Raw genomic sequence first — 57,671 nt, 5'->3', positions numbered from 1 at the left:
TTCTGCGCGGTCCAGGCTTTGTCGGCATGAGACAGCACATGAGGTCGTTGTTCGACGAGATCTGGATTATTGATTTGGGCGGCGATAACAAGGGCGGTCGCAAGACAGAAAACGTCTTCAGTATCGAAACGCCTGTTGCCATCACGACCGGTATTCGCTACGGCGACCCAGACCCTGAAACGCCTGCTGTAGTCCGCTACGTCGACTTGGCTGACCTCACAGCCAAGGAAAAGAAAGCACTCCTGGACCGCGTTACAGGTATCGACCATGGGGAGTTCGACTGGCGGAATTGCATGGCGGGTTGGCAGGATCCTTTCTTGCCAGCCGAGAATGCCGAATACCTATCGTGGCCTGCACTTACTGATATGTTCCCTTGGCAAACGGGCGGCCCTCAGGTCAAGAGGACGTGGCCAATCGGGGAATCTGAATCAGTATTACGCGAGCGCTGGAACAAATTGGCAAGCCCTCTTGAAGTCGCACAGCTCAGCTCTCAGGCGTACAAGAATGCGGAACAGCTGAACACCCGACGTAAGGCTCAGTTCAAGGAGAGTCGGGACAGAAAGATCATGTCGACCTACCCCAGTCTGTTCACGGACAAGCGCCTCCCCTCCATTGCAAACGTCACAGCTTCCGATCCGATCCCCGAGATACGGAAGTACACGTACCGAAGTCTCGACAGACAATGGATTATCGCGGACGGCCGTGTGGGCGACTTTATGAGGCCATCGCTCTGGAAAGCGCACAGTAACAAACAGGTATACCTGACCAGTATGCTGACGGAGGTCCTAGGCGAGGGGCCAGCTGCAATGATGGCGTCGGAGGTCCCGGATCTCCACCATTACAGGGGATCCTTCGGTGGCCGCCACGTTATCCCTCTGTGGAAAGATCCTGCGGCCAGTGTCCCCAACATAACTGACGGCCTTTTGGAGGCGGTCTCAGATCAAATCCAAAGACAAGTGACTGCGCCTGAGCTTTTCTCATATTGCTACGGGCTCCTTGCCACTCCAGCCTTCGTTTCCAGATTCTGGGAAGAACTAACTGTTCCTGGGCCACGCATCCCGTTCACCAAGGATGACGGCCTCTTCACAGAAGTTGCTGGCTTTGGGCGTCATCTCGCCTTCCTTCACACGTATGGTGAACGATTCGCCGGTGGCGACGACGTGGCTGGAGAAGTGCCGACCGGGGCTGCCATTTATGGCAAACGCATCTCAGCTTCAAGCTATCCGGAGTCGTTCTCGTACGACTCTGCTAACCACACCCTAAAGGTCGGTGACGGCGAATTTTCCAACGTATCTCCTGCCGTTTGGGCGTACTCCGTTTCAGGTCTTAACATCGTCGATTCCTGGCTTGGTTATCGGATGAAGAAGCGAGCCGGCAAGAGCAGCGGCTCACCTCTCGATTCCATACGACCGGCAGTTTGGCCCGACCTTGAAGGCGAGGAATTGCTCAGCCTGTTGTCCATCATCGAGCACACCATTGACATGCACGACGAGGGAGCCAAGTTGCTGGAGAGAGTCTCTACTTCCCCCCTCATACTCGCCAAAGAACTTCCCACGCCGTCGAATGATGCACGCCTCCCGCTTACCGAAGAAGACGAGCCCATGCCGGACGAGGAAGATGAATCAGAAGAGGACGACGCTTAGGGCGCAGGACCATCGGATCAGCACAGACGGGATCGACCACGAACCGAGGCTAAGTAGTCCGGCGCGCGCTATTGGGCTAAGGCCCTGGCTACGTCATACCCCGCCGCCTTTTCCAATGTATGCCTGGCCCTGTCATACCGACGTGTGGCTTACTGCCCAACAACCCCGCCAAGCACCCGCTTGGTCAGACGGATTACATACCCGCTAAGGAGAAACAGCGGGAGCATGTGTACCTCACCATGCCACAGCTCACGCTGCTGGCTCGAGGGTGTGAGGGCTTCGAGCTATTCGTGATGCTGGCAGGAACCGGAGGCCTCCGTTGGGGTGAGATAACAGCACTGTCCTCGAATGACTTCGAATTTAGCGATACGCCCTCCGTCGCGGTTCGTAGGGCGTTTTCGGAAGTCAGCGGAAAGCTAGTGCTTGAACCGACAAAGGGAGGGGAAAGCCGCGTCGTACCGCTCCCCCGACTGATCGCCCGTAGGTGTGAGCAGTTGGCTGGCACGGATACCGGGAACGGGAGGATGTTTACAGGTGGTCGTGGTTCTGTCCTACGCAATAGCACTTGGACAAAGCGCCACTATGCTCCCGCGATTGCGAGAGTCATGGCGGCTGATCCGGCCTTTCCACGGCCAACATTCCACGACCTCCGCCACACTGCGGTAAGCCTCGCAATCAGCCACGGAGCCAACGTGAAAGTCGTACAACGAATTGCGGGGCGTGCAAGTGCAACCATGACCCTAGACACCTACGCGGGCCTTTTCGACCATGATCTGCACGACAGCGCAGGGCGAATCAACGGCGCACTGGCAAAGCTGGAGTGGAGTTAGTTCGTCACCTTTTCGTCACCCAGTCATCGCTTTGCCCTGCGCATACATGGCAAAGCACTTTCACTCGTAATGAAAAGGTCATCAGTTCGATTCTGATAGGAAGCTCGGGACAAGCCCCGGACAGCCCTTGCTTTAGGACTGGCCGGGGCTTTTTGCTGCCTAAGGTGCCCTCAGCCTGACGTGGAGCGACCTCTCACGTGTCCGTACCGCCGTGCTTCCACCCTTCAGATGGGCGCTGTTCACCATCGCGCCACTTCCGGTTAATTACCCCTAAGTAACTTTGGAGCTCCTGTTGAGACCCCAACCTTAAGAGGCCCCCATGAGCTCCAAAACCACCCGGCGCGCCATCACGACGGTCGCGTCCCTGATACTTGCCGCAGCGGCTATCGCCAGCACCACGGCAGCGCAGGCCAATGAACCGGGCAAGGGCGCTAGCCCCGCGGAAACCGGAACCCACCACGAAACGGATACCGCACTGGCCGACGCCTTCAACCACGTCGACCGCAACACCGCCTGGCAGCAGACCTCCAAGTTGAAGCTGAACTTCCCGACCTACCACACCGAAGGAATTGCCTACAGCCAGGACCACATCTTCCTCTCGGCCGTCCAGATCACGGAACCCACCGTCAAATACACGGCACCGCAGGACGGTTACGACCGCACCCCTGGCAAGGGCATCGGCCACCTGTTCGTCATGGACCAGTCCGGGAACCTGCAAAAAGACATCATCCTGGGCGAGGGCGACATGTACCACCCCGGCGGCATCGACTTTGACGGAACCAATGTTTGGGTTCCCGTCGCCCAATACCGACCCAACAGCAGTGCCATCATCTACAAGGTCGACGCCACAACCCTGGCTGTCCACAAGCAGTTCGAGGTCAAAGACCACTTCGGCGGCATCGTCCTGGACAAGCAGACCGGCCACTTGGTCGGCAACACCTGGGGCTCGCGCCGGTTCGCCGAATGGGACCTCCAGGGTAAGGAACTGTCCACTTGGGAGAACCCGAACTACTTCATCGACTACCAGGACTGCCAGTACGTCCCCAACGCCAAAATGCTCTGCGCCGGGGTAACCAACCTCCCGCAGACCCCCGCTGCCGGCGGCACCACGGCAGCCTACGAACTTGGCGGCATGGCCATGATTGACCTCAAATCCCACGAGGTATCCCGCGAGGTGCCGTTCCAGCAATGGTCCACCGCCGGGCACGTGGCCACCCGTAACCCGTTCAAGATGACCGCCGACGCGAACCACCTCACCATGAAGGTCGCCCCGGACAACGGCGAAGAAGGCAACGGCACCGAAATCCTCACGTACGAAGCCGACGTCGCGCCCGCCAAGTAACACCCCCAAGGCCCGCCGCCCCGCGGCAACCCATACCCAAACTGAACGATTGGATACCCCATGCCTATTCAGGCACCCGTTACCCGCAAACGAGTGGCCGCCGCGACCGGCGCGGCCGCCCTCGCCGCCTCAGCCCTGGCGGCCGGACTGGTCGGATTCGGCGTGGCCCCGGCCACCGCCCTTGAAGCCTAGGGCGATACCGCCACGCCGATCAAGCATGTGGTGGTGCTCTTCCAGGAGAACGTCTCCTTTGACCACTACTTCGCGACGTACCCCAACGCGGCGAACATTCCGGGCGAGGCCCAGCAGGGCTCCGGCACGCCGGCTGCCGCATTTAAGGCATCCGAGGACACACCGAAGGAAATCAATACTCTCGCCAAGGCTGGCCTGCTGGCTCCGAACAACCCCAACTCGGTCCAGCCGGCGCGGCTGTCCCCGATGCAGGCTGTCACCTGCGACCAGGACCATGAGTACACCGCCGAACAGAAGGCGTACAACGGCGGGCTGATGGATAAGTTCGTGGAGTTCACCAGCAAGGATGCATGTGCACCGAACCAGTACGGACGTCCCGGGCTGACCATGGACTACTACGACGGCAACACCGTCACCGGAATCTGGAACTACGCCCAGAACTATGCCATGAGCGACAACCACTTCAGCACCGTCTTCGGGCCTTCCACCCCCGGGGCGCTGAACCTGGTCTCCGGCCAGACCCACGGTGTCAAGGAATTCACGGCCGCCGGCCAGCCTGTGAACCCCACCGCCAGCGACTACACGGTCCGCGTCCCCGACGCCAACGGCGTCGGGACCATGATCAATGACCCGGACCCGGTCTACGACGACTGCTCCAACAACAGCCACGCCAAGGCCAACAACCTTGCCGGCATGACCGGCAAGAACATCGGCGACCTGCTCAACGACCAGGGCGTGTCCTGGGGTTGGTTCCAGGGCGGCTTCGCACCCACCGCCGCGGCAACCGCCACCACCCCTGCTGCCTGCGGCAGCACCCACTCCAACGTCGCCGGAGTCTCCAGCACGGACTACAACCCGCACCACCAGCCTTTCCAGTACTACGCCTCCACCGCCAACCCGCACCACCTGGCTCCGGCGAATGATGCGGAAATCGGCCACAACGGCCAGGCGAACCACCAATACGACCTCACCGACTTCAACAGGGTCGTCAACAGCGACAACATGCCTGCCGTGTCCTTCCTGAAAGCCTCCAACTACCAGGACGGCCACGCCTCCTACTCAGACCCGGTCGATGAGCAGAACTTCATCACCAAGACCGTCAACGAGATCCAGCAGTCCAAGAACTGGGAAAGTACCGCCGTCGTTCTCGCCTACGACGACTCCGACGGCTGGTACGACCACGTCGCTGCCCAGCCCAAGAACGCCTCCAACAGCCCCGACGACGCCGCCTGGTGCCAGAACGCCGCAGCCAACGGCGTCGCCGTCGCCGGCGGCTACGCCGACCGCTGCGGCCCCGGCCCGCGCCAACCCCTCGTAGTCATCTCCCCCTACGCCAAGAAAAACTTCGTGGACCACAACCAAACCGACCAGGCCTCCGTCCTGCGCTTTATCGAAGACAACTGGCACACGGGCCAGATCGGCGACGCCTCAGCCGACGCCACCGCCGGAACCTTGAACGCCATGTTCAACTTCCACCACGAACGCAACGACAACGTCCTGCTCAACGAACAGACCGGCGCCATCGCCACCATCACCCACAAAGGCCACGACAACAAGCACAACTAGTCGCCACCCGACACCACTTTGGAGAACCCATGAAATACACGAAGCTGCTGACCGCGGCTGCCATCACCGCCGGCCTCGCCCTGGGAACATCCCTCCCGGCCCACGCCTCGGACACCAACCCCCACGGCACCGACAACCACTTTGACCTGCAGGCGCACCGCGGCGGCATCGGCCTGACTGTCGAGTCCACGCTCGCCTCCTTTGCCAAGGGCATCGAGACGGGTGTCAGCACACTCGAGATGGACCTGCAGATCACCAAGGACGGCCGGGAGGTCATCACCCACGACCGAAAGATCAGCGGCCAGAAATGCAAAGACACCGCACCGGTCACCCCGGGTGACCCGTCCTACCCGTACGTCGGCAAGTACATCAAGGACCTCACCTTCGACCAGGTCCGCAGCCTGGACTGCGGCTCCCAGACACTGCCCCAGTTCCCCGGCCAACAGCCCTCCCCGGGCGCAAAGATGCCGACCCTTGCCGAAGTGTTCGACCTCGCCAACCGCTACCGGGCCAGCCAGGTCAAATTCAACATCGAAACCAAGGTCGAAGCCGGCGCACCCGAAGAAACCGCCCCGCGCGAACAGTTCGTCGAGGTGGCCCTGCGCGAAATCAACAAAGCACACATGGCAAAACGCGTCTCCATCGAAAGCTTCGACTGGGGCTCGTTGCGCCTGGTGAAGGAACGCCAGCCGGGCATCCGGACCGTCGCACTGACCAATAAGGACTTCCTCCAGGCCGGACAACCGGGCAAGTCTCCCTGGCTCGGCGGCATCGACGCGGACGACTTCGGCGGGGACCTGGTGGATGCGGCAGCTTCCCTCGGCTTCGACGCCATCTCCCCCGTCCACGGCACACCCCAGAACGGCACCGTCACAGACCCCGGCTACGTGCCCTACGTGAACGCCGACATGGTGACCCGCGCCCACGCCAAGGGAATGCAGGTCATCCCGTGGACGGTCGATGACAAACCAACGATGCGCAAACTCATGGACGACGGCGTGGACGGCGTCATCACCGACTACCCGGACCAGCTGCGGGACGTGATGGCCGAACGGTCCCTGAAGCTGCCCAAGCAATACACCCTGCAACCGGGCATGTCAGCGGCCAAGTAGCCCGACGCAGGTATTCATTGACCGCGGCTTCGGGTTACCAGACTTGCCAACCAGATACTAAGACTGCTTAGTATAGAAGCAGCCGAATGCGAACGGCTGCCGAACCAGAGGAGGAAACACTATGGGACTGGGCGACAAGATTGAGAACGCTGCCGAAAAGGCAGGCGGTAAGGGCAAGGAAGCTGCAGGCAACGCCACCGGCGACGAAAGCCTGAAGGCTGAGGGCCAGACTGACCAAGCCAAGGGCGATCTGAAGCAGGCCGGCGAAAAGGTCAAGGACGCTTTCAAGGACTGACAAGACATCACGGAAAAGGCGCGCTCAGCGAACGGGCGCGCCTTTTTCGTGCCTGCAGCCGGCTGGGTTGGAGCAGACTATGCGAGGCGGCATTAGCAGTATTTGGCGAGCCACGCGAGGGCTTCCTGCTCGTCCACAAAATACTTGACGGGGCATCCCGGCCGCGGGAGTCCGCGCGGACTGTGGGCGATGACCATGTCGACCGCCGTGCTGCCAAGCACCGCGAAGGCCGCGACCGTGGTCGCCCTGCTGCAGACTGCTACCGCTTCCCGGCTGACCCATTCGACCCCGGTGATCTGAAGGAGAACACCCACGGGGTCTCCCCCGGTGAGGGCCAGCAGCTGCTCACGCGCCCACGCACCCTCAAGTTCGCTGATGCGTGAGTGTGGACGAAGAACGATCCGGACGATGCCCGGCCGCACTGGGGAAACAGTAACGTCCCGCGCTGGCTCATTTCCGGAGTGGTCGGGTTTCCCAGAGCCAGATGTCTCAGTACATGCCCGTGATGTCATGTTGGTCCGCATTCATTTCGGCAGCCACCTGAGAAAGTAGGTGCTGTGCTACTTCTTGCCCGGCTTCTTCAGGCTCTTCGAGAGACTACGTCAAAGACCGTGGCAAGGTCGAGGGTTTGGCGCTGTTTAGCCGACCGGGAAAACCCTACAAACCAGAACGAGGCCACTGCGAAGATCGCGAAGAACAAGCCCCGGCCAGCCCTTACTTTAGGACTGGCCGGGGCTTTTCGCTTCTTAAATTGGTACTCCCGCCGCCCGGCTCGCACCCTTTGCCGCCGTGCGCACCCCCGATCTGGGGTGCGCCGGGCGCGAACGGGCGCGGCCCAAGCGGAACGGGCTAGCCTCAGTTCCCCAGCCGGGACAACAGCACCGCGACGGCGGCAGAGACTCCCCCGGCCAACGAACCTTCCAGCTCGGGAGCGAAGAACGGCGAGTGGTTGACCGGGACTGGCCCTTCGAGTCCGGCAACCGGTGTCCCGCCGAACATCCAAAACACTGACGGCACTCCGATCGCCGTGCCCAGGTGCCCGAAGTCCTCGCTGCCCATCATCGGCGGAGTGATTTCGACTGCCTCCGCCCCCAGCGCAAGCCGCAGCGCCTCCATCACGGGAGGGACGGCGTCGGGGTCGTTGAAGCATTGCGGGAAGCGGTACATTTCCTCGATGTCCGGCTGGGGCGCCCCCGACGCGGCCGCCTCGGCCGCAATGATGCGACGGACGGCGGCCAGGACCTGGCCTCGGACGTCCTCATCGAAAGTCCGGATATTGAGGGTGAACTCGGCCGAGGCCGGGATGATGTTCTCCTTGAGGCCGGCGTGGAACGTCCCGACGGTGACGACGGCGGACTTCCGCGGGTCCAGCTCGCGGGACACAATCCCCTGCAGCCGGGTGACCATGTGCGCACCCATGACGATCGGATCAATGGAATCCTGCGGCTGCGAACCATGCGATTGTTGTCCGTGAACGGTGACCCTCAGCGAATCTGCCATGGCAGCGACCGGGCCGCTGGAAATCGCGACAGTACCCACCGGCCGGGGCATGACATGCTGCCCGAACACCACTTCCGGCCGCGGCGCCTTGTCCCACAGTCCGTCGTCGAGCATGGCAAGCGCGCCAGCTGCAGTCTCCTCACCGGGCTGGAAGATCAGCACCAATGTTCCTGACCAGGCGTCCAGGTTGCCCGAAAGCACTTCAGCGACACCGAGCAGGCTGGCAACGTGCGTGTCGTGGCCACAACCGTGCATGACGGGAACCACCGTGCCGTCCGGTAGCGTGCCCGTATCCCTGCTCGCGTAGTCCAGGCCGGTTGCTTCCTCGATGGGAAGGCCATCGGAGTCGGCCCGGAAGGCCACCACTGGCCCGTCTCCGTTCCGCAGGATGCCAACAACACCGGTTCCTCCGCAGCGGAAGTGCTCGATGCCCAGGCCGTCCAGTTGCTCCTCGATCAGGGCGGCGGTGGCGAACTCCTGCATGGATAGTTCCGGGTGCGCGTGGAGGTGCCGGTACAACTCATGGAGCTTGGCGGTCTGGTCGGTGTCGAGTGTGAGGGCGGTAGCTGTGGTTGTCATTGGTCCTGTCTTCCTTCGCGGGTGCTGGCTCTGTTGCGGGCGCTGCTGCTACTCGATGTGGATGGGCTTCGCTTCAGTAATGGCGGCCTTGCTGCGGAAGAACCAGGCCAGGAGGATGGTCCCCAGCACGGCGATGGCGGTGGAGACCATGGCGAGCGACGGTACCAGCGGCAACACCACGAACACGACGACGGCCGCGACCAGCAGAGCGAACACGGTGGTGCGGGGCTGCTTCATGGACACGATGGCCTGTACCAGCACGGCGCCCAGAACGGTGGGCAGCACGTACAACCGGGTGACCAGCAATACGGAAGGCGGGATGACGCTGATCAACCACGTGCCCAGAAGCCCCACGAAGATCGCCAGCGAGGTCAGGTGGACGACGGCGGCACCACAGATGGCGACGACGGCGGCCAGTTCGGCCCGCTTGGTGCCCGGCTTTGCGCCAATGTTGGTTTGGGCGATCAGGGCAGCCGGCAGGAGCTTGTTGGAGATGTTGCCGATCATGAACGCTTGGTACATCGCGGCGGGTCCCAAGATCGGATAGTAGGTAAGTGGCTCGACGATCCAAATGATGCCGAAGGTTGCGGCGACGGCCGCGAAAGCGATCCAGAGCTGCGCCGGGCCTATATCGAGGCCGGTAGCGAAGACGAGGTACAGCGGACCGGCGACCGAGATCAGCAGTCCGGCGATCATGGTGATTTGGCCCCAGCGGGATGTGGTGCGGTTGAAGTCCGCCATGGAGGCGGTGCTGGCGGTGGTGGGATCAGAGGTGATGGAAGACATGGGGTGTTCCTTTCGTGCCCGGGTCAGGTGCCGGTGTGGAGGACGACGGCGGCGGGTCGGCTCAGGCGCCGGCGGCGAGGTACGCGGCGGCCAGGCCGATGACGATGGAGATTCCGAGCCCCCACTCCCGCAGCCAGCTCTTGCCCAGCTTCTTGGCCAGCAGCAGGCATGTCCCCATGACGGCTGCGGAGACGACGAAGGACAGCACGTGGATGCCGGACTTGGGCAGCTCGGTGAGTCCCAGGCAGGAGAAGGCTCCGATCAGTGCTGCCGCCGGGACGATGGCCATAGCCGCGGGGTTGATGGAGCGGATCTTGGCGTCGCCCTTGCGCAGCAGGGGTGTCAGGATCAGGGTGGCGAGCATCCACATGGCTCCGCCGATGCTCATGGCGAAGAACGCCACTGCAAAGACACTCTGGGTGTAACTGGCGTCCCCGAGCTTGGCGCCCATGGAACCTGCGGCAATGCCAGCGGCCGAAACGTCGTAGGCTGCGGAACCGATCAGGCCAATCCGGGACAGTACCGCCGGGGCCCCAAAAAGGCCCAGAAGCGCAATGGCTACCAGTGAGACTGCAAGCGAGGGGCCGATGGCCGAGACCGCCCCGGAACGGAAGGAGGTCTTGATGTCCTGCGCACTCATGTCCACGGAGGGGGCTGCGCGTCGGGCCGCTTTCATGAAGATCACGGATTGAATGATGATGACGCCGAAGACGCCGGCCACGCAGATCCACAGCACGGGATTGTTGGCGATGGCCATGATGTCGGTGGAGTCAGTGGGGGCGAGGGGTTGAAGTGCCAGGGGTTGGAACAAAGGAACCTCCGGGTGTTGGCCCCGCGGCAACTCCGCGACCGAACCACGCTGTGCGGCATGCGGCGCTGTGGGGCTAATCCTTTCCCTCCGACCAGATCGGCCAGCGGGTTACCAACACTTTCTGCTATGAGCCGGATCACACGCAATAGCTGACGGAATCAGCCGAGTAGTTGGCCGAATCGGTCAAAGCTTGCCTTCAACAGGATCAAGACTTCCCCGCCTCCGTGTGACCCGGCACACTTTCAGTCAGCAGTCATCCAGCAAAGGAGCACCATGCCCGACACCATTGGCGAGCTGTCCGCCGTCGAACTTTCCGCAGCCATCCGCGAGAAGAAGATCTCGGCGCGCGAAGCCCTGGCCGAACACCTGGACCGCATTTCCGACGTGAACCCGGTGATCAATGCGGTGGTAACCCTCGATGCCGACGGTGCCCATGCGTTGGCCCATCGCGCCGACCAGCTGACGGCATCGGGGGCGGACGTCCCACCCCTCCATGGCGTGCCCATGACGCACAAGGACACCAACAACACCGCCGGGATGCGCACCACCCAGGGCTCGCTCGCCTTGCGTGACTTCGTTCCCGACGCCGACGACCTCATCATTGCGCGGCTCAAGCAGGCCGGCGTGGTCAGCACGGGAAAGACCAATGTTCCCGAGTTCGGCGCAGGCTCGCACACGTTCAACGACCTCTTCGGCACTACAACCAACCCGTACGCTCCCACCCTGAGTGCCGGCGGCAGCAGCGGCGGGGTGGCCGCCGTCGTTGCCTCCCGGGTCCAGAGCATCGGCGACGGCAGCGACATGGGCGGTTCGCTCCGCATCCCGGCTTCCTTCTGCAACGTGGTGGGCTTCAGGCCGTCGACGGCGGTCATCCCCATGCCGTCGGACGTTAACGCCTTCGCGTGGCTGGGAAGGACCGGACCCATGGCCCGGAGTGTGGAGGACATTGCCTTGTTCATGTCCGTAACCGCCGGCAAGGATCCGCGGGTACCGCACCCGGAGGGCCTCGATCCGGATGTTTTCCGGGCGTCCCTGAAGACGGACATGCGCGGCGTACGGATCGGCTGGTCCCGAGACTTTGGCATCGGCGTGCCCGTGGAGCCTGCAATTGTGGAACACCTGGAACGGCAGCTTGCGGTATTCGAGGAGCTCGGGGCGATCGTGGAGGAAGCCACTCCGGATTTCAGCGAAGCGGACCTGGTGTTCGGCAACACGCGCGCCATGGACTTCGCCGCTGGCTTGGGTCCTCTCCTGGCTCGTGCAGGGGACGTCGTTAAGCCTGAAGTTCACTGGAACGTGAATAAGGGATACGCGTTGACGGCCCGGGACCTCATCGAAACCGCCGCAGCCCGGACACGGCTGGAACGTGCCGTCCAGACGTTCTTTAGTCGATATGAGCTGTTCGCCAGTCCCTGCGCTCAGGTGCTCCCCTTCGACGCCGCGCTCCGCTATCCCCTTGAGGTCGCCGGCGCGCGCTCCGAGACTTACCTGGACTGGATGCGATCGGCCTGCCTGCTCTCGGCCACCGGCTTGCCTGTACTTAGCGTGCCGGCGGGCTTCAGTTCCGCCGGGCTGCCCATAGGCCTGCAACTGGCCAGCAACCACTACACGGATATGCAACTGCTCCGCTACGGCCGCGCCTTCGAGCAGCAGACCGGGTACGCCGCCGTCGCGCCTGTCGTGAAAGCCGAGCCCCTCACGACGGCGAGCGCATGACCCGTCCCCCGCGCTTACGCGCATCGAGCAGGATGGACACGTCCACCCCGGTGGCCTCTTGCGCCCACGCGGAGTCCGTGATGAGGCGGTAAAGGGAGGACATGTCTTCCACAGTGACATCGGCCATGATCTGGTAGTTACCGGCGATCGCCGCAGCATACCGAACCGTGGGAAGTTCAGCGAGGCTCTTTCCTACACGCTCGACGTGCTGCGGCGAAGCCCTGATCCAGAGGAGCGCCTCAACATCCAACCCGAAGGCCGCAGGCTCAACAATCGCCCGTAAATGGACCTGGTTATTGGTCAGCAGCCATTCGCTTCGTCGCCGCGCAGTAGCCTCCGACACGCCAACCCGACGCCCCAGTGCTTCGAAGCTCATCCTGCCATCGGCGCACAGGGCGTCGATGAGTTCATTATCCTGGCGGCTCATGTGCTGTTGCCGGACCAGGATGCCGGAGTCCTGCGTGAGGTTCGAACGCAGCGCCTCGGCTTTGTCTGCCGGAAGGACCTCCGGCCGCCAGCCACGAATAGTCCGGAAGTACCGGAGCACCGGGTAGCTGGTTGAGTCCCTGAGTCCGATGGTGGAAGGCAGCTCATCGGACAGGACATCTCCCATCCGGGCAGGTTCAGTGAGGACTTCCGCCACGCAGTCGCCCGTGCCCGTTGTGGTGTAGACGAATGTGGTGTCCGCGCGCTGGGAAAGTGCATTGGCGGCTGCACGCACCGTCCCGGGCATGCACCGCATCTCCACCAACACCACCGCAGGCCTCGGCCGGATTCCCACTACCGCTACGGCACCGGACTCCAACAACTGCGATCCGCGTCGGGCGACAGTCCGCTCGGCCTCCCCCAATACGGCGGCCATCTTCCGCCAGGGGCACCGGGGATCCAATTGCAGGGCAGCCACGATCTGCCGCTCCAACGCGTCAAACACCGCCATGCGGGCTCCGTCCGGTCGGGTACTGGTGAAGTTGGGCGTGTTTGCCCTGACCTCCTCTGCGCGGATGCCGCAATAGTGGGTCCTGCCACAGTTTAGGGACAACCTGGGGCAGAAACACGTCGAAGCCGGACATGCCCCGCATGGAACCGTACGGACGGAGTGGAGGGTTGATCATCGAGTCAGCCTCAATGACGTTGCGACCCGCATAGGGATCGGGTCATCCTTGATATGTCCCGGCGGTAAGTCGACGGGGACCTACCTCTGGAGCCGCCGCTACAGGTAGTCCCCCGCGCGCTCCCGCGCTATCTCCAGCAGAGTGGAGTGAAAGGCGACTTCCGCCGGTGCGTAGACCTTGTCCTGTCGTTGGGCCAGCAGCACCCGTCGCAAGGGTGCGGCGGAACCCAGGCTGATGACCCTCACGTCAGGATGTTGGAGTGCGACGGCGGTTTTCGGCACCATGGCCACGCCCATCCCAACGCTCACCATTGCCTGGGCTTCCTGATAGTCGTTGGCCAGGAACCCGATGGTTGGTTCGAACCCGGCTTCGTGGGCAGAACGTTGCAGCACTTCCACCACGGGGTGAGCCTCAGCCCGCACTATCCACGATTCCTTGCGGAGCTCCTCCATTCGGATCTCGTCGCGCCCGGCCAGGGGGTGTCCTCGGGAAACCAGGATCACCGTGCTCTCCTGGAAGACTTCGGTAACGCGAATTGAGTCGTCCTGGAATCTGTTCCAGGGGTAGTCCCAGAGGAGGCATAGGCCCGTCACCCCGGACTGCAGGTCTGATACCAGGTCATCGAAACGTGCGCTGCGCACGGACAGGCCGATGGCCGGGTACCGCTTTTTGAAGGCCCTGATGACGATGGGGAGGAAGGACCCGGCAAGAGTTGGGAATGTTCCGACCGTCAGGGAGCCGCGCTTGAGTCCGGCGATTTGGTCCAGGTCCGACTGGGCTGCCCGCATCTGACCAACGATCTTGCGGGCGTGGCCAGCCAGCACCTGTCCCGCTTCGGTGGGCACTACCCCACGGGAGCGGCGGTTGAGGAGTGGTTGCCCCACTTCCTGTTCCAGTTTTCGCAGCTGCTGGGAAACTGCCGAAGGAGAGTAGAGCATGAGTTCGGCGGCGGCGGTGATGGAACCCTGCTCAACGACCTCAACCAGCAGTGCCAGCCGTCGAATATCAAAAAGATCCTGGCTCTCATCGTTAAGCAACGGTTCACCCTTCCTAGGAATTCGTTCATTCTATACAGGCAGCTGCCGATACCAAGGGAGAACCGGGTTCCCGGAACGTCATTCCCCGCCTTCAGCGGACGATCCAAACCTAACCAGGCAATGAATGAAGCTTTGCTTCATCCCACTCAAGAAATCCAACATTGTCTTCAAATGTGATGTGCCTCAATCTCGAAGTAAGCCCTTGAACAAACCTGGGCCACAGGGAAGCAAGGAACCGACCATGAACATCGAAGCGGAATGGATGCGCGGAGGCACCAGCAAGTGCTGGGTCTTCGAAAGCGGGCAATTCGGTGAGACTGAAACCAGTCCGGATGCGTTGCTCCCGCGACTGTTCGGCAGTCCCGACCACCGCCAAATCGACGGCGTGGGCGGTGCAACCTCGACAACAAGCAAAGCCATGATCCTCCGCCGCCCAGCGGACGACGATGTTGATGTCGAGTTCACCTTTGCCCAGGTAGGAATTGAAGAAGCTGCGGTGGACTGGGGCAGCAACTGCGGCAACTGCTCGGCGGTGGTGGGCTTGTACGCCATCGAGAAGGGTTGGGTTACGCCCACCGATGACATCACCCGGATCGTCACCCGCAATACCAACACCGGGCAGATCATCATCCAGCGGGTATCCACTCCGGCCGGCGCCCTACCCATCGTCCCGCAGGCAGAGATGCCCGGCGTTCCCTTCCCCGGGTACCGGGTGGGGCTTGGTTTCCAGGACCCCGCCGGTAAGACCACGGGAAGCCTGCTTCCCACGGAATCCGCGGCAGAGACGATCAGCGCAGGCGGGACACGCTGGACCGTTTCCCTTGTCGACGCCGGAGCGCCAGTAGTAATTCTCCGAGCCGAGGAGCTCGGCCTGGACCCGGAACGCTACGATAGCTGGTTCGCCGGCGTCGAACTGCAATTGGAGACACTCGAACAGATCCGACGCCAAGCGGCAATACGCATGGGCCTCGCCGCAACCACCAGCGAAGCGGCACGAGCGATCCCGAAAGTTGCGATCGTCGCTCCACCGGCCCAGTCCGATGCAGGCGGCGATGTCAGCGTCATGATGCTCTCCATGGGCAAGCCGCACCCCGCCCTCGCCATCACGGGAAGCATCGCACTGACGCTTGCGGCCCGCACACCGGGCACCGTTCTGTACGACATCACCGAACACAACCTGCGGCCAACGCTGAGGCTGCGCACGCCAGCCGGCGTGATCGAGACGTGGAGCGAGGAAAAGGACGGTTCCCTGATCATCGGTGTGGATCGGACAGCCCGCACCATCGCAACCACCACCATCCACCTCCCCGAGACGCTCGACAACACCGTCGACGCCTCCCTTGCCGGCGCTACCCGCTGAACAGCCAGCGCTACTCAATGAAGAGAGAGCACCATGACTAAGACCGCAGAGAAGACTGCCCCCAACCCCCCAGTTGAAGCGCGGCCCAAGCGCCGCCGTCGTATCCTGCTGGTGACGGCTATCGCCATCACCGTCCTGGGTCTCGCCGCCCTCCTGCTCGGAGGTGTCCTTGGCAGCCCCGCGGCGGCCTCGGGATCGGAGCCGACCATGACCGCAACGCAGATCATCCCGCTCGTCATTCTGGTGGTGATGTTCGTGGTGGCAACCAAGTGGCCGCTCAACATCGGCGTGATGGGGCTGGTTGCTTCCTTCGGCGTCGGCTATTTCGTCCTGGGCATGACTGACAAGCAGATCCTGGAAGAGTTCCCGGCCAGCATCGTGCTGACGATCATCGGCGTCACCTACTTCTTCAGCATGGCCCAGCGGAACGGCTCCATCGACATCATTGTGCAGACGTGCGTCCGACTGGTCCGAGGCAAGACCATGCTGCTCCCCTGGGTCTTCTTCCTCATGGCTGCAGCGCTGACCGCACTGGGCACGTTCTCCCCCGCGGCTGTGGCACTCCTGGCGCCGGCGGCGCTCGGGCTTGCCTACGAGTCGCGCATCCACCCGGTCCTGATGGGGGCCTTCGTCATCAATGGCGCCCATGCCGGCGGCTTCTCGCCCCTGTCCGTCGCCGGCGTACTGGTGCATGACATCGCCACGAAAAACGGCTTCCCCATCGACCAGGGGGCACTTTTCCTGGCGAGCTTCGCCCTGAACTTCATCCTTTCGGCGCTGACCATCGTGCTTTTTGGGCTGCTGGGCAAGCTCCGTGACAAGCACGCCAACGAGTACTCTGCACTCGATACGCCGCGGATCGGACGCCCCAACGGGCAGCAGCTCCTGACCTTGAGCCTGATTCTCGCGATCCTCGTGTGCACGTTGGGCTTCCACATGCCCATCGGCTTCGTTGCCCTGTCCGCCGGCCTTCTTCTGGCACTGGTAAACATCAAGGAGCACCAGACGTTCATCGGCGGCATCTCCTGGTCCACCGTCCTGCTGGTGGCCGGCATGATCACCTACGTCTCCCTGCTCCAGCACGTCGGCGTCATCGACACCCTCGCCGAACAGGCCCTCGCCCTGGGCGCACCCCTGCTGATCGCGTTGGTCCTCTGCTACGTCATTGGCGTCGGATCTGCCTTCGCTTCGTCCACGGCATTGCTGACCGCGTTCATCCCGCTGGCCGGCCCCCTGCTGGCAACCAGCTCGCTCAGCGCCTCCGGAACCGTCGCCGCTCTCGCGATTGCAGCCACAGTGGTGGACGTTTCGCCATTCTCCACTGACGGCGCCTTGGTAGTGGCCAACGCACGCGAGCACGACCGCCAGCGCGTCTACAAGCAGCTGATGATGTACGCCGGTGGCGTCGTCCTGGTTGCCCCGGCACTGGCCTGGGCTCTGCTGGTACCCACCGGCATCATGTAACCCAACTGCACCGGCTTCCACCCCGCTTGGTCATACAGCCGGATACTGCACAGCCTGCCGGAGCAATGTCCGGCAAGCGCGGGAAGGCCCTGTACTCCATCGCAACAGGAAACCCGACGGACGGGCGCAGGGACCCCATGCGCTAAGGACAAAGGCAGGACGCTCACAGAGCGTCCTGCCTTTGGCTTGTCCGGGGACAGATGGATGTCAGGCGAAGTCGGAGACTGCCGGGTCCGGGCCGATGCGGCCGTCGGCGCCGCGGTCCAGGCCGTTGATGGCCTCGACGTCGGTGGCGTCAAGCGTGACGTCCAGGGCAGCGAAGTTCTCCCGGATACGCGACTCGGTAACGGACTTGGGGATCACGACGTTGCCGATGGCCAGGTGCCAGGCGATGACGACCTGCGCTGGCGTGACGTCGTGCTTGGCAGCGATCTCAGCGATGGTGGCGCTCTCCAACAGCTCGCCACCCTGGCCCAGAGGGGACCAAGCCTGGGTCAGGATGCCCTTTGACGCGTTGAACTCGCGCAGCTCGGACTGGTTGAAGAACGGGTGCAGCTCCACCTGGTTGATGGCCGGTACAACGCCGGTTTCATCAATGATGTGCTGCAGGCCTTCCTTGGTGAAGTTGGAAACACCGATGGACTTGACCCGGCCGCGCTTCTTGAGCTCGATGAGGGCCTTCCAGGTATCCACGTACTTTTCCTGCTTGGGCTGCTGCCAGTGGATGAGGTAGAGGTCCAGCGTCTCCAGGCCGAGGCGATCCATGGAAGCCTCGAAAGCCTCCAACGTGGACTCGTAGCCCTGGTCAGCATTCCACAGCTTGGTGGTGATGAAGATGTCCTCGGCGGAAAGGCCGGAGGAGGCAATGGCGCGGCCGACGCCTGCCTCGTTGCCGTAGATCTTTGCTGTATCGATGTGACGGAACCCAGCCTCGAAAGCCTGGCGCACCACCTTTTCGGCTACATCGTCTTCAACTTGCCACACCCCGTAGCCGAGCTGGGGGATGGTGTTGCCGTCGTTGAAAGTAAGTGTTGGTGACGAAGTCATGTTTGCCATACTGCCAGCACGGCACGTTGGAAAGCGCCAATTGTTACGCAGATCAGCTATGCGCTTAACCTATTGCATTCGAGGAATAAGGGCGCACGCCTGTAGTTGCGCACGCTGCACACTATGCGTCCTTGGAAAGTTCCCGCTCGGCGTCAGCGACCTGCTCGAAAACGGACTCCGCGCGACGACGGACGGAAAGCGCACCCACCGGCACCGGCCCAACGGCCAGCCGCAACATTGCCGCCGCCTCTGCCGTGGTGGCCAACGAGTTCCCGGCCTTCGACAGCGCACGGTGGACGCCGGCAAGCGCCCCCGGAACGTCCAGACCGTCACTCGGCGAACGTCGTTGTGCCTCGACGCAAACAGCCCTGACACGCGGCGACAACCCGGCCAGTTCATTGGCGATCACTACCAGTTCGTTGTACAACTGCTCGTCATCCACGCCCTCAAGCACCTGGTGGTACCGGTCCAATCCCCGATGGAAGCGGTCGTGGGCGCGGCGCCAAAGGCCCTTGCCGAGTTCCACATCGTCCTTCCGCCCTTGCCGGACGGCCCCAAAGAAACCCACCCCCAGGCTCAGAGGTACTGGCCCGGGCCGTGGTCGGGATCTTCGGGACGTCCCTGCGGAGCGCCGGGCGCGCCAGGCGCGGCGGCCCGCTGCGGCTGCCCGTTTTCCCCGATAACGATTCCCGGAGCAATGACGGTTCCCGGTGGGAGCTGCCGAAGCTGCATCTGCGCCGCTGCGTGTTCTTTGGCGGCTTGCTGTGCCGCAATGGCGGCCTGGATCCCATGGAAGAGACCCTCAAGCCAGCCCACCAGCTGGGCTTGGGCGATGCGGAGTTCTGCGTCGGAAGGCGCCTTTTCCTCCGGGAACGGAAGGCTGATGCGCTCCAGTTCCTCGATGAGTTCCGGCGCAAGCCCATCTTCGAGTTCCTTGATGGAGCGTTCGTGGATTTCTGCCAGGCGTCCGCGGGCAGCATCGTCCAACGGTGCTGCCTTAACTTCTTCCAGGAGCTGCCGGATCATGGTGCCGATCCGCATCACCTTGGCGGGCTCGTCCACCAGTTCGTGAAGGCCACCGCTCCTGGGCTTGGCATCGTCCGCAGATTGCCCTTGAGCCTGCGGCTGGCCGGGAGCCTGTGCCTCGCCCTCGTCCAGCATGGTGCCCTCCACAGGGGTGTCGTCCGAAGCCTCATCCTTGGGCTGAATGTCGTTCAGATCGCTCATTGGTTCATACTCTCATGTGGTTCGGGCGAACCCAGGTCCGAGTCATCATTTTTGGACTTCGTTCGTAGCGAAACAGGCAACCACCAGCGCTGGGCGTCAGCAGCACCTTCCCTGCGGATTGCTGTCCTGCCGGTCCATCCGGTCCCGCCAGAACTCGCGTTCTGTCATGGCGGGACCGGCATGACCGGTAGCAGCGAAATGCTCAAGGTACTTCGCGTACGCGTCAGCACCCATCAGCGAACCCATGTATGCCGCGAAGCCCCGGAGGCCGTTGGCGATGGCGTTCATCAGTGGTGTCCGGCCTTCTCAGTGCGTTTCCCAGCGGGCAGGGCGTTCCATTCGGCGAGCAAAGCCTTCTCCGCCGCTGTGGGGATCAGCCCTGCGGGGGCGAAGACCTTTGACGGAACAGCCGGGTCCTCGTGCCCCTGTCCCCCACCGGCGCGGATGGCCTTGAAGGTGGCCAGGAGGGCGGTGAGAATCACGATGATGCTCAAGACCACGAAGATCACGGACAGCCACCCCTGGATAGCGGTATTCCGGACTACCGCTTCCATGGCCGCCACCGATTTGGCCGTTCCGAATTCGGTCTTCCCATCAGCCAAGGCCTTGGAGAACGCCTGGTTGTTGGCGAAGTAGCCTACGGCCGGGACGGGCGAGAAGATCTTGTGGAAGCTGGCCGTGATGGTGACGACGGCGGCGAACGCCAACGGGACAGCGACGATCCACAGCCATTTGAAGGTGCCCCGTTTGGCTACAATCGCCATGCACACGGCCAAGGCGATCGCGGCGAGGAGCTGGTTGGCGATACCGAACAACGGGAAGAGCGTGTTGATGCCACCCAACGGATCCGTGACACCCATGATCAGCACCGCACCCCAAGCGGCCACCATGATCGCCGTGCACAACCAGGCACCGGGCCGCCATGAGGCTTCCTTGAACTTGGGAACAAAGTTGCCGATGGAGTCCTGCAGCATGAACCGGGCAACACGGGTACCCGCGTCCACTGCTGTCAGGATGAAGAGTGCCTCGAACATGATGGCGAAGTGGTACCAGAAAGCCATCATGCCGGGGCCACCGATGAACTGCTGCATGATGTGCGCCAGGCCAACAGCCAGCGTCGGGGCACCACCGGAGCGCGAGATGATGCTCTCCTCGCCCACGTCCTTCGCTGTCTGGGCCAAGACATCGGGGGTGATGTTCACGTTGGCCAGGCCCAGGCTGTTGACCCAGGTGGCTGCGGTTTCAACAGTGCCACCGGTCAGGGCCAACGGAGCATTCATGGCGAAGTAGATGCCGCGATCGATCGAGATCGCTGCTACGAGCGCCATGATGGCCACGAAGGACTCCATCAGCATGCCGCCGTAACCGATGAAACGCGTCTGCCGCTCCTTCTCGATCAGTTTGGGGGTGGTCCCCGAAGAAATGAGCGCGTGGAAACCCGACAGCGCGCCACAAGCGATGGTCACGAACAGGAACGGGAACAGTGCACCGGAGAAGACCGGCCCGTTCTCGCGGCTGGCGAACTCGCTGAACGCCGGGACCGTGATTTCCGGACGGACCACGATGATGGCAAGCGCGAGCATCACGATCACGCCGATCTTCATGAACGTCGACAGGTAGTCCCGCGGCGCAAGGAGCAGCCAAACGGGCAGGATCGCGGCGATGAACCCGTAGATGATCAGGCCCCACGCGATGGTCACCTTATCCAGGTGGAAGAAGGCCGCACCCCATTCGGTGCCAGCCACCGCACCGCCGCCAATAATGGCGGCCATGAGGAGCACGAAACCGATGATGGACACTTCCATGACCTTGCCCGGCCGGATAAAGCGCAGGTAAACGCCCATGAACAACGCGATGGGGATGGTCATGCCCACGGAGAACACACCCCACGGGCTCTCACCGAGGGCGTTGACCACCACGAGCGCGAGGATGGCCACGATGATGATCATGATCAGCAGCGTGGCGACCAGCGCTGCGGTACCGCCAATAACACCGAGTTCTTCACGGGCCATTTGCCCCAAGGACCGTCCACCGCGGCGCATGGAGAAGAACATCACCAGATAGTCCTGCACCGCGCCGGCAAGAACGACGCCGAGGATGATCCAGATAGTGCCCGGCAGGTAACCCATCTGGGCCGCGATGACAGGTCCCACCAGCGGGCCGGCGCCTGCAATGGCAGCGAAGTGGTGGCCGAAGAGCACGTTCCGGTCCGTTCGGACATAGTCCTTGCCATCCGCCTTGTACTCAGCAGGAGTGGCCCGGCGGTCATCCGGTTTGAGCAGGTACCGCTCAATGACCTTCGAGTAGAACCGGTAGCCGATCAAGTACGTGCACACCGCGGCGAAAACGAACCAGATGGCATTCACTGTTTCGCCACGGACCAACGCGACCATGAACCATGCCACCGCCCCAAGGAGCGAAATCGCCACCCAGAGCCCAATCTTGGCCGGGGTCCAGTTACGCTCTTCAGCCTCACTAACGGAATCATCCACGGCCGGCGATGGCAGTGTGGGATCCAGTCCTTCCGCGAGTCCGGTTTGGTCAGGAACCTTGCCCATATCTCCTCCTTGAGAACTGCTGCGGTGATGGGAAATGCTGTTGTGGCGAAAACCGCGGTGGGGCCCGCTTCGCCACGTGTCTTCCAGCACAGTAACAACTGCTACCGACAAGTAAAGGCCGTACACGTGTGTGGGACCCTGGCTCGCGGTGAGCGGTCACAGCCATGCGACGGGCGACCATTCCTGGACGCCCAGCAAACGCACCCCTCGCACCGGAAGACGCTAAACCGCTCCCCCGTTGCCCTGCGCCTGGACCATCCGTGCCTCACAGAGGTCCAGCCATCGCACCTCGGCTTCGGCCTGGAAAATCAGGGAGTCCAGCACCAGCAGCCATGCAGTATCGGACGATCGCTGATTGGCGGAAACTGCCTTACGGGCCTGCGTATGTTCCTGCAGGGCACGGAGTGACACTTCGCGTTGTGACTGGATCACTTCCGAGGCATCCACGCCAGGAAGGGTAACGGCGAGCGCCAACTTGATGGCGATCTCGTTCCGCGGCGGACTACCCCGGTCAACCGCCCCCGCGAACCAGGCCACGACTTCCTCAGCCCCGGCGTCAGTGATGCTGTAGACGACGTGGCCTCCGCCGTCGTCGCCGTCCTTGCTGACCAGGCCATCACGCTCCAGGCGGTCCAGGGTGGTGTAGACCTGCCCGATGTTCAGCGGCCAGGCGGCACCTGTTCGGTCCTCGAACTCGACCCGCAGCTCATAGCCGTACCGCGGCTGGTCCTGGAGCAGGGCCAGCAGGCTGTGCCGGATGGACATTGGACTCCTCGCTGCGGTGGATTGACTGGTCAGAGCAGAAGCAGGACCTTGCCCACATGGTCGCCGGAGTCAAAGTACCGGTGCGCGTCCTGCACTTGGTCCAGCGGGAAGGACTTGGCCACCAAGGGCCGGATCCGGCCATCGGTGATCATGGGCCATACGGACTCGCGCACGGCGGACATGATGATGCCTTTCTCGGCCACGGACCGGGGCCGGAGGGCCGTTCCGATGACGGCCGCCCGTTTGCTGAGGAGCTGGCCAAGGTTGATTTCCGCTGTGGCGCCGCCCTGAAGCCCAATGACGATGAGCCTGCCGTAGTCGGCCAGGGCGTCGATGTTCTGCTGCAGGTATTTGGCACCGACGACGTCGAGGATCACGTCCGCGCCTTTGCCACCGTTTTGCGCCCGCAGGCTTTCAGCGAAGTCCTCTTCGGTGTAGTTGATGGCGATGTCCGCACCGAGGAAGGCTTTGGCGGTGCCGACCTTCTCGTCCGTGCCGGCTGTGGCAGCCACTTTTGCGCCGTAGGCCTTGGCCAGCTGGATGGCCATGGTGCCGATGCCGCCCGTTGCCCCGTGGATGAGCACCGTTTCGCCTGGTTGCAGTTGGGCGGTCATGATCAGGTTGGAGTAAACGGTGGCGGCAACCTCGGGCAGCGCGGCTGCGGTGATGAGGTCGACGCCGTCGGGAACCCTGAGCACTTGCTCGGCGGATACCGCTACCTGTTGGGCGTAGCCGCCGCCGGAAAGAAGGGCAACAACCTTGTCCCCTATGGAGAATGCCTTGGTGACGCCGGGGCCGAAGGCGGCGATGCGGCCGGACACTTCAAGCCCGGGGATCTCTGAAGCCCCGGGGGGTGGCGGGTAGAAACCGCGTCGCTGCTGGACATCGGCCCTGTTCAGGCCTGCGGCGACGACATCGATCAGGACTTCGCCCTCGCCCGGGACCGGAGCAGGGACGTCGCGGACCTCGAGGACTTCGGGCCCGCCTGGCTCTGAGATGTAGACGGCTTTCATGACGAACTCCCGGTTTCTTGCTTGTCTGTCGGCCCCGGGGCGGGGACCGGACAGACGTGATGTTTTGGAACAGCCAACTCCCTATGAAACACTACTAGGCGAGGAAGGTTGTCCGAGCGGCCTAAGGAGCTGGTCTTGAAAACCAGTGTGCGGTAACCCCGTACCAAGGGTTCAAATCCCTTACCTTCCGCCAATGAATGCCCCGGGTTCCAAACCCGGGGCATTTTTGTGCCCACGGTCCCAGTGCGTCCGGGCTAACTGAGAACCTGCAACCGGAACATCATTGAAACTGTCAGACCCCCCGCATAGTGTTCTACCTGTCTCCACACCTCTGACCTAAACCGCAGCTTTAACGCGGAACTACAACAGGAGCCTGACCTATGCCAACGCCTGACATCACACCCGGCGCACCGTGCTGGATCGATCTGATGACGTCCGATACAGAGAAAGCCAAGGAGTTTTATAACGCCCTCTTTGGCTGGACGTACGAAGCCGGTGATGAGGAGACGTACGGCGGCTACATCACCGCATCCAAGGACGGAAAGCTGGTGGCCGGCATCATGCAGAAGCAGGCTGACATGGGCGCCATGCCGGACCTGTGGTCCACCTACCTGCGCACGGACGACATCAAGGCGACCACAGAGGCCGCAGCTGCCAACGGCGGCCAGGTCTACATGGAACCCATGGATGTTCCGGAGCAAGGCAGCATGGCCATGTACGGCGATTCCTCGGGCGCATCCATCGGTGCCTGGCAGTTCGGTCAGATGAAGGGTTTCGAAGTCGCTGCGGAACCGGGTTCACCGGCGTGGCATGAGCTCCTTGCCAAGGACTACGACTCAGCCGTGTCTTTCTACCAAAAAGTCTTCGGCTGGGACACGAATGTCATGAGTGATACCCCGGAGTTCCGCTACACCACCTTGGGCGCAGGAGACAACGCGAAGGCGGGCATCATGGATGCAGCCGGCGTACTCTCCGACGAAGTACCGTCCATGTGGAGCGTCTACTTCGCGGTTGAGAACACCGACGCCACGGTGGAACAAGCCCTCGCCCTGGGAGCAACGGTCATGCATGCCGCGGAAGAAACACCGTTCGGCCGCCTGGCGACGCTGATTGATCCCACCGGCGCAGTATTCAAGGTCATCCAGGACACGGGTCAGTCCGCTTAGACTTTTGATTTCCGGGTGGTGCCCGGCGCCTCCTACCCAGGGGCGCCCGGCTCCACCCGCCCACCGCCGATCCTGGGGGATCGTTCGGCGTGGGCGCTTTGACCGGTCCCTCATTGATTGGCCGCAGATTGGGCAACCACGATCCCCACCTGCGGTCCCTGGGGAACGAGGACCTGAGTTGCAGCACTTTTCACAAACCATCAAAGCCACCGCCCTGTTGGGCCTGGCGTCCTTAGCCCTGGCGGGATGTTCGCTGATCAGCAGTGGGGATGCCAAACGGGACGAGTCCGGCAAACCTACCGAGTCTTCTGTTGCGGATGCCTTCAAAGTGAAGGTGGGTGACTGCATCGCTGAGCCGTCCGGTACTGAGGTCAAGGACGTATCCGTCATCCCCTGCGACCAAGAGCACGATCTCGAGGCCTATGCGGCCAAGGACATTGTGGCCGACACCTACCCGGGTCAGTCCGAGGTTGAGAAGCAATCCGAAGAGTATTGCAGTTCCGAGTTCGCAGGCTTCGTGGGCGTGCCCTTTTATTCATCAACTTTGGAACTGACCTACTTCTACCCCACTACCGACACATGGAAGGCCGATGACCGCGAGATCGTCTGCCTGATCGGCGGAGCGTCCGGCGCAGCTACGTCCGGGACCCTTAAGGGCTCCGCCAAGTAGAGAGGGCCGGTGGCGGGCACTCTCCGGCCACCACTGGTCCACTTCCCATTCATCCGTTCGTGTTCTGCTACGTCTGAGGCAGCTTTACCCCGGAGTAACTTCCGGGAACAGCGCCCACTTCACAAGAAGGTGGGCGTCGTCCACAGGGCCATACAGGGCTCCCTAATGAAAGTTAGAGCGGATGCACCAACACCATTGGAAATTACTGGCGGGAACGGCCCTGTCGGCAGGGTTGCTTGCAGCCCCGCTGACGGCCGTCCCGGCCATGGCGGCGGACGATCCCGCCACGCCGGCGGGGACCTCGCCGGTAGTCATCAACGAGGCCTATCTCAGCGGCGGAAGCAGCGGCGCGGCCTTCAAGAACAAATTCGTGGAGCTCTACAACTCCTCGGACGCACCCGTCAGCTTGGCTGGCTGGTCTTTGCAATACCGGGCGGGCACCGCTACCGCAGCACCAACGGGAATCACTCCGTTGACGGGGAGCATCCCGGCCAAGGGCTACTTCCTGGTCCAAGGGGCCAGCAACAGCGCCTCCTCGACGGCGCCGGCCCTCCCCACGCCGGATGTTCAGGCTTCCGGAACCCTGAACCCGAGCGGAACCACCGGGACACTGGTCCTGGCGAAACAGGGCACCGCCGTGTCCCCACTTCCCGCGGGTTCAGTGACGGCCAACGCCGCCATCGCCGACCTCCTGGGTTACGGAACGTCCAACACTTTTGAGACTGCGCCTGCAACGGCTCCCGCCAGCAATTCAGACGTCAAGAGCCTCAACCGGACCAACGGCGTTGACACCGACTCCAACGCAGCAGACTTCAGACTCGGTACGAGCATTACCCCGACGGCCTCCGGCGGAGGCACCACCCCGCCCACCGATCCTGGGCCGCAACCGGGCATCAAGACCATCGCGGAAGTACAAGGCACCGGCACGGCCAGTCCATTGGTCGGCAGCACGGTGAGCACCCGCGGCAAGGTCACCGCCGTCTACGCGACCGGCGGATTCAACGGCTACTACGTCCAGACCCCCGGTACCGGCGGCGAAACAGCAGGGGCGGCCAGGACGGCGTCGGACGCTTTGTTCGTCTATTCACCCACGACGGCGGCCACCGTCCAGCCGGGCGACTACCTGGAACTCACCGGTGTGGTCAACGAATTTGCCAACCAAACACAGATCACAGTGGAAGCCGCGGGGCTGAAGAAGCTCACCGAGGCGGCACCCGAGGTCAAGTCCACGCCGTTCGCCTTGCCGGCCAACGAGGCAGCCCGCGAAAGCCTCGAAGGCATGCTTGTCTCACCCCAGGGTGACTTCACGGTGACGGACAACTACTCCCTGAACCAGTACGGCGAGATCGGCCTCGCGGCCGGTAAGTCCCCGCTGGTCCAGCCGACGGCGGTGGCAAGCTACGGCTCGCCCGAGTATGCCGCAGTAGTGGCAGACAACGCCTTGCGCGGCATCAAGCTCGACGACGGCGCGTCCACGAACTTCCTCAAGGACGCCACCACCAAGGCCCAGCAATTGCCGTACCTGACCCCTTCGGACCCCGTACGTGTCGGCTCGCCCGCCACGTTCAAGACCGACGTGATCCTGGGCTACGGGAACAACTCGTGGAAGTTCCAGCCGCTTACGGCGCTGAGCCCGGCAAACGCTGAGTCCGTCCAGCCCGCAAGCTTCACCTCCACCCGCCCCGAAGGTCCTGCAGACGTGGGTGGCAGCCTCAAGCTGGCGTCCTTCAACGTGCTGAACTACTTCCCCACCACGGGTGACCAACTCGCTGGCTGTGTTTTCTACACCGACCGCGACGGCAACCCGATCACTGTCAAGGAGGGCTGCAACGCCCGCGGTGCTGCCAACGCAGAGAACTTCGAGCGCCAGCAGGCCAAGATCGTTGCCGCGATTACCAAGTCGGGCGCCGACGTCGTGTCCCTCGAAGAGATCGAGAACTCGGCCCAGTTCGGCAAGAACCGCGACGACGCCCTGTCCAAGCTGGTGGAGTCCCTCAACGTCAAGACTCCCGGCGTGTGGGATTACGTGCGCACGCCTGCGAACGCTCCCCCGCTGAGCGATGAAGACATGATCCGCACCGCCTTCATCTACAAAAAGGCAGCGGCCGAACCTCTGGGCGAGTCCATCATCCACAACGACACCGTGGCTTTCGCCAGCGCCCGTAAGCCGCTGGCCCAGGTGTTCAAGCCGGTCGGCGGCAGCGATGACAAGAAATTCATCGCGATCGTGAATCACTTCAAGTCCAAGGGCTCCGCAGCAACGCCGGACGATACCGACAAGGGCCAGGGCGCCTCCAACGTTGCCCGCACCAAGCAGGCCGAATCCCTGCTGGCTTTCTCCAAGGACCTCCAGGCCTCCACGGGCACTGACAAGGTCTTCCTGATCGGTGACTTCAACGCCTACTCCAAGGAGGACCCCATCAACGTCCTCACCGGCGCGGGCTACACCGACCTTGAGGTCGGCACCGGCAAACACTCCTACCTGTTCGGCGGCATGGTCGGCTCCCTCGACCACATCCTGGCGTCCCCGGCCGCCCACAAGGTTGTCACGGGAACCGACATTTGGAACATCAACTCCGTGGAGTCCGTCGCCCTGGAATACAGCAGGTATAACAACAATGTGACCAACTACTATGCGGCGGACGAGTTCCGGGCCAGCGACCACGATCCCGTGGTGGTGGGCCTGAACCTGGCTCCGGACGCACCGGCCACTGTTGACCTGCAGTTCCTGGGCATCAACGACTTCCACGGCCGGATCGACACCAACACGGTGCTCTTCGCGGGTACGGTGGAGAAGCTCCGTGCGGCAGCAGCGCCCGGCGCGACTGCCTTCATCTCCGCTGGCGACAATATCGGCGCCTCCCTCTTCGCTTCCTCGGTGGCGAAGGACCAACCCACCATTGACGTCCTGAACGCGCTTGAACTGCAGGCTTCCGCGGTGGGCAACCACGAGTTCGACGGCGGCTGGGCAGACCTTCGCGACCGCGTCATAGCCGGAGGCAACAACGCAAAGTTCGCCTACCTGGGAGCCAACGTTTACCAGAAGGGCACCACCACCCCCGTCCTGCCGGAGTACAAGGTCCTGGACCTGAACGGCATGAAGGTAGCGGTCATCGGCACTGTCACCCAGGAAGTTCCTTCCCTGGTAACCCCCGCAGGCATCACCGATCTTGAGTTCGGCGATCCCGTGGAGGCCATCAACCGGGTGGCCGCGGAGATCAAGGCCGAAAAGCTGGCAGACCTGATCATCGTGGAAAACCACGACGGCGCCGCATCCGGTACCCCAGAGGGTGCCACTTTGGAGCAGGAAGTTGCCGCGGGCGGTCCGTTTGCCAAGCTCGTCAACGAAACCACTCCAGACGTAGCGGCCATCTTCACCGGGCACACCCACAAGGAGTACGCCTGGGACGCACCCGTGTTGGACGCCAACGGCCAACCCACCGGCAAGACCCGCCCGATCGTGCAGACCGGCAACTATGGCGAGAACGTGGGCAGCGTAACGCTCACCGTCGACACGGCAACCAAGTCGGTCACCGCTTACAAGGCAGCAGTGGTGGACAGGACCACCGAAACCGCTGAAAGCCTCGTCGCGGCCTATCCTCGGGTGGCTGCAGTGAAAACCATCGTGGACAAGGCCCTGGCCCAGGCTGCGGAAATCGGAAACCAGCCTGTAGGTGCCGTGACCGCTGATATCACCACCGCATTCACCCCGGACCCCGCTGGCGGCGCCCCCAAGCGGGACGATCGCGCGAGCGAGTCCACGCTAGGCAACCTGGTAGCGGACTCCCTGGTGGACACGCTCAAGGCGCCCGAACTCGGCGCGGCGGAAATCGGCGTCGTCAACCCGGGCGGCCTGCGCAACGAGCTGTACTACGCGCCGGACGGAACCATCACCTACGCCGAGGCCAACGCGGTCCTGCCGTTCGTGAACAACCTCTGGACCACATCCCTGACGGGTGCCCAGTTCAAGGCGCTCCTGGAGCAGCAGTGGCAGACCAACCCGGACGGCACCATCCCGAGCCGCCCGTACCAGCAGCTGGGGGTGTCCAAGAACGTCAACTACACCTACGACGCCGCCCGTGCGGCGGGCGATCGGATCACTGGCATCTGGGTTAATGGCGCTGTGATCGACCCCGCAAAGCAGTACAGGATCGGTACCTTCAGCTTCCTCGCAACCGGCGGTGACAACTTCCGGGTCTTCAAGGAGGGCAGCAACACGAAGGACACGGGCCTGGTGGACCGTGACGCCTGGATCAAGTACCTCCAGACGCACAACCCGGTCTCGCCGGACTTCGCACGCCGCTCAGTTGCTGTGGCGAACTCCACCACAGCCGAGGTCAAGGCTGGCGAATCCATCACGCTGGCGGTCTCCAAGCTGAACCTGACCTCCATCGGCAGCCCTGCGAACACCTCGCTGAAGGCGGTCTTTGTCGACGCCAAGGGCGCCTCCGTGGCAGTCGGGGACGTTCCGGTGACCGCCGGCGCGGCGACCGTCAACGTGAAGGTGCCCGCTGCAGCGGCCGCAGGTACAGGCACCCTGGTGCTGACCGCCGTCGAGTCCGGAACGGTAGTGAAGGCCCTGGTCAAGGTGGCAGCGAGCGGGCCCAACCCGCCGCAGTGCACCCCGCCCACCAAGCCCTCCAAGTGGTACGACATTGTGGGCTGGCTGCGGTACGGCATCGAATGGTTGCAGTACCAGAAATGCCTGAGGGGCTAAGCGCCCCATAGCATGACCCCAAGAGACAGGCCCCTCACGATTCGTTCGTGAGGGGCCTGTCTTGTGGTTACTTGTTTGCCGGCTCCGGGTCCTGGACCCTGGCAGCATCACTGCGCAGCTCGGCCTGGAAAGCCGCGTAACGGGCCAGGTGGGCCGGACGGCGTCGGAGTACCGCCCAAGCGACCCCCAGGATCACGAACCACAGCGGCGTGGCGAGCAACGCTGTGAGGGTGTCCGGCTGGGTGGTCAGCGCCCACAGCACGAAGGCAAAGAAGGCGAACACCACCCACACCATGGCCACTCCACCCGGCATTTTGAACGCCGAAGATTCGTGCAGGTGGGGGCGGCGCTTCCGGAAGGCCAGGTAGCTGGCCAGGATGATCGACCATACGAAGACGAAGCAGACGGCAGACACGGTGGTCACCATGTCGAACGCCTTACCGACGTCCTGGCCGGCGTACATGAGCACGACGCCGGACAGCAACAGAACGCAGGACAGGAACAGTGCGTTGCGGGGTACTTTGCGTCCGGAGAGCGCGCCGAACACCTTGGGGGCATCGCCTTCCTGGGCGAGGCCGAACACCATGCGGGACGTGGAGTAGATTCCTGAGTTGGCTGAGGACATGGCGGACGTGAGGACCACCAGGTTGACGATGGTGGCTGCTGCGCCCAGACCGGCCAGCGAGAACATGGCAATGAACGGACTGTGACCGGCAGCGAACTGGGTCCACGGGGTGACGGACATCAGGATGATCAGGGCGCCCACGTAGAAGAGGAGCACACGGATGGGAATCGAGTTGATGGCCTTGGGCAGGTTCTTTTCAGGGTCCTTGGCCTCAGCCGCAGTGGTTCCCACCAGTTCGATGCCGACGAAAGCGAAGACCGCGATCTGGAATCCGGCGACGAAACCCATGAATTCGTTCGGGAAGAAGCCTCCATGGCTCCAGAGGTTGGTGAAGCTGGCCGGGCCTGCTTCGGACTGGAATCCGCTGAAGATCATGAACAGGCCAACAATGATCAGGGCCGCGATGGCGACGATCTTGATGAGGGCGAACCAGAACTCGGTTTCGCCGAATGCCTTCACCGTTGCCAGGTTCAACAGCAGGAGGATGCCGATGGTAATCAGCCCCGGCACCCAGAGCGGAAGGGAAGGCCACAGCTCCTGCGAGTAGCCCGCTATCGCGATGACGTCCGCGATTCCCGTGATGACCCAGCAGAACCAGTACGTCCAACCGGTGAAGAAGCCGGCCCAAGGACCCAGGAGGTCAGCTGCGAAGTCGCTGAAGGATTTGTAGTTCAGGTTGCTGAGCAGCAGTTCGCCCATGGCACGCATGACGAAGAACAGCATGAAGCCGATGATCATGTACACGAAGATGACGGACGGGCCGGCGGCGGAGATGGTTTTGCCGGATCCCATGAAAAGGCCTGTTCCGATTGCTCCGCCGATGGCGATGAGCTGGATGTGGCGGTTGCTGAGCTGGCGCTCAAGATGCGGTGAATCGGTACCGGTTGAGGGTGGGCGCTGAATCGTCAAAGGAACTCCATCGTTCAGGCGGCACTGGGTGCCACAAGATTCGGGTTCCTCCCCGCTCTGTAGATGGACCTGAGAGTTTCCGCAGGCGTGGGCCTGCTTGCACCTTCGGTGAGCCCGGCGTTCCGGACTGCTTTCCAGAGTTGCCTCGCCGCGGCGGTACATGGGCCTGAGAGATTCCTGGGGAGGGTTTGCTCCTACGGCGCCTGTGGTGATGTACCGGCAGGGCTCTCCCGCCGCGGATCAAAAGCGCGCACCACCAGTTCGGTGATGCAGCTCACACACTAACGAAGGCCGGGCGGCACTGCAACCCTGGGTCCTCAGCGGGCCAGAATGCTACGCGCAATCTCATCGGCATCCCGGAGGGTCCGCTGCCCGCTGGCATAGGCCTGCCCGGTCCGGGGCCGGGCCTCCGCAGCGATGGCCGTGCCCCACTGTGAAGCGGACAACTGCAGGCCCAGCACGTACAGGTTTTCGGTGACCGACCCGTTGGCCGCCAGGGGCCGATACGGATGCGGCACAACGTCCAGGCCGGTGGTCTGCATGGGAGTACCCTCGACGCTCATCATGATCTTGGTGCGGACCAGCCCGTCAGCCATGAGCTGTTCCAACAGCGGAGAGAGGTTGATGCCCACCCTGTTGGCGGGCGACATCGCCTCGATCAGGGTTCGCGCTTCCACCGGAGCGTCATGTACCCAAGGCGAAACCGCCCGGAACAGTTTCGCGCTCCGGTCCACGCTGAACTTCGGGTCCGGCCCAACAAAACTTACGACGCCGGCACGCGCCAAGGCGGCCAGCTGCTCCGAACGCAGCGCGGGCGCCCCGCTGGCCAGCCCTTCGACGAAGGATTCGAACCAGCCCCGAAGCCCCGCCAACCAGGATTCGTCCGTGATGCCACCATCAGCCACCACGGATTTCAGGATCGCCCGGCCGGTGTGGAGCGCACCGATCGCCATCTTCACGGGGTCCGATTCACCCAAGGCCGATCGGCGCGCATCATCATCCAGGTACGCCGTGACTGCCGCGTCCAGCTCCCGCCTTGACGCAAAAGTACGTCCGGCCAGCGGCGCGGCGAGTCCGCGAAGATTCAGCCGGCGGGAAGCCACGACGTGCTTTTCCACGAGATCACCCACATCGATTTCCCACTTCGCGGTGGTGTGCGCGTGCGGTTGGAGCGCGTCCTCGAGGTCCGCCAGGAACTGCGCAGGATCCTTGATCGCAGCGGGTTGTGAACGGGCCAGCGTTGAGTAATACGCCCACAGTGCATCACGGTGGAGCAGCGGCCAAAGGTCGTGGTCGAAACCGGGCTGGATTCCGGCCGCCCGGAACCGGTCCACGGCGTCTTCGGTCAGGTAGCGCATGGTGATGCTGCTGGGGTAGTAGCCAGCCAGCCCTGCCTTGGCACGGTAAGGAGTGCCCCGCCGGGAGGCAGCAATGATCCTGGGTTCCCTGCCCGATGCCCGATACTCCAGCACGCCTGCCCCGGGAGAACCGGCCTCGACGAACTTGCCGCCACGGCCCTCAGTCAGCTGGCCCATGACGTCGAAGAAGTTCAAACCCATGCCGCGGATCAGCACCGGCTCGTTATCCGGCACTGCCTCCCAGTCGACGTCCGCTGGCGGTGCTGGCGGGAAATAGAGCAGCCCTTGCTCCTCCGCGGCGCTCTTGAAAGACCTCTGCTCGGGATTTAGCCGGGACTCGATGTGACCCAGTGCGAGGACCACGGAACCGACGGTGAGGATCGCACCGTTGGCGAGTTCGACGTCGAACGCGTTTTTGGTTCCGTCCTTCACCGGTCGCGCCGCCACGGCTGAGGTCTCATGGAACGTGACCTCGACGCCGTCGGGCAGCCGTTCGAGCAACCCGTCAAGCGTTTGGCGCAAGTACCGCCCATACAGGGCACGGCTGGGGAAGTCATGTGATTCGAGGGTGGCAAGCTCCGCCTTTTCGGCGTCGTCCAGTCCCAAGCCATCACGACGCCGGGCCTCGCGCCACTGGTCGAACGAACCACCTGCCAGCGGCGGAGCGAGCCTGGGATCTTCAGGGATGAGCGTCGGATAAAACGACTGGGTGTTCATCAGGTAGAGCCGGGACTGCCCCGGCTGCCAAACGTGGCCCGAACCCGCGGGGAAGGGATCCACCACATCAATGTGCAGGGTGGTCCCCTCTGCGCGCTCCGCGGGGGTGCCGCCAGCGGCCCAATTCGCGAGCAACCGCTCAAGGACGCTGGTGCCCCGAGGGCCCGCCCCCAGCAGGGCGACACGGTTGGTTTGGGATTTAGCCACGCTCAAGCCTAACTTCTGCGTGACTTGCTTACTGTTGAACAGTGTTGCTTGGATGGGGCGATGACCACCACAGCAGCTGATCAGACGCCACTTCCCGAGAATGACACTGCGCAGGCCCGTCCGCGCCACGCCGCAGAGGTTGCGCCTGAACCCACGGATGAAAACGTCTGGCTCGAAGACATCCATGGCGAAGAGCAGCTGGCTTGGGTCCGGGAACAAAACGCGCGCACCGAGGAACTGCTTGAGGACGCCGAATACGCCGCCGTCGAAGCCGGAATCCTTGAGGTCCTCGACTCAACGGACCGCATCGCCATGGTCTCCAAGCGCGGGGAGCACTACTACAACTTCTGGAAAGACCAGGAACACCCCAAAGGACTCTGGCGCCGCACCACGTGGGAGAGCTACCTCACCGACGCTCCTGAATGGGACGTCCTCCTGGACGTTGATGCGCTTGCCGCTGCGGAGGGCGTCGAATGGGTATTCCATGGAGCCGGTTTCCTCCGACCCCAGGACGGAAGCGAGTACCGCCTGGCCATGGTGTCGCTGTCCCCCGACGGCGGCGACGCGGACCGTCACCGCGAGTTCGACGTCGAATCGCACACCTTCGTTGACGGCGGCTTCGACCTCCCCACCGCCAAGGGCAACGTCAGCTGGCTCGATGCCGACACCCTGCTGGTGTCCAGCACCGCCGACGGGCTCCCTGCCACGACCTCCTCTTACGCCCGGACCGGTGTCAAGCTTCGCCGCGGCCAGGCCCTGGCCGATGCTGAACAGCTCTTCGAAATCCCCGAGGACCACATGCTGGCCATGGTGGCCCACGACTCCACCCCAGGCTTTGAGCGCACCTTCGCCGTTGACTACATCGACTTCTACAACCGAAGCACGTGGGTGCTGCGGGACGGGTCCTGGGTGGCCATCGATGTACCCACCGACGTGAACATCAGCGCCCACCGCGACTGGCTGCTGTTCCGGCCGCAGAAGGACTGGGATGTTGCCGGCGTTGTCTACCCTGCAGGGTCTTTGCTCGGGGCCAACTTCGAGGACTACCTGGCTGGCTCACGTTCCTTGGTGGTGCTGTTTTCGCCCGATGAGCACACATCCTTGCAGTCCTGGAGCTGGACCAGGGACTACCTCCTGCTGAACCTCCTCCGCGATGTCTCCTCCGAAATCCGGGTTTTGGATCCGTCAGTTGTCGACTCCGATGGAGCGTGGGCTTCAACCGCCCTGGACGCCTGCCCTCCGCTCCACGACGTGAACGCCTACGCCGTGGACGATGAAGACCCTGGAGCCGCCGGCAACGACTTCTGGCTCGTGGCCACCGGCTTCACCACCCCCACCACACTGACCCGTGGAACACTCGCCCCTGCTTCGCCCTCGGGTGCGGACGGGGGCGTGGTGAGCCAACACGTGGTGGTGAAGCGATCGCCGTCGTTCTTCAACGAAGCGGACTATGAAGTCCAGCAACACTTCGCCGTCTCGGCGGACGGAACCAAGGTCCCCTACTTCCAGGTCGCGTCCAAGGACCTGGTCCTGGACGGCCAGAACCCCACCCAGCTCTCCGGCTACGGCGGGTTCGAGATCTCCCGGACGCCCGCGTACAGCGGCACAATCGGGCGGGCGTGGCTTGAGCGGCGCACCTCCGGTGTAGCGTCCGACGACGGAGCTGCCGCACACTCGCGAGGCGGCGTGTACGTGGTGGCCAACATCCGTGGAGGCGGCGAATACGGCCCCTCCTGGCACCGCGCCGCGCTCCAGGAGAACCGCCACCGCGCCTACGAGGACTTCGCCGCCGTCGCGAAGGACCTCATCTCCCGCGGCGTTACCAGCCGACGCCGCCTGGGCTGCGTGGGTGGATCCAACGGCGGGCTGCTGGTAGGCAACATGCTGACCCAGTACCCGGAACTGTTCGGCGCTGTGTCCTGTGGGGTGCCACTCCTGGACATGCGCCGCTACACCAAGCTGTCCGCCGGGTACTCCTGGATCGCCGAGTACGGCGACCCGGACGTGCCTGGACAGTGGGAGTTCATCCGCACGTTCTCGCCCTACCACCTCCTGCATGACGGCGTGGAATACCCGGAAACCTTCATTTGGACTGCCACGTCCGATGATCGGGTAGGCCCCGTCCAAGCCCGAAAGATGGCTGCCCGCATGCAAGCCATGGGCATCCCGAATGTCTGGTTCCACGAGGCCTTGGAGGGCGGTCACGCGGGAGCATCGGACAACCGGCAGGCTGCCGCGCTTCAGGCCCGGAGCAACCACTTCCTGTGGCGTTCGCTGGCCGGAAGCCACTAACCAACAGCTGGTTTTGCGCTGGAGTGCAGGTTCTGCGTATCCTTGGTGGGCTAGCAATAGCAAAGGGAGACGTGCCAGAGCGGCCGAATGGGCTTCACTGCTAATGAAGTGTGGGGCACAACTCCACCGGGGGTTCAAATCCCCCCGTCTCCGCGAATAGGTCCCGGTTTTCGAACCGGGACCTTTTGCGTTTAACGGCGCTTCGCTCCGCCGCTCACTTCCGCGCCCGCGTGCCGGTGGAGGGTCAGGCTGTCCACCGTGCTGATCAGCATCAGGACGGCCATCGCAAGGAACGCCCCCTTGTAAGCCGCCACCTGGTCACCACCCAGGAGGTGCGTCGTTTCGAACAGGCGCAGGAACAAAGCTCCCACCGCGATCCCGGCCGCAGCCGCCAACTGGACCAGCGTGGCAGAGATTGCGTTGGCCGAGGGCAGCTGCCCCGGCACGATGTCCGCGTACTGCACCGAGGCGTACGCGGAGAAGCCGATGGAACGGAAAGCTCCGCTGAAAAGCAGCAAAGCGAAAATCATGGGCTCAGGAGTTTGGGCATCCAGGAACGCGCACAGCGCAAACGTCACGGCGGAGGCGAACGACGCGAACACCAGCACCGGCTTGAACCCGAAGCGCCGGATCAGAGGCGTCGTAGCCGGCTTGATCCCAATATTGCCGACAAATACGGCGGCGACCATCACACCGGCTTTGAGGGGATCCCAGCCAAAGCCATCCTGGAACATCAGCGGCAACAGGAAAGGCACCGAACTGATGGTCAGCCGGTAAATGAAGCCGCCCGTGGAGGTCGCCCTGAACGTCCTGGTCCCGAAAACGCTGAGGTTGAACAGGGGAACGCTGGCTTTCCGCATCCACCAGACAGCACCCACGAGCGACAACATGCCCGCAGCGACCACCACAATGGCAAGCACGTTGGACGCGTGGCCGCCCAAGGTTTCCAACCCCACCACCAGAGCACCCACACCCAGGGTGGTCAGCAGGAGCCCAAACCAGTCAAGGCGGCGATGGGAATCGAACTGGGTCCGCGGCACCAGCCTGAGCGCGGCAATGAAGGCAGCGAGGCCAAGGGGCACATTGATGATGAAGATCCAGTGCCAGGACAAGAAGGTAGTGAGCGCGCCACCGACCATCGGAGCCAGGACCGGGGCAAGGAGGCCAGGCCACACCAAGTACGCAGTGGCTCGGAGGAGCTCGGATTTCGGCGTCCCGCGCAACACCACCAGAGTGCCCACGGGGACCATCATGGCCCCGCCCATGCCCTGTGCCACCCTGCTGAGGGTGAGCATGGACAGGTCAGTGCTCACGGCGCAGAGCAGGGAGGCGATGGTGAACACAGATATGGCGAGGCAAAAGATCCGGCGAGCGCCGAACCGTTCAGCCAACCAACTGCTGAGTGGGATACCCATTGCCACTGTCACCAGGTACGCGGTCATGGTGATGTTGATGTCGGCCGGAGCCACGCGGAAATCGGAGGCGATGCTGGGAATTGCCGTGGTGAGGATGGTGCCGTCGAGGAACTCCATGAAGAACGTTGCAGCCACCAACAGGGCCAGGCGCGGCCGCCAGCTGGTTTCGCTGGAGGTGTCGACTTCTGTGTTGCTGGGGTTTGTGCTCATGGCTCCGGTCCAGGATCTGGCTGGCGGCCCGTGACAGGCCGCTGGCGTGTTGGCTCGATCCTATAGAGGCACAGTGGGAGCGATCACAACATGACGTTCTTGTACCCCGCCCGACTATCCCGCTTGCGCCAAGGCAAGGGGAAGGACGGCCCCCACACCGGCTTGGCGCAAGGCCAAGGCCGAAACCGTCATGGTCCAGCGGCTATCGATGAGGTCGTCCACCAGCAGCACGGGCTGACCGCCGGTACCAGCGAGGGCCTGGGCAAGGTCCGGGCCCACAACAAGCCGGTCCCAGACTCCGGCAAGCCTGTAGGCGCTGTTGCCACCACGAGCTCCGGTGGGTCCACCGTGCTGGGGCTGCAGCTGGCCCAGGTAGGGCATCCTTCCGATGCCGGCTATTCCCTGCGCCAGGGATTCCACCAGCTGCGGCTTACTCCTTGACGGGATGCTGACCACGGCCGCCGGGCGGCCCACTCCGCTCCACGGAGTTCCGCCTTCGGCTCCCGACCATTCGCGCAGCACTTGGACACAGGCCTGCAGCATGGCGGGATCCACGGCGCGGTCCGGGGAACCAGCGGCAAACAATTCGCGCAGCGCACCACCCCAGCCCAGGTCCGTCAGCCTGGCCAGGACCCGGCCTTCTGAGACACTTTGGTCTGGCTTGATCTTCCCCTTGACCGCCACCCCCAGCCGATCCATGCCGCTGGGCCATTGGAGTCGCGGCTCCACGGCAATACCGGCGCGTCGTAGGGTCTGGCCAGCTGCATCGGCTGCCGAGGCTGCCACGTCCACAGGGAACCATCGGCCGGCGCAATTGTCGCAGCGACCGCAGGCTGCTGCGGTTTCGTCGTCGAGCACGGAGGTGATGTACTCCATGCGGCAGCCGGCCGTGTCCTGGTAGATCACCATGGAGTCCTGTTCGTCCACCCGCGCCTCGGCGATACGTGCGTACCGCTCGGCGTCGTAATGCCAGGGGCTCCCGGTTGCTCTCCAGCCGCCGCCTACGCGTTCAACTGCCCCGTCCACGGCCAGGACCTTGAGGAGGAGTTCCAAGGGCGTGCGGCGGAGGTCCACGCGGGCCTCCAGAGCGACGGTGGACAAAGCGGAACCTGCTTCCCCGAGGGCACCAAGCACAGCATCGGCTTTTTCAGCGGACGGCATGGAAGCTGTCGCAAAATACTGCCAGATCTCGCGGTCCTCGGAGCCCGGAAGCAGCAGGACATCCGCGTTGGCGGCTCCACGGCCTGCGCGGCCGACCTGCTGGTAATAAGCAACAGGCGATGACGGCGCGCCAAGGTGGATGACAAAACCCAGGTCCGGCTTGTCGAAACCCATGCCCAGGGCCGATGTGGCCACCAGCGCCTTCACCTCGTTGTCCTTGAGCAGTTGTTCTGCGCGCTCCCGGTCTGCAGGGTCCGTCCGGCCTGTGTAGGACAGGACGTTGTGTCCGGCCTCAGCGAGGAGCCGGGCTGTGTCCTCGGCAGCCGAAACGGTGAGTGTGTAAATGATGCCGCTGCCGGGCATGTCCTTAAGATGTGTCAGCAGCCATCCCAACCGGTCCCGGGAGTCGGGCAAGGTGAGGACGCCCAGCCGCAGGGACTCCCTGCCCAGGGCCCCACGGATGGTCAGGACTCCGGCACCAAGTTGTTCCTCGATGTCGTGGACCACGCGGGAGTTGGCCGTTGCCGTTGTTGCCAGCACCGGAACCGACTCCGGCAATTGGGCAATGAGGTCCGCGATGCGCCGGTAGTCGGGCCGGAAGTCGTGACCCCAGTCCGAAATACAGTGGGCTTCGTCAATGACCAGGAGGCCGGTCCTGCGAATGAGCTCCGGAAGCTGGTTTTCCCGGAAAGAAGGATTGGTGAGGCGCTCCGGTGAAACCAGGAGTACATCAACTTCGTCGGCGGCCAGCTGTGCCAGGACGGTATCCCATTCAAGGGCGTTGGCGGAGTTAATGGCCACGGCGCGCACCCCTGCCCGGGCGGCTGCAGCCACCTGGTCCCGCATGAGCGCCAGCAGCGGGGAAACAATCAGCGTTGGGCCGGCGCCACGGCGGCGTAGGAGCAAGGACGCCACGAAGTAGACGGCGGATTTACCCCAGCCTGTCCTCTGGACAACCAATGCCCTGCGGCCGGCATCCACCAACGCTTCAATGGCTTCATACTGGCCGTCGTGGAACTGGGCTTCAGGGTGTCCCACCAACTCCCGCAGGCACGCCAGGGCTTGCTGTTCGGTAGGTGATTGCACGGAAACGGCAGCGTTCGGGGAATTGTTGGCCATGAACCCAGTATTCCAGCCACCCCCGACGCTCATCACCCGCAGACCGGGCTATGTGGATAGTGATTTATCCACATAGCCCTCCGCCCGGTTCATGCCCAATTGCCCAGCCACAGTAGGATTGAGCGCGTGACTAGCGAGCAGAACAAGACATTCGACCTCTCGGCATCCTTCAAGGCGTATGACGTCCGGGGAATCGTGGGTGAATCCATCACGGCTGAAATCGTCGAGGCCGTAGGCGCTGCGTTCATCGACGTCCTGGGCCTTGAAGGCGGGACCGTTCTGGTGGGCGGCGACATGCGCCCTTCCTCCCCTGAGTTCAGCCAGGCCTTCGCCAACGGGGCAGCCACCCGCGGCGCCAACGTCCGATTGCTGGACCTGATCTCCACCGACGAGCTCTACTACGCTTGCGGGGCGCTGAACGCAGCCGGTGCCACGTTCACGGCCAGTCACAACCCAGCCGAATACAACGGCATCAAGATGGCCAAAGCCGGCGCGCAGCCCATCTCATCCGAGTCGGGCCTGAAGGAAATCCAGGGCCTGGCCGAGGAATACCTCAACACTGGCGTCATACCCGCAGCCGAAACCCGCGGTGAGATCAGTGTCCATGACGTCCTGAAGGACTACTCCGAATACCTGCGTCAGCTTGTAGATCTCTCCGGCTCGCGACCCCTGAAGATCGTGGTGGACGCAGGCAATGGCATGGCCGGCCTGACTACCCCGGCAGTTCTCGGCGATAAACTGCTCCCTGCCTTGCCTTTCGACATCGTTCCGCTCTATTTCGAACTCGACGGCTCGTTCCCGAACCACCCCGCCAACCCCCTCGAGCCGGAAAACCTCCGCGACCTGCAGGCCGCCGTGGTCAAGCACGGCGCCGACATCGGCCTGGCATTCGATGGTGACGCTGACCGTTGCTTCGTGATCGACGAGAAGGGCGAGCCCGTCTCCCCGTCCGCCATCACCGGCATGGTTGCCCGGCGTGAAATCGCCCGTGCGCAGGCAGCAGGCGAGGAAACCCCCGTGATCATCCACAACCTCCTCACCTCCAAGGCCGTACCGGAGCTGGTGGCCAAGGACGGCGGCCGTGCCGTACGCACCCGTGTGGGCCACTCCTTCATCAAGGCGGTCATGGCCGAAGAAGGCGCCGTCTTCGGCGGGGAGCACTCCGCGCACTTCTACTTCCGGGACTTCTGGAACGCTGACACAGGCATGCTCGCTGCAATGCACGTCCTCGCTGCCCTTGGAGAGCAGGACGGCCCGCTCTCCGAGCTCGGGCGCCAATACGAGCCCTACGTCTCTTCCGGCGAAATCAACTCCGAGATCGAAGACAAAGCCGGGGCGGTCGAGCGCGTCCGCGTGGACTTCGAATCCGAAGACGTGGACATCGACCACATGGACGGCTCCACGTTCACGGCAAAGGACGGCAGCTGGTGGTTCAACCTGCGGCCTTCGAACACTGAACCGTTCCTGCGCCTGAACGCAGAAGCCAAGGACCAGCCCACCATGGAAAAGATCCGCGACCGCGTCCTGGCTCTGGTCCGGGCCTAGGCCAAGCCATGACCGACCAGTCCACTGGCGAAACATTGCCAGAAGAATCCACCCAGGACCGTGAGCTCCGGGAGACACTGGGCACTGCGTTGGGGACCGCGCAGGAGCACATCCAGCAGAACGGCGGATTCTTTCCGTTCGGCGTTACGCTCTCGAATGATGGCGAATTCCGGATCGTGATGATCGCGCCAGGCGAACCGGACGAAAATGGCGACGTCGATGCCGGGCAGATGCTGACCGACATCCACCACCTCCTGCGCCAAGGCCGCGACGACTTCAAAGCCGTGGCCCTTGTCAGCGACGTCACGTTGCCGGACCATGGTTCGGACGGCATCCATGGTGCCGCCGAACACAGGAACGGCGAAGTCCGGGCAGCAATCATCCCGTACTCCCCCACTGCGGAGGGTTTTGCCTTCCGTCCCATGGAGCCCGATACCCACGAGCCATCCATCTGGGTGGACTAGACCCTACTCATATGAGCTGATCCCATGAAAATCAACGCGTTCGCAGACGTTAGCCTCCGCGCCATCATGGTGTTGGCCGCGGCTCCCGAGGGCATGTTGTTGACCACGCAGGCGGTGGCCGACGCCGTGGGGACGCCATACAACCACGTCAGCAAGGCAATGGTCCGGCTCCGTGCTTTGGGTTTCATCGATGTCGAGCGTGGCCGGCTGGGCGGTTCGCGGCTCAGCGAACACGGTCGGCGTGCCACTGTCGGCGAGGTCCTGCGCCACCTCGACAGCCGGCAGGATCCGGCCGAGTGCCAGTCCCCCACCAAGAATTGCCCGCTCATCACCGAGTGCGAACTCCGCCACGCCATGACCCGCGCCAGGGAAGCCTTTTACCGCGAGCTCGATTCCGTGGTCATTTCGGCCCTTCCCCATCCGCGCCAGATGAACCCGGTGTTTCAATCCATCGGGCTCCGTCCGGAGTTCAGGACACCTGTCCAACAGGCTTGACCGCGCGCCGAACGAAACCGTTCAGCTCCCGCGCGAAGAACGACGGCGGCCCGCCACCTTTCCAACGAAAGGTGACGGGCCGTCGTCGTTCACTTAAGAACGCCGTTGTTCCTAAGAGGTCTAGCCCAGACGGGTCTTGAGTCCGTCCAGCTCGGACTGGAGTGCCGCCGGGAGGGATTCGCCGAAGTTGGCGAACCATTCCTCGATGGACGCCAGTTCGGTTGCCCACTCGTCAGGATCGACGCGCACAGCCGCCTCGACCTCGGCCGGGGTCATGTCCAGCCCTTCAAGGTCGATGGATTCGCCGGTCGGTACGAAGCCGATCGGAGTCTCCACAGCGTCAGCCTTGCCTTCGAGGCGTTCGATGGCCCACTTCAGGACACGGGCGTTGTCTCCGAAGCCAGGCCATGCGAAGCCGCCCTCAGCCGTGCGACGGAACCAGTTGACCAGGAAGATCTTGGGCAGGCGCTCCGGGTTGGCCTTGGCTGACAGGTTGACCCAGTGGTTCAGGTAGTCGCCTGCGTCGTAGCCGATGAACGGCAGCATGGCCATGGGGTCGCGGCGGACAACACCGACGGCACCGGCGGCAGCAGCCGTGGTTTCCGAGGACAGCGTGGAGCCCATGAAGATGCCGTTGGACCAGTTGCGGGCCTCGGTAACCAGCGGAATGGTGGTCTTGCGGCGGCCACCGAACAGGATGGCGGACAGCTCCACGCCTTCCGGGCTGAAGTACTCTTCGGCCAGCATGTCGATCTGGTCGATCGGCGTGCAGAAGCGGGAGTTCGGGTGCGCGGCCGGGGCGTCGGAGTCCGGTGTCCAGGACTCGCCGCGCCAGTCGGTGAGGTGTGCCGGGGTTTCCTCGGTCATACCTTCCCACCAGACGCCACCGTCATCGGTCAGTGCAACGTTGGTGAAGATGCTGTTGCCCTTGGCGATGGCACGCATGGCGTTGGGGTTGGTTCCCCAACCGGTGCCGGGAGCGACGCCGAACAGGCCGGCTTCGGGGTTGACGGCGCGGAGCTCGCCTTCCTTACCGAAGCGCATCCAGGTGATGTCGTCGCCGAGGGTCTCCACCTTCCAGCCCTTGATGGTGGGGTCGAGCAACGCGAGGTTGGTCTTGCCGCAAGCGGACGGGAACGCAGCGGAGACGTAGTAAGTCTTCTGCTCCGGGGAGGTCAGCTTGAGGATGAGCATGTGCTCGGCCAGCCAGCCTTCGTCGCGTGCCATGACGGAAGCGATGCGGAGTGCGTAGCACTTCTTGCCGAGGAGGGCGTTGCCGCCGTAGCCGGAGCCGAAGGACCAGATGGAGCGCTCTTCGGGGAAGTGGACAATCCACTTGTCCGGGTTGCAGGGCCATGCGACGTCGGCCTGGCCGGCTTCCAGCGGGGCACCGAGTGAGTGCAGGGCCGGGACGAAGAAGGCATCGGTTTCGGTGATGCGGTCCAGGACGTCAGTGCCAATGCGGGCCATGATGCGCATGGAGGCAACAACGTAGGCGGAGTCGGTGATCTCGACGCCAAACTTGGGGTCTTCAGCATCCAGGTGGCCCATGACGAACGGAATGACGTACATGGTGCGGCCGCGCATGGAGCCGGCGAACAGTCCGCGCAGCTTCTGCTTCATCTCGGCCGGGGCCATCCAGTTGTTGGTAAAGCCTGCGTCGCGCTCGTTTTCGGAGCAGATGAAGGTCTGCTCTTCCACACGGGCAACGTCAGCCGGGTCAGAGAATGCCGCGAACGAATTCGGGAACGTCTCCGGGTTCAGACGCTTGAGCGTGCCGGCCTCGACCAGTTCGTCGGTGAGTTTCTTGTTTTCTGCTTCGCTGCCATCGACCCAGTGGATGCGGTCCGGCTGGGTCAGCTCGGCAACTTCCTCTACCCAAGCCAGCAGGCGTGCATGCGTAGTAGGTGCCTTCTCAAGCAGCGGCAGTCGCGCCAGATCGCCCATTGCGGTTCCCTTCCTCGGGTTCAGTGGTGTGTCCTAAACGATAGGGGCCGCGGACCAGACCATTCCGTTGTCAGACATCGGACAACTACGGCTCCGAAAAGCAAAAACGCCTAGAAATCAGGGGGGAGGGGTTTCAGGAAGGCGATTTAAGTGACTAAGGTCACGTAGACCGGTCTAGTTGCCTAGATTACAGCTTTTCGATTTGGAACTTCACATGAACTTCTGTAAAGTTTATTGAGGTTCGAGGGGGTCAGAGAAACAGACCGCCGAGAATCACACGAAATGCGCCCATAGCTCAGCTGGATAGAGCGTCTGTCTACGGAACAGAAGGTCAGGGGTTCGAATCCCTTTGGGCGCACAAATCAAGACCCGCACCGGTTCGCCGGTGCGGGTCTTTTGTTATGCCCGGGCCACCCACGCAGAAACGGAAAGGGCCGCCGTCGTACTTCAGGTGAAGTACGACGGCGGCCCGTCACGTTGCGCGTGGAGGTTCAGTCGCCCACGGCCTCGCCGATCCGGCGGCGGATTCCGTCGAAGTGCCGGTTGAGCAGCTCGGAGGCTGATGCCTTGTCACCGGCAGCGACAGCGGCGTAGATGCTGCGGTGCATGGCGGCGGTCTTCTTGAGGTCCTCATTGCCCGGGCCAATCTCTACGTGGATCTTCCGGTACACCTTCCAGAAAACACCCATGAGGTTGATAAGGAGCTCGTTGTTGAGCGGTTCGAAAAGCCTGCGGTGAAATTCGGCATCCGCGGCCACGAAGTTTTCGCCGGCGGCGGCGAGTTCTTCCATCTGCTTCACGGCTTCTTCAATGAAGGCCAGCTGCTCGGGTGTCATAACGTCCATGGAAGAGCCAATCAGGCCGGATTCCAGGGCCTGACGCACATCGACGAGTTGCAGCGCCTCGAGTCCCTGGTGCCGCAGCGACAACCGGCCCCTGAAGGTGAGCCCGTCGGCGAGGGCGTCGAAATTGCTCGGGGCCACGAACATGCCGAAGCCATGGCGGATCTCGATGACACCCAGGGCCTGCAGGACCTTGAGTGATTCGCGCAGCGTATTGCGCCCCACTCCGAGCGCCACGGACAGCTCGCTCTCCGTCGGCAACGGATCGCCCGCCTCAAGCTCGCGCTCGAGGATCAATTCCATAATGTCCGACTGCAAAGCACGCAGCCGGGCCTGTGCACTGAACCGCGCCTGCGGAACTACACCGGAAGTTGTCATGGCTTTCTCCTTGCCGCTGCACCACCCCGGAAGCCTGGGCGATGCGGTGTTAATATTGAGGCGAGCTTAGTGCCCACCGCAGATTGAGTGACTCACAACATACAATATCGGATGTCCCATCTCCTTGATAAGTATGTTCAGGGATTTCGCTGAGATTTCCCCCAAGGACCGGCCGTAGCCGGCGGACCGCACGGCGCGCGGACCAAGCCAAGGCGCCAATTCTCACTTGACGTTCCGTTGTGACCGCCCTTACAGTTTCCATACGAGCATCGGACGTCCTACATCCGATAACCCACGAAACGCGAATGGTGAGGCACTCTATGAGCAAGACGATCCACAGCCTGCCGCTGGTCAATGACGCCAGCCGCCGGAACTTCCTGAAGCTAAGCGGCGCAGTTGGTGCAGCAGCCGCCTTCACGGCAACACTCTCCGCGTGCGGCGGCGCTGCCAGCACCACCACCGGTGCCGGCACCAACACGGCCGCCGTCAACAAGGACCTCACCATCGAGGCAGGCATTTCCTACGCGCTCTCCACAGGCTTCGACCCGCTGAGCTCCTCGGGCGCAACGCCGATGGCCGCCAACCTGCACATCTTCGAAGGCCTCATCGAACTGCACCCGGCCACCCGCGAGCCTTACAACGCCCTCGCCGCAGCGGACCCCAAAAAGATCAACGACACCACCTACCAGGTGACCATCCGCGACGGCGCCAAATTCCACGACGGCTCCCCCGTCACCACCGAGGACGTCGCCTTCTCCTTCACCCGCGTGATGGACCCGGCAAACAAGTCGCTCTTCTCGCAGTTCATCCCCTTCATCCAGGACGTCAAGCCTGTCGATGCCAAGACGGTGGAATTCACCCTCAAGTACGCCTTCCCCGGCTTCGGACCCCGCATCTCCGTGGTCAAGATCGTCCCCAAGGCACTCGCTACCGACCTGAAGGCGTTCGACGCCAAGCCAGTCGGCTCCGGACCATACAAACTCATCTCCGCAGTCAAGGACGACAAGATCGTCTTCGAGGCATTTGCCGACTACAACGGCCCCAAGCCTGCACTGGCCAAAGGCATGACCTGGCTGCTGCTCTCTGATGCTGCAGCCCGCGTCACCGCAGTCCAGTCCGGCCGTGTCCAGGCCATCGAAGACGTTCCCTACCTGGACGTCGATGGGCTGAAGTCCAAGGTGAAGGTCGAATCCGTCCAGTCCTTCGGCCTGCTGTTCCTCATGTTCAACTGCGCCAAGGCGCCGTTCGACAACAAGCTTGTCCGCCAGGCACTGCACTACGGCCTGGACAAGGAAGCCATCATCAAGAAGGCACTGTTCGGCAACGCCAAGGCCGCCACCTCCTATTTCCAGGAAGGCCACCCGGACTACGTCAAGGCCAAGAACGTCTACGGCTTCGATACGTCAAAGGCCGAGGATCTGCTGAAGCAGGCTGGTGTCACCACCCTGGAGTTCGAACTCCTCACCACGGACACTGCCTGGGTCAAAGACGTCGCTCCGCTGATCCTCGAATCCTGGAACAAGATCCCGGGCGTCAAGGTCACCGTGAAGAGCCTCCAGTCCGGCGCCTTGTACAGCGACCGTGTTGGCAAGGGTGACTACTCCGTCGTCGCGGCCCCGGGCGATCCCTCCGTCTTCGGTAACGATGCAGACCTTCTCCTGAGCTGGTTCTACTCGGGCGCCACCTGGATGGACAAGCGTGCTTTCTGGACCACTCCGGAACGCACCAAACTGCAGGAACTGATGAACAAGGGCTCACAGGCCTCGGGCGATGACGCCAAGAAGATCGTAGGCGAAATCGTGGACATGGTCTCTGATGAAGTGCCGCTCTACCCTGTCTTCCACCGCCAGCTTCCCAGCGCTTGGGACGAAAAGAAGCTCAACGGCTTCCAGCCCCTCCCCACCACCGGCCTCTCATTCGTCGGCGTCGGACGAACTGCCTAAGCACCCTTCAAGTTGCGGGGCCCGCTCTGCAGGGTTGAACCCCAAAATACCCCGCAGAGCGGGCCCCACAACCAGAAACACACCGGAGAACAAATTGGTCACGATATTGCGTCTGCTCGGCCGCAGGCTAGCAGCATTGCCATTGATGATCCTGGGCATCACGTTGCTCGTCTTCCTCGTCCTGCAGGCCGCTCCCGGCGACCAGGCAAGTTCCGCCCTCGGTGACGGCGCCAGCGAAGAAGCCAAGCAGCAATACCGCCAGGACAATGGCCTGAACGACCCCTTGGTCCTGCAGTACTTCCGCTTCCTCGGCAAGCTCCTGCAGTTCGACCTCGGCACCACCACCCCGCCGGCCAAGTCGGTGGCTTCCATGATTGCCTCAGCGTTCCCTTTGACGCTGCAACTCACTTTCCTCGGCGTACTCATCGCCATTGTGCTGTCGCTGGCGTTCGGCATCCTCGGCGCCCTGTACCGCGACAAGTGGCAGGACCAGTTGGTCCGCGTCTTCTCGATCGCCGCGATCGCCACCCCGTCGTTCTGGCTCGGCATCCTGCTGATCCAGTGGTTCGCCCTGGGTGAGAACCCGATGTTCCCCTCGGGTGGAATTGCGACGCCGGAGTCCGGCTTTGGCGGCTGGCTCAACTCGATGGCCCTCCCGGCCCTGGCGCTCGGCATCCCTGTCTCGGCGTCGCTGATCCGGGTGGTCCGTACCTCGATGGTTGAAGAACTGGACCGCGACTACGTCCGGACCGCCATCGGCAACGGTGTGCCCTACCGCGAAGTCGTCTCCAAGAACGTCCTCCGCAACGCGCTCGTCACCCCGGTGACCGTGCTGGGACTCCGCGTCGGCTACCTGCTGGGTGGCGCCGTCGTGATTGAAATGATTTTCGCCCTGCCCGGCATGGGCCAACTGATCCTCAACGGCATCACCAACCTGGACGTCAACCTGGTCCAGGGCGTGGTGCTCACCATCTCGGTCACCTTTGTTCTGGTGAACATCGTGGTGGACCTTCTCTACCTGCTCATCAACCCCCGAATCAGGACGGTATAGCTCATGCGCAGCAAGCTCGCAGAACGGCTAAGTGCCCCGGGCATTCGTTTCAAGGCCCTGCCCTGGGGCTCCCGTATCGCCCTGCTTTTCCTCATCTTGATCGTGGTCGCGGCCATCTTCGCGCCGGTCATCGCACCGCACGATCCCCTGGAGACGTTCATCCCGGCCACGCCGCCGGGCGCCGAGCACTTCTTCGGTACTGACCGCCTTGGCCGCGACATCTTCTCGCGCCTCCTCTTCGGCGCTCAGTCGTCGCTGATGATCGGCCTTGGCGCGGTTGCCCTGGCCATCCTTGCCGGTGCGCTCCTTGGTTCCTTCGCGGCAACCTCCAGCAAGTCCGTGAACGAGATCATCATGCGGCTCATGGACATACTGATGGCGTTCCCCGGTATCGCCCTGGCCGCAGTGTTGCTGGCGGCCTTCGGCAACTCGGTGCCCACCATCATCATCGCGATCGCCATCATCTACACGCCGCAACTGGCCCGCGTGGTGCGCGCCAACGTGCTCGCACAATACGGCGAAGACTACGTCCGTGCCGAACGCGTGATCGGTGCAGGCCGTTTCTACATCCTGGTCAAGCACATCGTCCGCAACACTGCCGCTCCGGTGCTGGTGTTCGCAACGGTCATGGTGGCCGACGCCATCATCCTCGAAGCCTCGCTGTCCTTCCTTGGCGCCGGAGTCCAGGACCCCGCGCCTTCCTGGGGCAACGTGATTTCCTACGGCCGCAACCTGGTCCTGTCCGGCGGTTGGTGGGCCACCACCTTCGCCGGTGTGACCATCCTCCTGACGGTGCTGTCCCTCAACATCCTTGCTGAGGGCCTCACCGACGCCATGGTGAACCCGAAGCTCCGCCGTGGGCCCGTAGTAAAGGACGACGACGGTTCGGCGGCAGTCATTGCCGTGGACACCGAAGTTGGTACGTCCGTGGCCCAGCCCTCGGTGGTTGAGGAACACGAGCTCGACGGCGTCCGGGCGGCTTCCGCTGACGGCCTCACTTCCGAGGGGGGCGCCTCAGCCGTCCTCACCGATGTGAAGCTCGCCGCCGCCAACCCGCACCTCCTGTTGGACCGCGAACTGGAACTCCTGGCCCGGATCGAAGCGACCCGCACCGACCGACTCCCCCAGGTTTCTCCACAAGCACGCAACGTCCTTGAAGTGAAGAACCTGTCCATCCGGTTCCCTGGGCGCTTCGGCGACATCGCGATCGTGGACAATGTGTCCTTCACCGTCCGAGAAGGCGAAACGATGGGCCTGGTGGGCGAGTCCGGTTGCGGCAAGTCGATCACGTCACTGGCTGTCATGGGGCTGCTGCCCAAGACCGCCCAAGTCACCGGCTCCATCAAGTTCGATGGCAAGGAACTCCTGGATCCGAACACCAAGCACAGCAATCCCAAGGCCTATGTGGGCCTCCGCGGCGAACAGATCGCGATGGTCTACCAGGACGCACTGAGCTCCCTTAACCCGTCCATGAAAATCAAGGAACAGATGGAGCAGCTCACCAAACGTGGGGGTCGCAAGACTCCCGCCGAGCTGCTGGAAATGGTCAAGCTTGATCCCGTCCGCACACTGGCCAGCTACCCGCACGAGCTTTCCGGTGGCCAGCGCCAACGCGTACTGATAGCCATGGCGTTGTCCCGTTCGCCGAAGATCGTGGTGGCGGACGAACCCACCACTGCCTTGGATGTCACCGTCCAGAAGCAGGTTGTGGATCTGCTCAACGAGCTTCGCGAACAGCTCGGCTTCGCCATGGTCTTCGTCAGCCACGACCTCGCCTTGGTGGCGTCCTTGGCCCACCGGATCACGGTCATGTACGCCGGCCAAGTGGTGGAATCCGCGCAGGCATCCGAACTCCTGCAGAATCCCCACCACGAGTACACCCGTGGCCTGCTCGGCGCAGTGCTTTCCATCGAAGCCGACGCCGTCCGCCTGCACCAGATCCCCGGCACGGTCCCGTCACCCCGCGACTTCGCCACGGGCGACCGCTTCGCGGCACGTTCACTGCGTGCCGACGCCGACCCCCACCAGAAACTGGTCCTCACCGCGGTTTCCGGTGCCAATGGTGATGATGCCGACCACTACTGGGCCAGCCACCTGAAGGAGGACGCGAAATGAGTGAATCAGTCGGACAAGATACAAAACCGGTCATCGAACTCCAAGACGTCAAGGTCTACCACCATGCACGGACCGGCGGCCTGTTCCGTCCGAACATCGTCAAAGCCGTGGACGGCGTGGACTTCACCATCAGCCGCGGCGAAACCGTCGGCATCGTTGGTGAGTCCGGCTGCGGCAAGTCCACGCTTGCTTCAGTGCTTGTGGGACTCCAGCCGCCGACGTCGGGCAAGGTTTTGTTCCACGGAAAGCCCGCCATCAAGCGGAACGCGGCCATGCGCAAACAGTTTGGACGCTCCGTCTCCGTGGTCTTCCAGGACCCGGCCACGGCGCTGAACCCGCGCATGACCATCCAGGACATCCTCACTGATCCGCTGCAAATCCACGGCATCGGCAACGCGTCATCACGCGCTGCCAAGGTCAAGGAACTGTTGGCGCTGGTAGGCCTGCCGCAATCGGCGGCCGAAGTGACGCCGTCGCAGGTTTCCGGTGGCCAGCGCCAGCGCGTGGCGATTGCCCGCGCGTTGGCCCTGGACCCGGACATCATCGTGGCGGACGAACCGACGTCGGCCCTGGACGTTTCGGTCCGCGCCCAGGTCCTGAACCTGCTCTCCGACCTGAAGACCCAACTGAACCTCGGCATGGTGTTCATCTCGCACGACATCCAGACCGTCCGCTACGTCTCGGACCGGATCTGTGTCATGTACTTCGGCAAGATCGTCGAGCAAGGCTCGGCAGCGCAGGTCTTTGATAACCCGAGCAACGACTACACCAAGAAACTGCTGGGCGCCGCCCCGAGCCTTCTTCACATCTAGTTTTTCCCTTCACAAGCTACAAACAACGGAGATTTCTGTGTCCACTCAATTCCAGGGCGTCATTCCCCCGGTCATCACCCCCCGCCACGCCGACGGCAGCATCGACACCGCGTCGCTGAAGAACGTCACCAAGCACCTGATCGACGGCGGTGTGTCCGGCCTTTTCGTCCTGGGCTCCTCCGGCGAAGTCCCCTACCTGACCAACGACGAGCGTGAGCTGGTGGTCTCCACCATCGCCGACGCCAACGCAGGAGCCGTCCCGCTGATCGTGGGCGCCAACGAGCAGACCACCACCCGCGTCATCGAGGAAGCCCGCAAGGTGGTGGACCTCGGTGCGGACGCGATCGTGGTTACCTCCATGTACTACGCAATCGGCAACGCGGCGGAGACGGAGACCCATTTCCGCGACATCCACGCCGCCATCGAGAAACCGATCTTCGCCTACGACGTCCCCGTCCGCACCCACTTCAAGCTGCCCACGGACCTCTTGGTTCGTCTGGGACGCGACGGTGTGATCGCCGGCGTCAAGGACTCCTCCGGTGACGACGTCTCCTTCCGCCAGCTGCTCCTCGCAGCCAAGGACATCCCCAATTTCGACATCTTCACCGGTCACGAAGTTGTGGTGGACGGCGCCCTCCTGGGTGGCGCGCAGGGCGTTGTTCCGGGCCTCGGCAACGTTGACCCGGCCGGCTACCGCCGCCTGTTCGACGCAGCTCAGGCCGGCGATTGGGCTGGTGCCGCACGCGAACAGGATCGCTTGGCCGACGTCTTCGAGATCGTCTACGCCCCCAACGGACGCGTCTCCGGTGGTGCCGCAGGACTGGGTGCGTTCAAGACCGCACTGCAGGTCATGGGCGTCATTGAGTCGAACACCATGAGCTCGCCCATGCTCTCCCTGAATGATTCCGAAACCGCTGCGATCCGTTCGATCCTGGAACGCAACGGGCTGGTCTAGGTTTCAATGACCCCCTCCATGACCCACGTGATCGGCGTTGACCTCGGCGGCACCAAGACCGCCGCCGGGGTTGTCTCCCCTTCTGGCGAAGTTTTAATGACGGAGACCATTCCGACGTTGAACCGGGCCGGCGGCGAAGCAATCCTCGACGCCACCGCAGCGCTGATCACGGGTCTGGTGGAGCGCGCTGCCGACGCCGGGCACTCAGTGTCCGGCGTCGGCGTCGGCTCCGCTGGGGTCATCGACGCTGTTATTGGGTCGGTGGTCTCCGCTACGGATGCGATTCTGGGCTGGGCGGGGACTGCACTAGTTTCCGGACTTTCTGCGCGATCGGGGCTTTCCGTTCGGGCAGTCAACGACGTCCACGCGCACGCCCTAGGCGAAGCTTGGCTTGGCGCGTCAGCCGGTTCGGCCAGCTCACTGATGGTCGCCTTCGGCACAGGCGTTGGCGGCAGTTTCGTGCTGGACGGGGCCCCTGTCCTTGGGCACCGGTTTGTGGGCGGGCATGTGGGGCATTTTGCTTCGCCTTACGCTGCGTTTGACGGGGTCCCGCTGCCCTGCGTCTGCGGATCTGCCGGGCACGTTGAGGCTGTTGCTTCCGGGCCCGCCATCTACGAGTCGTACCTGCGGTGTGGTGGCTCTGATTCCTTGGCCGCGGACACGCGCGGCGTGTTCGCGCTTGCGGCTTCCGGTGCTGACGCGCTCGACGGCGGTGCCTCCTTTGCGGTCAGCCGCGACGCCGCTGTGCACGCCGTCGACGCCGGTGCTGCCGCAGCCGGCCAGGCCGTGGGCGGCCTCATCAACATCCTTGACCCAGAAACCGTGGTGATCTCCGGAGGTCTGGCCGATGCCGGCGAACTCTGGTGGAAACCCATGGAAGCTGCCCTGCGCCGGGAACTCTTGGCACCCTTGGCTGCAGTCCCCGTGCTCAAGGCGTCCCTGGGCAACTCCGCTGCCATTATTGGCGCCGCAAAACTCGTCCTTCTTTAAGGGAGACATTCATGATCCTCACCCCCGAAAACCTCGAAGCTCTCCGCTCCCAGCTGATTGTCTCCTGCCAGGCCTACCCGGGTGAGCCCATGCGTGATCCCCGGACCACCGGCCAAGTGGCGGCTTCGGCCGTCATCGGCGGGGCTGCGGCGATCCGCGTCCAAGGGTTGGCCGACGTGCAGTTCACGCGCACCGCCGTCGAGGTCCCTGTCATCGGACTGTGGAAGGACGGCCATGACGGCGTTTTCATCACTCCTACCCTTCGCCATGCCCTTGCCGTGGCGAATGCCGGAGCGCATGTTGTGGCCATCGACGGCACGCGGCGTTCGCGGCCGGATGGGCTGTCCTTGTCCGCCACCGTTGCCGGTATCCACGCAGAATCTCATGCTCTGGTCATGGCCGATTGTGGCTCGTTCGATGACGCCGTTGCCGCCGTGGAGGCAGGGGCGGACCTGATCGGAACCACGCTTGCCGGCTACACAGGCGAGCGCCCCAAGACGGATGGCCCGGACTTGGAGTTGCTGTCCTCGATAGCAGCCGCTGAGCTAGGGAAGCCCCTCATCGCCGAGGGCCGGATCCACACCCCCGCTCATGCCCGTCAGGCCCTCGACGCCGGCGCGTTCGCCGTGGTTGTTGGCACAGCGATCACACACCCGGCGTCGATTACGGGCTGGTTCAAGGGCGCGATGCACGCCTAGCCCTGCGTTGCGAGGCCCGCTCTGCACGCTAAAGCGCCCCCAAACCCTGCACACCAGGCCTCACAACGGACGGTTGGCCTAACCCGTCTCGACACCCCTGTCCGTCGCGTGCCCGTATTGGGACCACCCGCCGACGAAGAGCTTCCCTTGGCCCATGCCCACATGCTCCATCGTCAGCACGTTGTGGCACGCGGTCACTCCAGAGCCGCAGTAGGAAATGGTGTCATTCGCGGACACGATGCCGGCACGCTCGAAGTTGGCGCGAATCTGCATTTCCGGGAGCAGTCGACCCGTGGGGTCCAGGTTCTCCCGGCAGGGGACACTAACGGCTCCAGGAATGTGCCCGGGACGGGGGTCGATGGGGTCCTGCCTGCCCGCAAAACGGTCAGCGTTTCTGGCATCCACTGTGGTGTTGCCGCCGGAAGACGCCTCCGCGATGTCGGCAATGACATGCGCCGGCCACTCTCGTGTTGTGAAGCGCCCCCTGGAGGGAGTTGGCGCTTCCCTGGATAGATCCCCTGGATAGCTGGCGATTCCGCCGTTGAGGATCGACGCCTTGTGCCCCGTGGATCGCAGCATCCAGACGAGTCTGGCCGCGATCACTCCTCCTGCGTCGTCGTAGGCAACTACGGTGTCGGCATCGCTGATGCCTGATTCCCGCATACCTTCGGCGAAAACTTCGGGATCGGGCAGCGGGTTCCTTCCAGCCTCAGGTGAAGCCGGTCCCGATAGCCAGCGATCCAAGTCCATGAACACGGCGCCCGGGATGTGTCCGGCGTCGTAGGCGTCCTTCCCTGAGGCGCCGTCGAGGTACCACCTGGCATCGGCCAAGACAATGCTCCCGCGATTATTCGCGCACCAACTCCAGTCGACAAAAGGCTTCAGGTCATCATTCATATTTGCAGCCTAGGCAGTAGATCCATATTTTGAGACACGCATCCCAACATCTGGACACCACCCACACATGCGAGGCCCACTCTGCACCCTAAAGCGCCCCCAAACCCTGCACACCAGGCCTCACAACGCACCGGAGTGCAGTTGTAGGCTTTCCCCATGACTGCCGAGAGCTCCCGCGAGTACGACGTAATAGTGATCGGCGCAGGCGCCGTTGGGGAAAACGTGGCGGACCGGGTGGTCCGGGGCGGCCTGTCGGCGGTGATCGTGGAAAACGAGTTGGTGGGCGGCGAGTGTTCCTATTGGGCCTGCATTCCCTCCAAAGCGCTCCTCCGCCCGGGGAGTGTGCTGCACGCGGCGCAGGTCATCCCCGGTGCTTCCGAGGCTGTCACCGGAGTGGTCGACGCCGAGGCCGCCCTGAAGCACCGCGACTGGTTCACCAACAACTGGGAAGACAGCAGCCAGGTCGAATGGCTGGACAGCGCCGGCATCGACCTCATCCGTGGGCGCGGCCGGATCACGGGTCCGCGGGAGGTCCAGGTGGACGGCCTGGACGGAAACAGCTACGCCTTGAAGGCACACCATGCCGTGGTGGTGGCAACGGGTTCCACGCCGACCATCCCGGGAATTGCTGGCCTGAAGGACGTCCCGTTCTGGACGACACGCGGCGCCACAGCAGCCAAGGAGATCCCCAAACGCCTCGTCGTCCTGGGCGGTGGGGTGGCTGGCGTGGAAATGGCGCAGGCGTTTGCGCGGCTTGGATCCGATGTGGCGGTCGTCGCCCGGGGTCGCCTCTTGAGCAGCTACCCGGAGGAAGCGGCCAACCTTGTGCTGGCGGGCCTTCGCGCTGACGGGATCGACGTCCGGGTCCACACCGACGTGGAGAAAGTGGAGGAGAACGACGACGGCTCGGTGACCGTAACGCTCGACGGCGGGACACTCCAGGCCGATCAACTCCTGGTCGCTTCCGGAAGGCACCCGTCCTTGGCCAACCTGGGCTTGGAGAGCGTGGGCGTCGAAGCACCGAACGGCAAACCGCTCAAGCTCACCACGGACGCGAGTGGCCTCGTCGAGGGCCCCGCCAGCGATGGCACCAGTGGGCTGTGGCTTTACGCTGCCGGTGATGCCGCCGGCAAGGTGCTCCTGACCCACCAGGGCAAGTACGAGGCCCGCGCTACAGGGGATGCAATCGTCGCCAGGGCCAACGGCAAGCTCAAGGGCACCCCGCAGCCATGGAGTCCTTGGGCCCACACGGCCAACGACCACGCCGTACCCAGCGTCGTGTTCACTGATCCCGAAGTTGCTTCCGTGGGGCTAAGCCTCGAGCAGGCCCTTTTGCAGGGAAAGAACGTCACGGGCGTTGAGTTGCCCATCAACGTGTCCGGTTCCCAGTTGCACTCCCCCGACTACAAGGGCTGGGCGCAGATGGTGGTGGACGAGGACCGGAAGGTCATCCTTGGAGCAACCTTCGTCGGGCCGGGCGTGGCTGAGCTGCTTCACTCCGCCACCATCGCGATCGTGGGCGAAGTCCCCTTGGACAGGCTGTGGCACGCGGTTCCGTCGTATCCGACCATCAGCGAGATCTGGCTGCGCCTGCTCGAGAAGTACGGACTCTAGAACCTATTTGAACTGACCAGTCAGTTCAGTTAGACTTTTCGCAGACACCATTTCTGCGAAAGGCTTCATTGTGCTGTCCGTACAGCAACTCCAGATCAAAGGCCGCCGGGGCGATCTCCTTCCGGCAACATCCCTCACCGTAAGCCGCGGTGAACTCCTGCTGGTCGCCGGCGAGGGCCAAGACCAACGGACAGCTTTGGCGTTGGCCCTGAGCGGCCGCATGAAGCCCAGCAATGGCGTCCTTAGCTGGGACAACACCACCAAGACCAAGAAGATCCGCCTCGCGAGCGCCTTGGTGGATTCCCCCGGCGTCAACGAGCCGGAGCAACACCTCAGCGTGCGCGACCTCGTCACCGAGGACCTCTCGCTCATCCCACGCCGCTACCGGGGCGCTCTCCTGAGCA

46 protein-coding genes, 4 tRNA genes and 1 riboswitch (2 of these 51 running past the window's edge) are annotated in these 57,671 nt (G+C 63.2%); of the genes, 30 read left to right on the top strand and 20 right to left on the bottom strand.

The genetic code is table 11. From position 1 onward, the window contains the following. The 8 genes from AC5RU9_RS11905 to AC5RU9_RS11870 all read left to right on the top strand — a co-directional run. Positions 1 to 1,643, top strand: partial view of a type ISP restriction/modification enzyme gene (locus tag AC5RU9_RS11905; protein ID WP_494016608.1) — the final stretch only. The gene continues 1,840 nt to the left of window position 1, outside the view; only the last 1,643 of its 3,483 coding nucleotides appear in the window; the start codon falls outside the window, past its left edge; its stop codon occupies positions 1,641 to 1,643. Positions 1,644 to 1,762: 119 nt separating this feature from the next. Continuing rightward, positions 1,763 to 2,473: a tyrosine-type recombinase/integrase gene (locus AC5RU9_RS11900; protein WP_494016607.1), complete on the top strand. Its 711-nt coding sequence runs from the start codon at positions 1,763 to 1,765 to the stop codon at positions 2,471 to 2,473. Positions 2,474 to 2,501: 28 nt separating this feature from the next. Continuing rightward, positions 2,502 to 2,578, top strand: a tRNA-Thr gene (locus AC5RU9_RS11895). A gap of 214 nt (positions 2,579 to 2,792) precedes the next feature. Next, positions 2,793 to 3,815, top strand: a complete 1,023-nt coding sequence (locus tag AC5RU9_RS11890; RefSeq protein WP_494016606.1) for a DUF6454 family protein — start codon at positions 2,793 to 2,795, stop codon at positions 3,813 to 3,815. A gap of 60 nt (positions 3,816 to 3,875) precedes the next feature. Next, positions 3,876 to 4,007: a hypothetical protein gene (locus tag AC5RU9_RS11885; protein WP_494016605.1), complete on the top strand. Its 132-nt coding sequence runs from the start codon at positions 3,876 to 3,878 to the stop codon at positions 4,005 to 4,007. A 27-nt stretch (positions 4,008 to 4,034) separates the two neighbouring features. Beyond that, on the top strand, positions 4,035 to 5,573 hold the full coding sequence (locus tag AC5RU9_RS11880) for a phospholipase C (RefSeq protein WP_494016604.1): 1,539 nt from the start codon (positions 4,035 to 4,037) through the stop codon (positions 5,571 to 5,573). A 29-nt stretch (positions 5,574 to 5,602) separates the two neighbouring features. After that, entirely contained in the window at positions 5,603 to 6,685 is a 1,083-nt protein-coding gene (locus tag AC5RU9_RS11875; protein ID WP_494016603.1) for a glycerophosphodiester phosphodiesterase, read from the top strand. Between the two features lie 121 nt (positions 6,686 to 6,806). Beyond that, positions 6,807 to 6,980 (top strand): CsbD family protein, encoded by a 174-nt coding sequence (locus AC5RU9_RS11870; RefSeq protein WP_211711403.1) that lies wholly within the window; start codon positions 6,807 to 6,809, stop codon positions 6,978 to 6,980. A 92-nt stretch (positions 6,981 to 7,072) separates the two neighbouring features. Here the strand turns inward: AC5RU9_RS11870 and AC5RU9_RS11865 are convergent, their stop codons facing one another. The 4 genes from AC5RU9_RS11865 to AC5RU9_RS11850 form a co-directional block, all read right to left on the bottom strand. After that, positions 7,073 to 7,402 carry a DUF7793 family protein gene (locus tag AC5RU9_RS11865; protein ID WP_494016602.1) on the bottom strand — a complete coding sequence of 110 codons (330 nt, stop codon included), beginning with the start codon at positions 7,400 to 7,402 and terminating at the stop codon, positions 7,073 to 7,075. Between the two features lie 433 nt (positions 7,403 to 7,835). Further along, positions 7,836 to 9,059 carry an amidohydrolase gene (locus AC5RU9_RS11860; protein ID WP_494016601.1) on the bottom strand — a complete coding sequence of 408 codons (1,224 nt, stop codon included), beginning with the start codon at positions 9,057 to 9,059 and terminating at the stop codon, positions 7,836 to 7,838. Positions 9,060 to 9,107: 48 nt separating this feature from the next. After that, complete coding sequence (locus AC5RU9_RS11855) at positions 9,108 to 9,845, bottom strand: hypothetical protein (protein ID WP_494016600.1); 738 nt, start codon at positions 9,843 to 9,845, stop codon at positions 9,108 to 9,110. Positions 9,846 to 9,906: 61 nt separating this feature from the next. Further along, entirely contained in the window at positions 9,907 to 10,656 is a 750-nt protein-coding gene (locus tag AC5RU9_RS11850; RefSeq protein ID WP_494016599.1) for a DUF5058 family protein, read from the bottom strand. A 273-nt stretch (positions 10,657 to 10,929) separates the two neighbouring features. On the opposite strand from AC5RU9_RS11850, the gene AC5RU9_RS11845 reads away from it, so the two are divergent. Beyond that, positions 10,930 to 12,372 (top strand): amidase family protein, encoded by a 1,443-nt coding sequence (locus tag AC5RU9_RS11845; RefSeq protein ID WP_494016598.1) that lies wholly within the window; start codon positions 10,930 to 10,932, stop codon positions 12,370 to 12,372. Here the strand turns inward: AC5RU9_RS11845 and AC5RU9_RS11840 are convergent. Both AC5RU9_RS11840 and AC5RU9_RS11835 read right to left on the bottom strand, forming a co-directional pair. Beyond that, positions 12,353 to 13,309, bottom strand: coding sequence for an Lrp/AsnC family transcriptional regulator (locus tag AC5RU9_RS11840; protein WP_494016597.1), 957 nt, complete (start codon positions 13,307 to 13,309; stop codon positions 12,353 to 12,355). The genes AC5RU9_RS11845 and AC5RU9_RS11840 overlap by 20 nt on opposite strands. A gap of 273 nt (positions 13,310 to 13,582) precedes the next feature. Continuing rightward, positions 13,583 to 14,521: a LysR family transcriptional regulator gene (locus AC5RU9_RS11835; protein WP_494016596.1), complete on the bottom strand. Its 939-nt coding sequence runs from the start codon at positions 14,519 to 14,521 to the stop codon at positions 13,583 to 13,585. Positions 14,522 to 14,762: 241 nt separating this feature from the next. Here AC5RU9_RS11835 and AC5RU9_RS11830 point away from each other — a divergent pair, with 241 nt between their 5' ends. Beyond that, positions 14,763 to 15,881 (top strand): PrpF domain-containing protein, encoded by a 1,119-nt coding sequence (locus AC5RU9_RS11830; RefSeq protein WP_494016595.1) that lies wholly within the window; start codon positions 14,763 to 14,765, stop codon positions 15,879 to 15,881. A 33-nt stretch (positions 15,882 to 15,914) separates the two neighbouring features. Next, positions 15,915 to 17,345, top strand: a complete 1,431-nt coding sequence (locus tag AC5RU9_RS11825) for an SLC13 family permease (RefSeq protein ID WP_494016594.1) — start codon at positions 15,915 to 15,917, stop codon at positions 17,343 to 17,345. Between the two features lie 207 nt (positions 17,346 to 17,552). Here AC5RU9_RS11825 and AC5RU9_RS11820 read toward each other — a convergent pair whose 3' ends face one another. The 7 genes from AC5RU9_RS11820 to AC5RU9_RS11790 all read right to left on the bottom strand — a co-directional run bounded on the left by AC5RU9_RS11820 (position 17,553) and on the right by AC5RU9_RS11790 (position 23,955). Continuing rightward, entirely contained in the window at positions 17,553 to 18,392 is an 840-nt protein-coding gene (locus tag AC5RU9_RS11820; protein WP_494016593.1) for an aldo/keto reductase, read from the bottom strand. A 121-nt stretch (positions 18,393 to 18,513) separates the two neighbouring features. Next, a complete protein-coding gene (locus AC5RU9_RS11815; RefSeq protein ID WP_211711414.1) occupies positions 18,514 to 18,960 on the bottom strand; it encodes a hypothetical protein in 447 nt (148 codons plus the stop codon). Positions 18,961 to 18,968: 8 nt separating this feature from the next. Next, the gene (locus AC5RU9_RS11810) at positions 18,969 to 19,619 is read right to left on the bottom strand and encodes a bacterial proteasome activator family protein (protein WP_494016592.1); all 651 of its coding nucleotides are present in this window, start codon (positions 19,617 to 19,619) and stop codon (positions 18,969 to 18,971) included. Between the two features lie 96 nt (positions 19,620 to 19,715). Further along, a complete protein-coding gene (locus tag AC5RU9_RS11805) occupies positions 19,716 to 19,907 on the bottom strand; it encodes a YbdD/YjiX family protein (RefSeq protein WP_494016591.1) in 192 nt (63 codons plus the stop codon). Further along, positions 19,907 to 22,177 carry a carbon starvation CstA family protein gene (locus AC5RU9_RS11800; RefSeq protein WP_494016590.1) on the bottom strand — a complete coding sequence of 757 codons (2,271 nt, stop codon included), beginning with the start codon at positions 22,175 to 22,177 and terminating at the stop codon, positions 19,907 to 19,909. Before AC5RU9_RS11800 ends, AC5RU9_RS11805 begins: the two co-directional genes overlap by 1 nt. Positions 22,178 to 22,399: 222 nt before the next feature. Further along, entirely contained in the window at positions 22,400 to 22,942 is a 543-nt protein-coding gene (locus tag AC5RU9_RS11795) for a PadR family transcriptional regulator (protein WP_494016589.1), read from the bottom strand. A 29-nt stretch (positions 22,943 to 22,971) separates the two neighbouring features. Further along, positions 22,972 to 23,955 carry an NAD(P)H-quinone oxidoreductase gene (locus AC5RU9_RS11790; RefSeq protein WP_211711419.1) on the bottom strand — a complete coding sequence of 328 codons (984 nt, stop codon included), beginning with the start codon at positions 23,953 to 23,955 and terminating at the stop codon, positions 22,972 to 22,974. 102 nt (positions 23,956 to 24,057) lie between these two features. Here AC5RU9_RS11790 and AC5RU9_RS11785 point away from each other — a divergent pair. From AC5RU9_RS11785 to AC5RU9_RS11770, 4 genes are all read left to right on the top strand, one after another. After that, positions 24,058 to 24,148: transfer RNA gene (locus AC5RU9_RS11785), tRNA-Ser, on the top strand. 187 nt (positions 24,149 to 24,335) lie between these two features. Next, positions 24,336 to 25,121 (top strand): VOC family protein, encoded by a 786-nt coding sequence (locus tag AC5RU9_RS11780; protein ID WP_494016588.1) that lies wholly within the window; start codon positions 24,336 to 24,338, stop codon positions 25,119 to 25,121. 178 nt (positions 25,122 to 25,299) lie between these two features. Continuing rightward, positions 25,300 to 25,791, top strand: a complete 492-nt coding sequence (locus tag AC5RU9_RS11775) for a septum formation family protein (protein WP_494016587.1) — start codon at positions 25,300 to 25,302, stop codon at positions 25,789 to 25,791. A gap of 181 nt (positions 25,792 to 25,972) precedes the next feature. Beyond that, on the top strand, positions 25,973 to 30,508 hold the full coding sequence (locus AC5RU9_RS11770; protein WP_494016586.1) for an ExeM/NucH family extracellular endonuclease: 4,536 nt from the start codon (positions 25,973 to 25,975) through the stop codon (positions 30,506 to 30,508). A 67-nt stretch (positions 30,509 to 30,575) separates the two neighbouring features. Here AC5RU9_RS11770 and cycA read toward each other — a convergent pair whose 3' ends face one another. Together cycA and AC5RU9_RS11760 are read right to left on the bottom strand one after the other, a co-directional pair. Beyond that, the gene (cycA, locus tag AC5RU9_RS11765) at positions 30,576 to 32,042 is read right to left on the bottom strand and encodes a D-serine/D-alanine/glycine transporter (RefSeq protein WP_494016585.1); all 1,467 of its coding nucleotides are present in this window, start codon (positions 32,040 to 32,042) and stop codon (positions 30,576 to 30,578) included. 144 nt (positions 32,043 to 32,186) lie between these two features. Next, positions 32,187 to 32,285: riboswitch (glycine riboswitch) on the bottom strand. A gap of 74 nt (positions 32,286 to 32,359) precedes the next feature. Continuing rightward, positions 32,360 to 34,324, bottom strand: a complete 1,965-nt coding sequence (locus AC5RU9_RS11760) for an FAD/NAD(P)-binding protein (RefSeq protein WP_494016584.1) — start codon at positions 34,322 to 34,324, stop codon at positions 32,360 to 32,362. Positions 34,325 to 34,384: 60 nt separating this feature from the next. On the opposite strand from AC5RU9_RS11760, the gene AC5RU9_RS11755 reads away from it, so the two are divergent. After that, positions 34,385 to 36,616 (top strand): prolyl oligopeptidase family serine peptidase, encoded by a 2,232-nt coding sequence (locus AC5RU9_RS11755; protein WP_494016583.1) that lies wholly within the window; start codon positions 34,385 to 34,387, stop codon positions 36,614 to 36,616. A 65-nt stretch (positions 36,617 to 36,681) separates the two neighbouring features. After that, a tRNA-Ser gene (locus AC5RU9_RS11750) sits at positions 36,682 to 36,769 on the top strand. Positions 36,770 to 36,807: 38 nt separating this feature from the next. Here the strand turns inward: AC5RU9_RS11750 and AC5RU9_RS11745 are convergent. Together AC5RU9_RS11745 and AC5RU9_RS11740 are read right to left on the bottom strand one after the other, a co-directional pair. Next, on the bottom strand, positions 36,808 to 38,241 hold the full coding sequence (locus AC5RU9_RS11745) for an MFS transporter (protein ID WP_494016582.1): 1,434 nt from the start codon (positions 38,239 to 38,241) through the stop codon (positions 36,808 to 36,810). 114 nt (positions 38,242 to 38,355) lie between these two features. Next, positions 38,356 to 40,521, bottom strand: coding sequence for a RecQ family ATP-dependent DNA helicase (locus AC5RU9_RS11740; protein ID WP_494016581.1), 2,166 nt, complete (start codon positions 40,519 to 40,521; stop codon positions 38,356 to 38,358). A 126-nt stretch (positions 40,522 to 40,647) separates the two neighbouring features. Between AC5RU9_RS11740 and AC5RU9_RS11735 the strand changes: the two genes are divergently transcribed. Genes AC5RU9_RS11735 through AC5RU9_RS11725 form a run of 3 tightly spaced genes read left to right on the top strand, consistent with a single transcriptional unit; the run spans position 40,648 to position 43,025 of the window. Further along, complete coding sequence (locus AC5RU9_RS11735) at positions 40,648 to 42,066, top strand: phosphomannomutase/phosphoglucomutase (RefSeq protein WP_494016580.1); 1,419 nt, start codon at positions 40,648 to 40,650, stop codon at positions 42,064 to 42,066. A gap of 8 nt (positions 42,067 to 42,074) precedes the next feature. Next, complete coding sequence (locus tag AC5RU9_RS11730; RefSeq protein WP_211711429.1) at positions 42,075 to 42,530, top strand: hypothetical protein; 456 nt, start codon at positions 42,075 to 42,077, stop codon at positions 42,528 to 42,530. 24 nt (positions 42,531 to 42,554) lie between these two features. Beyond that, the gene (locus AC5RU9_RS11725) at positions 42,555 to 43,025 is read left to right on the top strand and encodes an RrF2 family transcriptional regulator (protein ID WP_211711430.1); all 471 of its coding nucleotides are present in this window, start codon (positions 42,555 to 42,557) and stop codon (positions 43,023 to 43,025) included. A gap of 120 nt (positions 43,026 to 43,145) precedes the next feature. Here the strand turns inward: AC5RU9_RS11725 and AC5RU9_RS11720 are convergent, their stop codons facing one another. Continuing rightward, positions 43,146 to 44,972, bottom strand: coding sequence for a phosphoenolpyruvate carboxykinase (GTP) (locus AC5RU9_RS11720; RefSeq protein ID WP_211711431.1), 1,827 nt, complete (start codon positions 44,970 to 44,972; stop codon positions 43,146 to 43,148). Between the two features lie 284 nt (positions 44,973 to 45,256). Between AC5RU9_RS11720 and AC5RU9_RS11715 the strand changes: the two genes are divergently transcribed. After that, positions 45,257 to 45,330: transfer RNA gene (locus AC5RU9_RS11715), tRNA-Arg, on the top strand. Between the two features lie 133 nt (positions 45,331 to 45,463). On the opposite strand, the gene AC5RU9_RS11710 is transcribed toward AC5RU9_RS11715, so the two are convergent. Next, on the bottom strand, positions 45,464 to 46,192 hold the full coding sequence (locus tag AC5RU9_RS11710) for a FadR/GntR family transcriptional regulator (RefSeq protein ID WP_494016579.1): 729 nt from the start codon (positions 46,190 to 46,192) through the stop codon (positions 45,464 to 45,466). A gap of 320 nt (positions 46,193 to 46,512) precedes the next feature. Between AC5RU9_RS11710 and AC5RU9_RS11705 the strand changes: the two genes are divergently transcribed. The 7 genes from AC5RU9_RS11705 to AC5RU9_RS11675 all read left to right on the top strand — a co-directional run bounded on the left by AC5RU9_RS11705 (position 46,513) and on the right by AC5RU9_RS11675 (position 54,756). Continuing rightward, entirely contained in the window at positions 46,513 to 48,135 is a 1,623-nt protein-coding gene (locus AC5RU9_RS11705) for an ABC transporter substrate-binding protein (protein WP_494016578.1), read from the top strand. 94 nt (positions 48,136 to 48,229) lie between these two features. Beyond that, positions 48,230 to 49,186 carry an ABC transporter permease gene (locus tag AC5RU9_RS11700; protein WP_283091460.1) on the top strand — a complete coding sequence of 319 codons (957 nt, stop codon included), beginning with the start codon at positions 48,230 to 48,232 and terminating at the stop codon, positions 49,184 to 49,186. Between the two features lie 3 nt (positions 49,187 to 49,189). After that, a complete protein-coding gene (locus AC5RU9_RS11695; protein ID WP_494016577.1) occupies positions 49,190 to 51,301 on the top strand; it encodes a dipeptide/oligopeptide/nickel ABC transporter permease/ATP-binding protein in 2,112 nt (703 codons plus the stop codon). Continuing rightward, positions 51,298 to 52,113 carry an ATP-binding cassette domain-containing protein gene (locus AC5RU9_RS11690; RefSeq protein ID WP_211711435.1) on the top strand — a complete coding sequence of 272 codons (816 nt, stop codon included), beginning with the start codon at positions 51,298 to 51,300 and terminating at the stop codon, positions 52,111 to 52,113. The genes AC5RU9_RS11695 and AC5RU9_RS11690 overlap by 4 nt, the downstream gene beginning before the upstream one ends. Before the next feature lie 37 nt (positions 52,114 to 52,150). Continuing rightward, positions 52,151 to 53,068: a dihydrodipicolinate synthase family protein gene (locus AC5RU9_RS11685; RefSeq protein ID WP_494016576.1), complete on the top strand. Its 918-nt coding sequence runs from the start codon at positions 52,151 to 52,153 to the stop codon at positions 53,066 to 53,068. A gap of 18 nt (positions 53,069 to 53,086) precedes the next feature. Further along, complete coding sequence (locus tag AC5RU9_RS11680) at positions 53,087 to 54,058, top strand: ROK family protein (RefSeq protein WP_494016575.1); 972 nt, start codon at positions 53,087 to 53,089, stop codon at positions 54,056 to 54,058. 11 nt (positions 54,059 to 54,069) lie between these two features. Then, positions 54,070 to 54,756, top strand: coding sequence for an N-acetylmannosamine-6-phosphate 2-epimerase (locus AC5RU9_RS11675; RefSeq protein WP_494016574.1), 687 nt, complete (start codon positions 54,070 to 54,072; stop codon positions 54,754 to 54,756). A 78-nt stretch (positions 54,757 to 54,834) separates the two neighbouring features. Here the strand turns inward: AC5RU9_RS11675 and AC5RU9_RS11670 are convergent, their stop codons facing one another. Next, positions 54,835 to 55,653 carry a sulfurtransferase gene (locus tag AC5RU9_RS11670; RefSeq protein WP_494016573.1) on the bottom strand — a complete coding sequence of 273 codons (819 nt, stop codon included), beginning with the start codon at positions 55,651 to 55,653 and terminating at the stop codon, positions 54,835 to 54,837. A gap of 156 nt (positions 55,654 to 55,809) precedes the next feature. On the opposite strand from AC5RU9_RS11670, the gene AC5RU9_RS11665 reads away from it, so the two are divergent. Both AC5RU9_RS11665 and AC5RU9_RS11660 read left to right on the top strand, forming a co-directional pair. Beyond that, the gene (locus tag AC5RU9_RS11665; RefSeq protein WP_494016572.1) at positions 55,810 to 57,267 is read left to right on the top strand and encodes a dihydrolipoyl dehydrogenase family protein; all 1,458 of its coding nucleotides are present in this window, start codon (positions 55,810 to 55,812) and stop codon (positions 57,265 to 57,267) included. Positions 57,268 to 57,337: 70 nt separating this feature from the next. Next, positions 57,338 to 57,671: the start of a P-loop NTPase family protein gene (locus AC5RU9_RS11660; RefSeq protein WP_494016571.1), read on the top strand. The gene runs 503 nt beyond the window's last position; 334 of the gene's 837 nt are visible here — the first part of the coding sequence; it begins with the start codon at positions 57,338 to 57,340; the stop codon falls past the right edge of the window.

This window comes from Arthrobacter sp. B0316-5-4 (assembly GCF_059090325.1).
The sequence above is the reverse complement of the archived record's forward strand: the minus strand, read 5'-3'. Positions and strand labels throughout refer to the sequence as shown.

Bases quoted from the DNA above. Each gene is read 5' to 3' on its own strand.
- AC5RU9_RS11740 (WP_494016581.1), bottom strand. From the start codon at position 40,521: ATGGCCAACAATTCCCCGAACGCTGCCGTTTCCGTGCAATCACCTACC.
- AC5RU9_RS11730 (WP_211711429.1), top strand. From the start codon at position 42,075: ATGACCGACCAGTCCACTGGCGAAACATTGCCAGAAGAATCCACCCAG.
- AC5RU9_RS11795 (WP_494016589.1), bottom strand. From the start codon at position 22,942: ATGTCCATCCGGCACAGCCTGCTGGCCCTGCTCCAGGACCAGCCGCGG.
- AC5RU9_RS11665 (WP_494016572.1), top strand. From the start codon at position 55,810: ATGACTGCCGAGAGCTCCCGCGAGTACGACGTAATAGTGATCGGCGCA.
- AC5RU9_RS11810 (WP_494016592.1), bottom strand. From the start codon at position 19,619: ATGAGCGATCTGAACGACATTCAGCCCAAGGATGAGGCTTCGGACGAC.
- AC5RU9_RS11745 (WP_494016582.1), bottom strand. From the start codon at position 38,241: ATGAGCACAAACCCCAGCAACACAGAAGTCGACACCTCCAGCGAAACC.
- AC5RU9_RS11690 (WP_211711435.1), top strand. From the start codon at position 51,298: ATGAGTGAATCAGTCGGACAAGATACAAAACCGGTCATCGAACTCCAA.
- AC5RU9_RS11830 (WP_494016595.1), top strand. From the start codon at position 14,763: ATGAACATCGAAGCGGAATGGATGCGCGGAGGCACCAGCAAGTGCTGG.
- AC5RU9_RS11770 (WP_494016586.1), top strand. From the start codon at position 25,973: ATGCACCAACACCATTGGAAATTACTGGCGGGAACGGCCCTGTCGGCA.
- AC5RU9_RS11680 (WP_494016575.1), top strand. From the start codon at position 53,087: ATGACCCACGTGATCGGCGTTGACCTCGGCGGCACCAAGACCGCCGCC.
- AC5RU9_RS11825 (WP_494016594.1), top strand. From the start codon at position 15,915: ATGACTAAGACCGCAGAGAAGACTGCCCCCAACCCCCCAGTTGAAGCG.
- AC5RU9_RS11780 (WP_494016588.1), top strand. From the start codon at position 24,336: ATGCCAACGCCTGACATCACACCCGGCGCACCGTGCTGGATCGATCTG.
- AC5RU9_RS11790 (WP_211711419.1), bottom strand. From the start codon at position 23,955: ATGAAAGCCGTCTACATCTCAGAGCCAGGCGGGCCCGAAGTCCTCGAG.
- AC5RU9_RS11820 (WP_494016593.1), bottom strand. From the start codon at position 18,392: ATGACTTCGTCACCAACACTTACTTTCAACGACGGCAACACCATCCCC.
- AC5RU9_RS11870 (WP_211711403.1), top strand. From the start codon at position 6,807: ATGGGACTGGGCGACAAGATTGAGAACGCTGCCGAAAAGGCAGGCGGT.
- AC5RU9_RS11900 (WP_494016607.1), top strand. From the start codon at position 1,763: ATGCCTGGCCCTGTCATACCGACGTGTGGCTTACTGCCCAACAACCCC.
- AC5RU9_RS11890 (WP_494016606.1), top strand. From the start codon at position 2,793: ATGAGCTCCAAAACCACCCGGCGCGCCATCACGACGGTCGCGTCCCTG.
- AC5RU9_RS11855 (WP_494016600.1), bottom strand. From the start codon at position 9,845: ATGTCTTCCATCACCTCTGATCCCACCACCGCCAGCACCGCCTCCATG.
- AC5RU9_RS11710 (WP_494016579.1), bottom strand. From the start codon at position 46,192: ATGACAACTTCCGGTGTAGTTCCGCAGGCGCGGTTCAGTGCACAGGCC.
- AC5RU9_RS11725 (WP_211711430.1), top strand. From the start codon at position 42,555: ATGAAAATCAACGCGTTCGCAGACGTTAGCCTCCGCGCCATCATGGTG.
- AC5RU9_RS11720 (WP_211711431.1), bottom strand. From the start codon at position 44,972: ATGGGCGATCTGGCGCGACTGCCGCTGCTTGAGAAGGCACCTACTACG.
- AC5RU9_RS11805 (WP_494016591.1), bottom strand. From the start codon at position 19,907: ATGAACGCCATCGCCAACGGCCTCCGGGGCTTCGCGGCATACATGGGT.
- AC5RU9_RS11695 (WP_494016577.1), top strand. From the start codon at position 49,190: ATGCGCAGCAAGCTCGCAGAACGGCTAAGTGCCCCGGGCATTCGTTTC.
- AC5RU9_RS11860 (WP_494016601.1), bottom strand. From the start codon at position 9,059: ATGACAACCACAGCTACCGCCCTCACACTCGACACCGACCAGACCGCC.
- AC5RU9_RS11800 (WP_494016590.1), bottom strand. From the start codon at position 22,177: ATGGGCAAGGTTCCTGACCAAACCGGACTCGCGGAAGGACTGGATCCC.
- AC5RU9_RS11875 (WP_494016603.1), top strand. From the start codon at position 5,603: ATGAAATACACGAAGCTGCTGACCGCGGCTGCCATCACCGCCGGCCTC.
- AC5RU9_RS11840 (WP_494016597.1), bottom strand. From the start codon at position 13,309: ATGGCGGTGTTTGACGCGTTGGAGCGGCAGATCGTGGCTGCCCTGCAA.
- AC5RU9_RS11675 (WP_494016574.1), top strand. From the start codon at position 54,070: ATGATCCTCACCCCCGAAAACCTCGAAGCTCTCCGCTCCCAGCTGATT.
- AC5RU9_RS11705 (WP_494016578.1), top strand. From the start codon at position 46,513: ATGAGCAAGACGATCCACAGCCTGCCGCTGGTCAATGACGCCAGCCGC.
- AC5RU9_RS11845 (WP_494016598.1), top strand. From the start codon at position 10,930: ATGCCCGACACCATTGGCGAGCTGTCCGCCGTCGAACTTTCCGCAGCC.
- AC5RU9_RS11885 (WP_494016605.1), top strand. From the start codon at position 3,876: ATGCCTATTCAGGCACCCGTTACCCGCAAACGAGTGGCCGCCGCGACC.
- AC5RU9_RS11670 (WP_494016573.1), bottom strand. From the start codon at position 55,653: ATGAATGATGACCTGAAGCCTTTTGTCGACTGGAGTTGGTGCGCGAAT.
- AC5RU9_RS11755 (WP_494016583.1), top strand. From the start codon at position 34,385: ATGACCACCACAGCAGCTGATCAGACGCCACTTCCCGAGAATGACACT.